Source organism: Streptomyces sp. NPDC091972, from assembly GCF_044756385.1.
Taxonomy (GTDB): domain Bacteria; phylum Actinomycetota; class Actinomycetes; order Streptomycetales; family Streptomycetaceae; genus Streptomyces.
The window spans coordinates 56,689-114,359 of the sequence record NZ_JBIVSV010000012.1 but is presented as its reverse complement, the minus strand read 5'-3'; the positions used below and the strand labels follow the sequence as shown (position 1 = coordinate 114,359).

The 57,671-nt window shown below is 71.1% G+C and carries 47 protein-coding genes (2 of these 47 only partly in view); 24 read left to right on the top strand and 23 right to left on the bottom strand.

Annotated elements, in window-relative coordinates; genetic code table 11:
- The 6 genes from ACIQJT_RS30905 to ACIQJT_RS30880 all read left to right on the top strand — a co-directional run.
- Window positions 1-712, top strand: the final stretch of a protein-coding gene (locus ACIQJT_RS30905; RefSeq protein WP_365456697.1) for an aconitate hydratase. It extends 2,081 nt beyond the left edge of the window; 712 of the gene's 2,793 nt are visible here — the last part of the coding sequence; its start codon lies beyond the left edge, outside the window; the stop codon is at window positions 710-712.
- Between the two features lie 136 nt (window positions 713-848).
- Entirely contained in the window at window positions 849-1,310 is a 462-nt protein-coding gene (locus ACIQJT_RS30900; RefSeq protein WP_402649047.1) for a hypothetical protein, read from the top strand.
- Window positions 1,307-2,812 carry a sensor histidine kinase gene (locus tag ACIQJT_RS30895; RefSeq protein WP_402649044.1) on the top strand — a complete coding sequence of 502 codons (1,506 nt, stop codon included), beginning with the start codon at window positions 1,307-1,309 and terminating at the stop codon, window positions 2,810-2,812. Before ACIQJT_RS30900 ends, ACIQJT_RS30895 begins: the two co-directional genes overlap by 4 nt.
- 334 nt (window positions 2,813-3,146) lie before the next feature.
- Entirely contained in the window at window positions 3,147-3,695 is a 549-nt protein-coding gene (locus ACIQJT_RS30890) for a DUF1062 domain-containing protein (protein ID WP_402649041.1), read from the top strand.
- Between the two features lie 324 nt (window positions 3,696-4,019).
- Window positions 4,020-5,084: a lytic polysaccharide monooxygenase gene (locus ACIQJT_RS30885; protein WP_402649038.1), complete on the top strand. Its 1,065-nt coding sequence runs from the start codon at window positions 4,020-4,022 to the stop codon at window positions 5,082-5,084.
- Between the two features lie 354 nt (window positions 5,085-5,438).
- Complete coding sequence (locus tag ACIQJT_RS30880) at window positions 5,439-8,711, top strand: GH92 family glycosyl hydrolase (protein ID WP_402649035.1); 3,273 nt, start codon at window positions 5,439-5,441, stop codon at window positions 8,709-8,711.
- Here ACIQJT_RS30880 and ACIQJT_RS30875 read toward each other — a convergent pair.
- The gene (locus ACIQJT_RS30875; protein WP_402649032.1) at window positions 8,692-9,696 is read right to left on the bottom strand and encodes an acetylxylan esterase; all 1,005 of its coding nucleotides are present in this window, start codon (window positions 9,694-9,696) and stop codon (window positions 8,692-8,694) included. The genes ACIQJT_RS30880 and ACIQJT_RS30875 overlap by 20 nt on opposite strands.
- A gap of 203 nt (window positions 9,697-9,899) precedes the next feature.
- Between ACIQJT_RS30875 and ACIQJT_RS30870 the strand changes: the two genes are divergently transcribed.
- The 4 genes from ACIQJT_RS30870 (at window position 9,900) to ACIQJT_RS30855 (ending at window position 14,296) form a co-directional block, all read left to right on the top strand.
- Window positions 9,900-10,880 carry an ABC transporter permease gene (locus tag ACIQJT_RS30870; protein WP_402649028.1) on the top strand — a complete coding sequence of 327 codons (981 nt, stop codon included), beginning with the start codon at window positions 9,900-9,902 and terminating at the stop codon, window positions 10,878-10,880.
- Entirely contained in the window at window positions 10,874-11,746 is an 873-nt protein-coding gene (locus tag ACIQJT_RS30865) for a carbohydrate ABC transporter permease (protein ID WP_402649025.1), read from the top strand. The genes ACIQJT_RS30870 and ACIQJT_RS30865 overlap by 7 nt, the downstream gene beginning before the upstream one ends.
- Before the next feature lie 37 nt (window positions 11,747-11,783).
- On the top strand, window positions 11,784-13,439 hold the full coding sequence (locus tag ACIQJT_RS30860) for an extracellular solute-binding protein (protein WP_402649022.1): 1,656 nt from the start codon (window positions 11,784-11,786) through the stop codon (window positions 13,437-13,439).
- A 230-nt stretch (window positions 13,440-13,669) separates the two neighbouring features.
- Window positions 13,670-14,296, top strand: coding sequence for a hypothetical protein (locus ACIQJT_RS30855; protein WP_402649296.1), 627 nt, complete (start codon window positions 13,670-13,672; stop codon window positions 14,294-14,296).
- A 214-nt stretch (window positions 14,297-14,510) separates the two neighbouring features.
- Here the strand turns inward: ACIQJT_RS30855 and ACIQJT_RS30850 are convergent, their stop codons facing one another.
- Together ACIQJT_RS30850 and ACIQJT_RS30845 are read right to left on the bottom strand one after the other, a co-directional pair.
- On the bottom strand, window positions 14,511-16,448 hold the full coding sequence (locus tag ACIQJT_RS30850; protein ID WP_402649019.1) for an alpha-glucuronidase: 1,938 nt from the start codon (window positions 16,446-16,448) through the stop codon (window positions 14,511-14,513).
- 20 nt (window positions 16,449-16,468) lie between these two features.
- The gene (locus ACIQJT_RS30845; protein ID WP_402649016.1) at window positions 16,469-20,266 is read right to left on the bottom strand and encodes a GH92 family glycosyl hydrolase; all 3,798 of its coding nucleotides are present in this window, start codon (window positions 20,264-20,266) and stop codon (window positions 16,469-16,471) included.
- A 358-nt stretch (window positions 20,267-20,624) separates the two neighbouring features.
- On the opposite strand from ACIQJT_RS30845, the gene ngcE reads away from it, so the two are divergent.
- The 9 genes from ngcE (at window position 20,625) to ACIQJT_RS30800 (ending at window position 32,708) form a co-directional block, all read left to right on the top strand.
- Window positions 20,625-22,070: an N-acetylglucosamine/diacetylchitobiose ABC transporter substrate-binding protein gene (gene ngcE, locus ACIQJT_RS30840; RefSeq protein ID WP_402649014.1), complete on the top strand. Its 1,446-nt coding sequence runs from the start codon at window positions 20,625-20,627 to the stop codon at window positions 22,068-22,070.
- Between the two features lie 67 nt (window positions 22,071-22,137).
- Window positions 22,138-23,073, top strand: coding sequence for a carbohydrate ABC transporter permease (locus ACIQJT_RS30835; protein ID WP_402649011.1), 936 nt, complete (start codon window positions 22,138-22,140; stop codon window positions 23,071-23,073).
- Window positions 23,074-23,090: 17 nt separating this feature from the next.
- Window positions 23,091-24,014 (top strand): carbohydrate ABC transporter permease, encoded by a 924-nt coding sequence (locus tag ACIQJT_RS30830; RefSeq protein ID WP_053848896.1) that lies wholly within the window; start codon window positions 23,091-23,093, stop codon window positions 24,012-24,014.
- Between the two features lie 183 nt (window positions 24,015-24,197).
- Window positions 24,198-25,397 carry an ROK family transcriptional regulator gene (locus ACIQJT_RS30825; RefSeq protein WP_053848895.1) on the top strand — a complete coding sequence of 400 codons (1,200 nt, stop codon included), beginning with the start codon at window positions 24,198-24,200 and terminating at the stop codon, window positions 25,395-25,397.
- A 133-nt stretch (window positions 25,398-25,530) separates the two neighbouring features.
- Complete coding sequence (locus ACIQJT_RS30820; protein ID WP_053848901.1) at window positions 25,531-26,622, top strand: sugar ABC transporter substrate-binding protein; 1,092 nt, start codon at window positions 25,531-25,533, stop codon at window positions 26,620-26,622.
- 292 nt (window positions 26,623-26,914) lie between these two features.
- Window positions 26,915-27,706, top strand: coding sequence for an ATP-binding cassette domain-containing protein (locus tag ACIQJT_RS30815; protein ID WP_365456740.1), 792 nt, complete (start codon window positions 26,915-26,917; stop codon window positions 27,704-27,706).
- Complete coding sequence (locus tag ACIQJT_RS30810) at window positions 27,703-29,025, top strand: ABC transporter permease subunit (protein WP_365456743.1); 1,323 nt, start codon at window positions 27,703-27,705, stop codon at window positions 29,023-29,025. Before ACIQJT_RS30815 ends, ACIQJT_RS30810 begins: the two co-directional genes overlap by 4 nt.
- A 135-nt stretch (window positions 29,026-29,160) precedes the next feature.
- Window positions 29,161-31,080 carry a 1-deoxy-D-xylulose-5-phosphate synthase gene (gene dxs, locus ACIQJT_RS30805; protein WP_365456746.1) on the top strand — a complete coding sequence of 640 codons (1,920 nt, stop codon included), beginning with the start codon at window positions 29,161-29,163 and terminating at the stop codon, window positions 31,078-31,080.
- 143 nt (window positions 31,081-31,223) lie between these two features.
- Window positions 31,224-32,708, top strand: a complete 1,485-nt coding sequence (locus ACIQJT_RS30800; protein ID WP_402649006.1) for an amino acid permease — start codon at window positions 31,224-31,226, stop codon at window positions 32,706-32,708.
- Window positions 32,709-32,856: 148 nt separating this feature from the next.
- Here the strand turns inward: ACIQJT_RS30800 and ACIQJT_RS30795 are convergent, their stop codons facing one another.
- Window positions 32,857-33,222 carry an NTP pyrophosphohydrolase gene (locus ACIQJT_RS30795; RefSeq protein ID WP_402649003.1) on the bottom strand — a complete coding sequence of 122 codons (366 nt, stop codon included), beginning with the start codon at window positions 33,220-33,222 and terminating at the stop codon, window positions 32,857-32,859.
- Between the two features lie 70 nt (window positions 33,223-33,292).
- Between ACIQJT_RS30795 and ACIQJT_RS30790 the strand changes: the two genes are divergently transcribed.
- Window positions 33,293-34,321 (top strand): hypothetical protein, encoded by a 1,029-nt coding sequence (locus ACIQJT_RS30790; RefSeq protein ID WP_402649000.1) that lies wholly within the window; start codon window positions 33,293-33,295, stop codon window positions 34,319-34,321.
- An 86-nt stretch (window positions 34,322-34,407) separates the two neighbouring features.
- On the opposite strand, the gene ACIQJT_RS30785 is transcribed toward ACIQJT_RS30790, so the two are convergent.
- From ACIQJT_RS30785 to ACIQJT_RS30765, 5 genes are all read right to left on the bottom strand, one after another.
- Complete coding sequence (locus ACIQJT_RS30785; protein ID WP_365456758.1) at window positions 34,408-36,534, bottom strand: 3-hydroxyacyl-CoA dehydrogenase NAD-binding domain-containing protein; 2,127 nt, start codon at window positions 36,532-36,534, stop codon at window positions 34,408-34,410.
- Window positions 36,531-37,757, bottom strand: coding sequence for an acetyl-CoA C-acyltransferase (locus ACIQJT_RS30780; RefSeq protein ID WP_365456761.1), 1,227 nt, complete (start codon window positions 37,755-37,757; stop codon window positions 36,531-36,533). Before ACIQJT_RS30780 ends, ACIQJT_RS30785 begins: the two co-directional genes overlap by 4 nt.
- 277 nt (window positions 37,758-38,034) lie before the next feature.
- Entirely contained in the window at window positions 38,035-39,315 is a 1,281-nt protein-coding gene (locus tag ACIQJT_RS30775) for an HRDC domain-containing protein (RefSeq protein ID WP_402648996.1), read from the bottom strand.
- 132 nt (window positions 39,316-39,447) lie between these two features.
- A complete protein-coding gene (locus ACIQJT_RS30770; protein ID WP_007385400.1) occupies window positions 39,448-40,110 on the bottom strand; it encodes a response regulator transcription factor in 663 nt (220 codons plus the stop codon).
- A gap of 231 nt (window positions 40,111-40,341) precedes the next feature.
- On the bottom strand, window positions 40,342-41,010 hold the full coding sequence (locus ACIQJT_RS30765; RefSeq protein ID WP_402648993.1) for a DUF3000 domain-containing protein: 669 nt from the start codon (window positions 41,008-41,010) through the stop codon (window positions 40,342-40,344).
- A 116-nt stretch (window positions 41,011-41,126) separates the two neighbouring features.
- Between ACIQJT_RS30765 and hemE the strand changes: the two genes are divergently transcribed.
- Window positions 41,127-42,182 (top strand): uroporphyrinogen decarboxylase, encoded by a 1,056-nt coding sequence (gene hemE / locus ACIQJT_RS30760; protein WP_365456770.1) that lies wholly within the window; start codon window positions 41,127-41,129, stop codon window positions 42,180-42,182.
- A 4-nt stretch (window positions 42,183-42,186) separates the two neighbouring features.
- On the opposite strand, the gene ACIQJT_RS30755 is transcribed toward hemE, so the two are convergent.
- Window positions 42,187-43,014 (bottom strand): rhomboid family intramembrane serine protease, encoded by an 828-nt coding sequence (locus ACIQJT_RS30755; RefSeq protein WP_402649295.1) that lies wholly within the window; start codon window positions 43,012-43,014, stop codon window positions 42,187-42,189.
- 135 nt (window positions 43,015-43,149) lie between these two features.
- Here ACIQJT_RS30755 and ACIQJT_RS30750 point away from each other — a divergent pair, with 135 nt between their 5' ends.
- Entirely contained in the window at window positions 43,150-43,476 is a 327-nt protein-coding gene (locus ACIQJT_RS30750; protein ID WP_365456776.1) for a hypothetical protein, read from the top strand.
- Window positions 43,477-43,479: 3 nt separating this feature from the next.
- Here ACIQJT_RS30750 and ACIQJT_RS30745 read toward each other — a convergent pair whose 3' ends face one another.
- Window positions 43,480-44,874: an FAD-dependent oxidoreductase gene (locus ACIQJT_RS30745; RefSeq protein ID WP_365456779.1), complete on the bottom strand. Its 1,395-nt coding sequence runs from the start codon at window positions 44,872-44,874 to the stop codon at window positions 43,480-43,482.
- 82 nt (window positions 44,875-44,956) lie between these two features.
- Window positions 44,957-45,994, bottom strand: a complete 1,038-nt coding sequence (locus ACIQJT_RS30740; RefSeq protein ID WP_402648988.1) for a DUF4349 domain-containing protein — start codon at window positions 45,992-45,994, stop codon at window positions 44,957-44,959.
- Between the two features lie 157 nt (window positions 45,995-46,151).
- Between ACIQJT_RS30740 and hemG the strand changes: the two genes are divergently transcribed.
- Entirely contained in the window at window positions 46,152-47,591 is a 1,440-nt protein-coding gene (gene hemG, locus ACIQJT_RS30735) for a protoporphyrinogen oxidase (RefSeq protein ID WP_402648985.1), read from the top strand.
- A gap of 5 nt (window positions 47,592-47,596) precedes the next feature.
- Entirely contained in the window at window positions 47,597-48,328 is a 732-nt protein-coding gene (hemQ, locus tag ACIQJT_RS30730; protein ID WP_053848905.1) for a hydrogen peroxide-dependent heme synthase, read from the top strand.
- Here the strand turns inward: hemQ and ACIQJT_RS30725 are convergent, their stop codons facing one another.
- The 11 genes from ACIQJT_RS30725 to ACIQJT_RS30675 form a co-directional block, all read right to left on the bottom strand.
- Window positions 48,329-49,939, bottom strand: a complete 1,611-nt coding sequence (locus ACIQJT_RS30725) for an alpha/beta hydrolase (protein WP_402648981.1) — start codon at window positions 49,937-49,939, stop codon at window positions 48,329-48,331.
- A gap of 262 nt (window positions 49,940-50,201) precedes the next feature.
- Window positions 50,202-51,044 carry a TIGR04222 domain-containing membrane protein gene (locus ACIQJT_RS30720; RefSeq protein ID WP_365456792.1) on the bottom strand — a complete coding sequence of 281 codons (843 nt, stop codon included), beginning with the start codon at window positions 51,042-51,044 and terminating at the stop codon, window positions 50,202-50,204.
- A gap of 100 nt (window positions 51,045-51,144) precedes the next feature.
- The gene (locus ACIQJT_RS30715) at window positions 51,145-51,933 is read right to left on the bottom strand and encodes a DUF4142 domain-containing protein (RefSeq protein ID WP_365456795.1); all 789 of its coding nucleotides are present in this window, start codon (window positions 51,931-51,933) and stop codon (window positions 51,145-51,147) included.
- Window positions 51,934-52,035: 102 nt separating this feature from the next.
- Window positions 52,036-53,340 carry a DUF692 domain-containing protein gene (locus tag ACIQJT_RS30710; protein ID WP_365456798.1) on the bottom strand — a complete coding sequence of 435 codons (1,305 nt, stop codon included), beginning with the start codon at window positions 53,338-53,340 and terminating at the stop codon, window positions 52,036-52,038.
- 258 nt (window positions 53,341-53,598) lie between these two features.
- Complete coding sequence (locus ACIQJT_RS30705; protein ID WP_365456801.1) at window positions 53,599-54,198, bottom strand: TIGR03086 family metal-binding protein; 600 nt, start codon at window positions 54,196-54,198, stop codon at window positions 53,599-53,601.
- Window positions 54,198-54,605, bottom strand: coding sequence for a hypothetical protein (locus ACIQJT_RS30700; RefSeq protein ID WP_402648976.1), 408 nt, complete (start codon window positions 54,603-54,605; stop codon window positions 54,198-54,200). Before ACIQJT_RS30700 ends, ACIQJT_RS30705 begins: the two co-directional genes overlap by 1 nt.
- An 84-nt stretch (window positions 54,606-54,689) precedes the next feature.
- Complete coding sequence (locus ACIQJT_RS30695) at window positions 54,690-55,292, bottom strand: TetR/AcrR family transcriptional regulator (RefSeq protein ID WP_402648973.1); 603 nt, start codon at window positions 55,290-55,292, stop codon at window positions 54,690-54,692.
- Entirely contained in the window at window positions 55,289-56,005 is a 717-nt protein-coding gene (locus ACIQJT_RS30690) for an aminoacyl-tRNA hydrolase (RefSeq protein WP_402648970.1), read from the bottom strand. The genes ACIQJT_RS30695 and ACIQJT_RS30690 overlap by 4 nt, the downstream gene beginning before the upstream one ends.
- A 16-nt stretch (window positions 56,006-56,021) precedes the next feature.
- Window positions 56,022-56,201 (bottom strand): hypothetical protein, encoded by a 180-nt coding sequence (locus ACIQJT_RS30685; RefSeq protein ID WP_365456813.1) that lies wholly within the window; start codon window positions 56,199-56,201, stop codon window positions 56,022-56,024.
- A gap of 9 nt (window positions 56,202-56,210) precedes the next feature.
- Window positions 56,211-57,032 (bottom strand): polysaccharide deacetylase family protein, encoded by an 822-nt coding sequence (locus tag ACIQJT_RS30680; RefSeq protein WP_402648968.1) that lies wholly within the window; start codon window positions 57,030-57,032, stop codon window positions 56,211-56,213.
- Window positions 57,033-57,093: 61 nt separating this feature from the next.
- Window positions 57,094-57,671: the final stretch of an FAD-dependent oxidoreductase gene (locus ACIQJT_RS30675; RefSeq protein WP_365456825.1), read on the bottom strand. It continues 940 nt past the right edge of the window; 578 of the gene's 1,518 nt are visible here — the last part of the coding sequence; its start codon lies off the right edge, out of view — the gene reads right to left on this strand; it ends in the stop codon at window positions 57,094-57,096.

The window sequence follows — 57,671 nt, the reverse complement described above, 5'->3', positions numbered from 1 at the left end:
CGACATCACCGGCGCCCGCGTGCTCGCCAAGCTCGGCGACTCGGTCACCACCGACCACATCTCGCCCGCCGGTGCCATCAAGGCCGACACCCCGGCCGGCAAGTACCTCACCGAGCACGGTGTGGAGCGTCGTGACTTCAACTCCTACGGCTCCCGCCGAGGCAACCACGAGGTCATGATCCGCGGCACGTTCGCCAACATCCGCCTGCGCAACCAGATCGCGCCGGGCACCGAGGGCGGCTACACCCGCGACTTCACCCAGGACGGCGGTCCGGTGTCGTTCATCTACGACGCCTCCCGCAACTACATCGAGCAGGGCATCCCGCTCGTCGTCCTCGCGGGCAAGGAGTACGGCTCCGGCTCGTCCCGCGACTGGGCCGCCAAGGGCACCGCGCTCCTCGGCGTCAAGGCCGTCATCGCCGAGTCGTACGAGCGCATCCACCGCTCGAACCTCATCGGCATGGGCGTCCTGCCGCTCCAGTTCCCCGAGGGCCAGTCCGCCGCGACGCTCGGCCTGACCGGCGAGGAGACCTTCTCCTTCACCGGTGTCGAGGAGCTCAACAACGGCACCACCCCGAGCACGGTCAAGGTCACCACCGACACCGGCGTCGAGTTCGACGCGGTCGTCCGCATCGACACCCCCGGTGAGGCCGACTACTACCGCAACGGCGGCATCATGCAGTACGTGCTGCGCAGCCTGATCCGCAAGTAAGCCCCTTCGGGCTCCTGAGGGCCGCACTCCCGGTGACGGGGGTGCGGCCCTCGGCCGTACCCCCGCCGTCGTCGGTCATCACCCACCCTCAGGCGGAACACAGGGTTCCCTCAGCGGACGGGGACACGATCGGTACATGACCGGCACATCCGGGTCCCGAACCGGCCACGTGGGCGGACCCATCCTCGACGACGAGCCCGCGCTCCACGACGTGCCGTCCGTCGCCGAGGCGGCCCGGCGCCCTTGCCCGGCGGACGATCCGCCCGGCACGCCGGACGGGCGCGGCGCCCTTCGTACGTCCCGCTGTCGAGCGCTCCACGCCGTCGTGCTCGACGGCATGCCGCCCGAGCCCGGCGGCCACCGGGTGCCGCGCCGGCCGCGCTTCGGGACCCCGGGGCTGCCCGTCCTCACCCTCGATGAGCTGGTGCCGCGAGTGTGCGGACCGCCGCGCCGGGCCGGGTCCGGGCGCGGCCGTACCGACGGTTCCGTGCGGGTGCTCTCCGACCTGCGCCGCAAGAACGACGGGGCAGGGACACCGGTGATCCACACCGTGCGCGCCCTCGGGCACGCCATCACGGCCACGGGGGAGGGGAGATGAGCCGGCGCCCAAGCGCGGGGATGCGTTCCCGGCCCCTTCGCACCCGCCTGCTCGTCCTCCTCATCGCCACGCTGGTCGTCGTCTGTGTCGCGATGGGCCTGCTCGCGACCCTCCTGCAACGCGCCTACCTGATGGGCGACTTGGACGACCGCGTCCGACACACCGCCGAACGGGTCCTGGACACGGCCTCGTTGCACCCTGGCCTCCAGGACGACCTGACCTTCCTGCGGGAGAGCGGACAACCCGCCGGAGTGCTCTCCGCCCGGCTCGGCGAGGACGGCGCCGTCGTCTCCGCGGCCGTCGTCGTCCAGGACGCCCCGACCCACGAGCTCAGCACCGGCCAGCGCACCGCCCTGGCCGGGATCGGCGCGGACGGCGCGATGCACACCCGGACCGTGCCCGGCCTCGGCGCCTACCGGGTCACCGTGCTCGTCGACGGCGGCGTCCGGGTGCTGGCCGGCCTCCCCCTGGACGACGTCCAGGACACGCTCAGCGGACTCGTCCTGATCGAGGCGGGTGTCGCCCTGGCCGGACTCGCCGTAGCGGGCTGGGTCTGCGCGGTGGTCGTACGACGGCAACTGGGCCCCCTTTCCCGAGTCGCCGCGACCGCCGCCGAGATCTCCCGCGCCCCGCTCGGACGCGGCGAGGTCACCGCTGGCACCCGGGGGCCCGGACGCGACACCGACCCCGGCAGCGAGGCCGGACAGGTCGGCGCCGCGCTCAACCACCTCCTCGACCACGTGGAGTCCTGTCGCGCCGAGCGACGGCGCGGCGAGGAACGCATGCGGCGCTTCCTGGCCGACGCCAGCCACGAACTGCGGACCCCGCTCGCCTCGATCGCCGGGTACGCCGAGCTGATGAACCGCGGCACCGACCGCGTCGAACCGGTGCTGGCCTGGCGCCGCGTCTCGGCGGAGTCGGCCCGGATGACGGGCCTGGTCGAGGACCTGCTCCTGCTCGCCCGGCTCGACGAGGGACGCGCCCTGCACCTCGCGGAGGTGGACCTCGCGGCCCTGGTCGCGGAGGCCGTGTGGGAGGCGCGGGTGGCGGGCGGCGGCCACGACTGGCAGCTCGAACTCGACCCGGACGCACCGGCGTCGGTGATCGGTGACCAGGCCCGGCTGCACCAGCTGGTGGCCAACCTCCTGTCCAACGCGAGGATGCACACGCCGGCCGGCACGAGGGTGACGGCATCGGTGGAGTCCGCGGACGGCCGCTGCGTGATCCGCGTCCGCGACAACGGCCCCGGGATCCCCCCGGCCCTCCTGCCCACGGTCTTCGAACCCTTCACCCGGGCGGACGCCTCCCGCTCCCGCGCCGACGCCGGCTCCGGCGGATCGGGCCTGGGGCTGGCCGTCGCGGCGGCGATCTCGGCGGCCCACGGAGGCCGTATCCAGCTGCACAGCGTCCCGGGCCGCACCGAGTTCACGATCGACCTCCCGGCGGCCCTGGAGACGGGGGTGGGGGAGAGGGCGGTCTCCGGGAACGGGGCACCGGTATGACTTCCGCGTACGGGGGCGGAGCCGGGCTCGCGCCGCCGACGTACGACAGCGGCGAGTGCGGGCCCACGGCCGGGAGCGGAGGCGCACGGCTGGAGGGACACAGGTCTAACGCCGGGAGTAACGCGGGTGGAGCGCCTCCGCCGGCCCCCGCCGCCGAAATCCAGTGGATCAGCGCAATAGCCCCCCATTACGGTGCTGCCGAACCCAGTCCCCGAGGCAAGGACGTGCCGTTGTACACCGTGTGAGACCCCCCGAGTGCTGATCGGTCGCGCGTCGCACCTGTGCGCCGCGCTGCTTTCCGCTGCGGTCTTCTCACTGAAACCGGTGTACTTCTGTGCTCACCAACTGGGTGGTCGCGCCCACCTGCCTTCCGCTCGTCCGCCGCCGTTGCCACACATGCGCGTCGGAACGCTTCCGGCCCGACGGCAAGTTCCGTGTCAACGCGCACCACAAGCTCCTCGACGCCTGGCTCCTCGTCCTCTGCACCGCCTGCGGACAGACGGCGAAGCTGACGGTCCTCGAACGGACGCACGTGCGTGACGTACGACCCGAACTGCTGGACCGGCTGCACGCCAACGACCCCGCCCTCGCTGCCGAGTTGCTCCAGGACCCGGCAGTGCGGCGCCGCAACCGCACAGCCCTCGACTGGGACGGCGCCTGGCGTCTCGACACCGGCGGATGGGACCATCTGGACCGTGAGGTCATCGACGTCGCGGTTCGCTTCGCGGCACGCATCCCAGTCCGTCCGGCACGGCTCATCGCCGAAGGCTTCGCCCTATCCCGGGCCGAGGTCGAAAGACTCATCGCGGAGGGCCAACTGGTCTCGGCGGTCCGGCTGAACTCCCGACTCTCCGACACCTTCACGTTCACACTCAAGCGCTGAAGCAGGAACGGCACTTGGGGCCTGCGAGGCGGGGCTCCAAGTGCCGGGCACCCCCGGGAGGCCCCGGCTGACCCTGCACGCCCCCCAGCTGACCCCGCACCCCCGCCAGACCCCGCGCCCCTACCGCCCACCCCCACCCCCTATCCCCCACCCCCAATCCCTCGCCCCCTGTTTACACGCACCCCACTTCGCGCTACCTTCCGCAACACGTGGGGTGGGAGCGCTCCCATACGGACGGACCGGAACCCGCCCGTGTGCCGCCCCCATCCCACGGCAACCACACACCCCGCACGGCCCGTACCTCAAGGAACGGACTGGACTGTCATGATCCTGACAAGATTGTCGAGGGTGACCCGTCCCAGAGCCCTCTTCCTGGTCCTCGTCTCCCTCCTGGCCACCGTCCCCGCCCTCAGCCTGGTCCTCACGGCCGGAGTCACGGCCGAGGCCCACGGCACCCCGATGAAGCCCGCCAGCCGCACCTTCCTGTGCTGGCAGGACGCCCTGACCGACACCGGCGAGATCAAGCCGGTCAACCCGGCCTGCAAGAACGCGCAGGCGGTCAGCGGCACCACCCCGTTCTACAACTGGTTCTCCGTGCTCCGCTCGGACGGCGCCGGCCGCACCCGGGGCTTCGTGCCGGACGGCCAGCTCTGCAGTGGCGGCAACACCAACTTCACCGGCTTCGACGCCCCCCGCGACGACTGGCCGCTCACCCACCTCACCGCGGGCAAGACGGTCGACTTCTCCTACAACGCCTGGGCCGCGCACCCGGGTTGGTTCCACGTCTACGTCACCAAGGACGGCTTCGACCCGAAGAAGACCCTCACCTGGGACGACATCGAGGCCCAGCCCTTCCTCAGCGTCGACCACCCGCCGCTGAACGGCAGCCCCGGCACCGTCGAGGCCAACTACTCCTGGACCGGGCAGCTCCCGGCGGCCAAGTCCGGCCGCCACATCATCTACATGGTCTGGCAGCGCTCGGACAGCGCGGAGACCTTCTACTCCTGCTCCGACGTCGTCTTCGACGGCGGCAACGGCGAGGTCACCGGCATCCACGAACCGGGCAACCCCACCGAACCCGTGCCGGGCACCTGCACCGCCACCCGCAAGACCACGGGCACATGGAGCGGCGGCTACCAGGCCGAGGTGACCGTCACCAACTCCGGCGACGTCCCGATGCTGGGCTGGATGGTCGACTGGACCCTCCCGGCCGGCCAGAAGGTCGAAAGCCTCTGGAACGGCAACGCCACCTACGCCGGCCAGAACGTGATGGTCCACAACGCCAACTGGAACGGCTCACTGAGTCCGGGGCGGAGCGCGACGTTCGGATACGTCGTCACCGGCTCCGGAGCTGACACGGCCACGACTCTTCCCTGCCGCGTCGGCTGAGTGGCCGTCAGATCACGCTCGGACCTTCCGCTCAGGGCGGACCCGGTGGGGCTGTGCGCCACCGGGTCCGCGAGCCGTGTCGGCGCAGGGGGGTGGTGACCGACGCGGATGGTGCATGGCTTGTGACGACGCGACGCGCGACAACGTTGTCTACGTGGTCTGTACATGACTCTACCGTGCCAACGGACAACGATGTCAATTAGGTTGGGGAAATGGCTGGACCGCCCGGGCGACGGCCGCGCGCGCCCCGACAGCCGTACGCACCCTTCCGTGATACGCGTGGCGCACGTTACTGTCCCTGCGGCTTGTGCGACCTGTGGTGCGCGACCCGTCCGAAGGAGGAGGGGCCGCGTCATGCGTTTCCGTCCTGTGTCCCTGCTGCTGGCGGCCGTTCTCGCGGCCACCGGCGCCACTCCCGCCCTCGCGGCACCCGCCGCTTCGCCACCCGGTCTCGTCGACGACCCGACCGCCTACGTGAACCCGCTCATCGGCACGGAGAACGGCGGCAACGTCTTCCCCGGCGCCGTCACCCCGTTCGGCATGTTCTCCTTCAGCCCTGAGAACACCCGGGGCGACGCCACCCGCACCGCCGCCCCCGGCGGTTACCTGTACGGCGCGACTCGCGTCCGCGGCTTCAGCCTCACCCACATGTCCGGCACGGGCTGCGCGGGCGGCAGCGGCGACATCCCGCTCTTCCCGTTCGCGGGCGAGGTGACCTCGTCCCCGGCGAGCGACACCAAGGACGCCGTGTACGCGTCCGACTTCAACCACGCCGACGAGACCGCGGAACCCGGCCACTACAAGGTGGGTCTGGCCTCCGGCGTCACCGCCGACCTCGCCGCCACCGCCCGCACCGGCTCGGCCCGCTTCACCTACCCGGCCGACAAGCCCGCCTCGCTGCTGTTCCGCACCGCCAACTCCGAGGTGGGGTCGGAGGATTCGACGGTGGAGATCGACCCGGCGACCCGGACGGTCTCCGGCTCGGTCACCTCCGGCAACTTCTGCGGCTACCTCGACCCGGAAGGCCAACGCGCCTACTACACCCTGCACTTCACGGCCCACTTCGACCGCCCCTTCGCGGCCACCGGCACCTGGCAGGACGACAGGCTCACCCCCGGGTCCGTCAAGGCCTCCGGCGGCACGGGCGGGTTCTCCCAGGGCGGTCGGCCCGTCGCCGGCAAGGGGGCGGGCGGATACGTCCAGTTCGCGCCCGGCACCGAGCAGGTCGGCGTCCGCATCGGCATCTCGTACGTCAGCCGGGCGGGGGCCGAGGCCAACCTCGCCGCGGAGAACCCGCGCGGGCGCTCCTTCGACGCGGTGCGCGACGCGGCCCGCCGCGCCTGGCGTGAGCGGCTGCGGGCGATCCGCGTAGGCGGCGGCACCGAGGACGAGCGCACCACCTTCTACACCGCGCTCTACCACGCCCTCCTCCACCCCAACGTCATCAACGACGCCGACGGCCGGTACCGGGGCAGCGACGACAAGGTGCACACCGTCGCCCGCGGCCACCGGGCCCAGTACGGCACCTTCTCCGGCTGGGACGTCTACCGCGGCCAGGTGCAGCTGCTGACCCTGCTCGACGCGCGCACCGGCTCCGACGTGGCGCAGTCCCTGTACGAACTGGCCCGCCAGAACGGCGGCGTCTGGGACCGCTGGCTGCACGGCGCGAGCGGCACCCACGTCATGAACGGCGATCCCTCACCCATCGCGCTGGCCGGCATCCGCGCCTTCGGCGGCACCGGGTTCGACCTGCGCGGCGCCCTGGACTCCCTCGTACGGGCGGCCACGGTCCCCACCGAGCAGGACCTGTCGTCGGCCGGGAAGCCGGTGCTGTCCGTCGGCCAGCGTCCCTCCCTCGACAAGTACCTGAGGCTGCACTACATGCCGTCCGTCTCCAACGCCTGGGGCGGCGCCGCCGAGACCCTGGAGATGTCCGGCGCCGACTTCGCTCTCTCCCAACTGGCCCGCGCGGCAGGGGAGAAGGACACCGCGGCGGCCTTCACCAAGAGATCCCAGTGGTGGCAGAACAACTTCAACATCGCCGCGGACCCGGGCGGCGGGTACATCGCCAACCGCAAGGCGGACGGCAGTTGGGTCACCGGCTTCACCCCGGGCACCGGGAACGGCTTCGTCGAGGGCACCGCGGCCCAGTACACCTGGATGGTCCAGCACGACCCGGCGGGTCTGTTCGCCGCGATGGGCGGCCGAGCCAAGGCCCTCGACCGCCTCGACGCCTTCTTCCACGACGGCAAGGGCGACTGGGCGTTCACCGGCAACGGCGGCGAGAAGTCCGAGCTGGACAACGAGCCGTCCATCAACGTCCCCTACCTGTACGCCTACGCGGGCGCCCCGTACAAGACGCAGGAGACCGTCCGGGCCGCCATGCGGCAGCTCTGGTCGACCCGGCCGGGCGGCATCCCCGGCAACGACGATCTCGGCGCGATGTCCGCCTGGTACGTCTTCTCCGCACTCGGCATGCACCCGCAGGTGCCGTCGCGGTCCGAACTCGTCCTGGCCTCGCCGCTGTTCCCGCGTATCGAGATCGACCGGCCCACCGGCAACGACATCTCCGTCCGTGCGGAGGGAGCGGCCGCCGACGCCCCGTACGTCCACTCCCTGAGGGTGAACGGCCGCAGCAGTCAGGCGCCCTGGCTGCCCGCGTCCTTCGTGCGCGACGGCGGCCGGCTCGACTACACCCTCTCCACCGAGCCCGCCCCGGCCTGGGGAGCGGACGCGGCGCCGCCTTCCTTCCGCGAGGGCGAGCAGCCGTACCAGATCGGCGTCGGCCCGACCACGGCGAAGCTCGCCCCGGGCGGCAGCACCAAGGTCGGGGTCCGGGCGCTGTCCCTGAGCGGCGACGGCAAGGGCCCCGAGGTCCGCTTCCGCGTCGAGACCCCGGAAGGCGTCACCGCGAGCCCCGCCGAGGGCACCGTGGCCGACGGCTCGCAGGAGATCACCCTGAGCACCACCGAGGGCACCGCGCCGGGGTACTACGACGTCACGGTCGCCGTCACCTCGGAGGACACCGCGTACCAGCAGCCGGTGTCCCTCACGGTGGCCGCGCCCGGCACCCTGCTCGCCGCGTACGACAACACCGGGATCTCGGACGACTCCGGCGACCACGACGAGGCCGACTACGACGGCGGCGGCTGGAGTTACTCCCGCCAGGCGCTGGAGGCGGCCGGCCTCACCGCGGGCAGGCAGGGCACGGTGGGCGGCCTGGCCTTCACCTGGCCGGACGCGCCGAACGGCCGCCCCGACAACGCCACGGCATCCGGGCAGACACTCCAACTGGACGCGCCGGTCGGCAGGTTGTCCTTCATCGGCAGCGCGGTCAACGGCAACCAGCAGGGCCAGGCCGACGTCACCTACACCGACGGCAGCACCGGCACGGTCGAACTCGCCTTCACGGACTGGACCGTCGGCGGAGGCGGCGGCACCGTCCAGTACGGCAACGAGGTCGTCGCCCGCGCCGCCTACCGCAACGTGGCGGGCGCGGACCGGGACCCGGTGGCCACGTACGTCTTCGCCACGAAGCCCTTCACGGCACCGGAGGGCAAGAGGATCGCGAGCGTGACGCTGCCGCGGAACACGGACCTGCACGTGTTCACCCTGGCCGGCGACTGATCGGCAGGACTCCGGCCAGCCAGTCGAGTTGGCGGCGCACGTGCACCGCGTCGCCGCCCTCGTGGCCGTTGTAGGGGTAGGCGTGGATCTCCTTGCGGGGGTCCACGCCGGTCAGCTCGCCGTAGCGGTTGAAGGCCGCGTACGCCCCGCTCGGCGGGCACACCGTGTCGCGCAGCCCCGTCCCGAAGTGGGCCGGGGCGGCAGCGCGCCGCGCGAAGGAGACGCCCTCCATGTACGAGAGCGTGCGGTACGCGGCCTCCTCCGCGCCCCGGTGCACGGCGAGGTACGCGCCGATCTCGCCGTACGGACTCGCGTCGGTCAGCTCCAGGGCGCGCCGGATCCCGCACAGGAAGGGAGCGGTGACCAGGACCGCCGCCAGGTCCGGCACCAGTCCCGCGACCGCCAGCGCCAGCCCGCCGCCCTGGCTGTTGCCGACGGCCACGACGCGTTCCCCGTCCACGTCCGGCAGGGCCCGCACCGCCGCGACGGCACGCACCGCGTCCGTGATCAGCCGCCGGTAGTGGTAGGCACGCGGATCGAGCAGCCCCCGTACGGCGGGACCCGGGCCGCCCGGCGCCGAGGCGTGCGGGTCGGGGGTCGCGCCGCCGTTGCCGTACTGGTCGCCCTGGCCGCGGTTGTCCATCAGCAGGTGCGCGTATCCCGCGTTCACCCAGGTCAGACGCTCGTGGGGGAGGCCGCGTCCACGGCCGTAGCCGGCGTACTCGACGACCGCGGGCAGCGGCTCGGGCACCCCGGCGGGCCTGCTGTACCAGGCGCGCACCGGATCGCCGCCAAACCCCCGGAAGGTGATGTCCCAGGTCCGGGTCAGCCGCAGGCCGTTCTCCGCGGGGCGCACCGACACCAACACCTCCGTCCGCGCGGCCTCCTTCAGGGTGTCACGCCAGAACTCGTCGAAATCCGGGGGTTCCTGGACATCGGGACGGTAGTGCTCCAGCTCCGCGGCGGGCAGATCGAACGCAGGCACAGGACACCTCGCATGAGTCGGTCCAAGTAGTGAAACTTGCGGAGGACGCTGGGTTTTGGCCTCCCTGTCCTACCCCACTCCTGTCCCGCCCATCTCCCGCACGCCCCATTGACAGCGCTTTCTCCCGCCCTCTAAGTTGCCGCGAAGTTACCGGTAAGAGCTCGAAAGTTTCGGTTCCATATCTCCGTCTGAGAGGACCGAGCATGAGCACATCCGTCAAGTCGGCCTCTCCACCGTCCAGCGTCGACGACCGGCCCGCGGCCCCCGCCCGTCCCACCCCGCGCCCCGGATGGCGCCGGGCCCTGCGCCGTGACTGGCAGCTCTACTCGCTGGCCGTCCTGCCGCTGCTGTTCTTCCTGGTCTTCCGCTATCTGCCGATGATCGGCAACGTGATCGCCTTCCGGCGCTTCGAGCCCGGCGGCTCGATGTTCGGCGAGGACTGGGTGGGCCTGCGCTATGTGCGCATGTTCCTCAGCGACCCGACCTTCTGGCAGGTCTTCCGCAACACCCTGTGGCTCGGCGGGCTCACCCTCGTGTTCTGCTTCCCCGTCCCGATCGTGCTCGCCCTGCTGCTCAACGAGGTGCGCAGGCGCTCCCTGAAGCGGTTCGTGCAGTCGGTGTCGTACCTCCCGCACTTCCTGTCGATCGTGATCGTGGCGGGCCTCACGATGCAGATGCTCGCCACCGACGGGCCGGTCAACCACGCCCTCGGCTGGCTCGGCCACGACGAGATCCGCTTCATCCAGGAACCCGGCTGGTTCCGCACGATCTACGTCGGCTCGGAGATCTGGCAGACCGCCGGCTGGGGCACGATCCTCTACCTCGCCGCGCTCACCACCATCGACGAGGACCTGTACGAGGCCGCCCGCATCGACGGCGCCAACCGCTGGAAACAGATCTGGCACGTCACCCTGCCCGGCATCCGCCCCACCATGATCACGCTGCTGATCCTGAACGTCGGTACGTTCATGGCGGTCGGCTTCGAGAAGGTCCTGCTGCTGTACAACCCGCTGACCTACCCGACCGCCGACGTGATCTCGACCTACGTCTACCGGGCGGGCGTGGAGTCCAACAGCTTCAGCTACGCGGCCGCCATCGGGCTGTTCGAGGCGATCATCGGCCTGGTCCTGATCACGTCCGCCAACACGCTCTCGCGCCGCACGGTGGGGACCAGCCTGTGGTGAGGCCGAGCCGCTCCCACCGGGTCTTCCAGGGCGTCAACGGGGTGGTCCTCTCCCTCGTCGTGATCGTGACCCTGTACCCCTTCGTCAACATCGTCGCGCGGTCCTTCAGCGGGGAACGGCAGATCCGGGCCGGTGAAGTGACCCTGTGGCCCAAGGGGTTCAACCTCACCACGTACCGGATCGTCCTCCAGGACTCGATGTTCTGGCGCAACTACGGCAACACCGTGTTCTACACGCTCGTCTCCACCGCCGTGGCCATGGTCCTGACGACCTGTTACGCCTATGTCCTGTCGAAGAAGCACCTCAGGGGGCGCGGGGTGCTCGTCGGCATCGCCGTGTTCACGATGTTCTTCACCGGCGGGCTGATCCCCCACTACATCCTGGTCACCGAGCTCGGACTGAAGAACAGCGTCTGGGCCATCGCGCTGCCGAACGCGATCAGTGTCTTCAACCTGCTGGTGATGAAGGCGTTCTTCGAGAGCCTGCCCACCGAGCTGGAGGAGGCCGCGCAGATCGACGGCCTGAGCACCTACGGCACCCTCTTCCGGGTCGTGCTGCCGCTGTCCAAGGCGGTCGTGGCGACCATGGTGCTCTTCTACACGGTGTCCTTCTGGAACTCCTGGTTCAGCGCGTTCCTCTACATGGACCAGTCCGACCTGATGCCGGTCACCGTCTATCTGCGCAACCTCATCGCCGGTGCCACCGGCGGCGGCAACGCGGGCGCCGGCACTGCGGAGCTCAGCCAGGTCGGGGCGAGCATCCAGGCGGTCACGATCGTGCTCACCGCGCTGCCGATCATCTGCGTGTACCCGTTCGTCCAGCGCTACTTCGTCTCGGGCGTGATGCTCGGCGCGGTCAAGGGCTGACAGCCCGTCACATCCCCAACGGAACAAAGGAGTATCCGTGGAGAACACCGGTTCGCTGTCACGGCGTCAGATCCTCGCCGCCGCCGGGTTCATCGGACTCGCCGGCCTCACCGGCTGCGGCAGCGGTGACGACGGAGGCGACTCCAAGGACCTCTCCAAGAAGCAGAACGGCGCGATGAAGGAGTACCGGGCGGGTCAGCGGTTCAAGGCGTCCAAGGCGCTGTCCTTCTCCCTGCTGCACAACGACAACCCGGTCTATCCCCTCAAGAAGGACTGGCTGTTCTGGAAGGAGGTCACCCGACGCACCGGGGTCACCGTCAAGCCCCTCGACGTCCCGCTCGCCGACTACGAGAAGAAGCGCAGCGTCCTCATCGGCGCGGGCGACGCCCCCTTCATCATCCCCAAGACGTACCACCCCTCCGAGGTCGCGTTCGTCTCGTCCGGCGCGATCCTCCCCGTCAGCGACTACGTGGACCTGATGCCCAACTTCCGGGACAAGGTGAGGAAATGGCACCTGGAGCCCGAACTGGACTCCATCCGCCAGTCCGACGGCAAGTACTACCTGCTGCCCGGCCTGCACGAGAAGCCCAGGTCGGGCTACTCGCTGTCGCTCCGCACGGACATCCTCGACAAGCACGGACTGTCCCTGCCCACGACATGGGACGAGGTGTACGACGTCCTCAGGGCGCTCAAGTCCGAGTACCCCGACAAGTACCCCTGGAGCGACCGCTGGAGCACCAACACCCCGTTCCCGTGCGGCGCGTTGTTCAACTACCTGGGCCAGGCGTACGGCGTCAAGGCGGGATGGAACTACGACAACCTCACCTTCGACACCAAGGCGCAGAAGTTCGTCTTCACCGCGACCCAGGACGCCTACCGGCAGATGATCGAGTACCTGAGGAAGATCGTCGCCGAGAAGCTCCTCGACCCCGAGAGCTTCACCCAGCAGGACGACCAGGCCGTGCAGAAGCTGCTGGCCGAGAAGTCGTACGTGATCAGCGCCAATCCGCAGGAGCTGGTGCAGAACTACCGCTACAACCTGAGCAAGCAGGTCAAGGGCGCGACCATCGAGATGGTCCCGGTCCCGCTCGGCCCGGCCGGCCCGATCCTGCTGAGCGGCATCCGGCTGGAGAACGGCCTCATGATCTCCAGCAAAGCCCTCAAGAGCGCCGACTTCGTCGCGATGATGCAGTTCGTGGACTGGCTCTGGTACTCCGACGAGGGACAGAGGTTCTGCAAGTGGGGCGTCGAGGGCGTCACGTACACCGAGTCCGGCGGCAGGTACACGCTGAAGCCCGGGATCTCGCTGATGGGCTCCGACCCGGACGCCCCGAAGGATCTCCAGAAGGACTACGGCTTCTTCAACGGCGTGTTCACCTACGGCGGCAGCTGGGAGCTGGTGTCCTCCAACTTCAGCCCGGACGAGAAGAAGTTCCAGGACGTCATGTCCCAGCGCAGGGAACTCCCCGTCGACCCGGCCCACCCGCTCCAGTCCTTCGAGCAGGAGCAGGCGACCCTGTGGGACACCCCGCTCAAGGACCACGCCATCCAGAACACCCTCCAGTTCGTGCTCGGCAAGCGCCCGATGTCCGAATGGGACGCGTTCGTCGCCGAGTCGAAGGCGAAGAACATGCAGCAACTCGTCGACCTGCACAACAAGGCGTACGAGCGGTTCAAGAAGGAGAACGGGTGATCCCCCGCGTCCCCGCCGAACTCCCGGGCCGCCTCTCCGACACCTGGCGCCACTGCGCCGGCACCGGCACCGGCAGGACCGAACTCGCCCCGCGCCGCGTGAGCCGGGTGCGGGCCACGGCCGGCCGCACCGCAGCACACGGCCCGCCGACGGGAGGGCGGCACCAGGAGCGCCACCCACCCCACACCCCGCCCTCCTTCGGCACCGGTTCGCTCTCCCGGGCGGCGGCCCTGATCCACACCCTCGTCACCGTCGAGGGCCTGTTCCTGGTCGCCGCCTCCCCGGGACTCGCGGGCCTGCTCCTGCTGGGCCCCGCCCCCGCCAACCTCCCGCTCGCCGCCGTGTGCCTGCTGCCCCTCGGCCCGGCCACGGCCGCCGCCCTGTACGCCCTCCACCACCGCGACCGCGACCTCGCCGACCTCCACCCCGCCCGCTCCTACTGGCGCGGCTGGCGGCTCAACGCCGTCCCCGCTCTGAAGCTGTGGACACCCCTGCTGGCCTGGCTCACGGTCATCGCCTTCTCCCTCACCCACTTCGCCGCCACCGGCCTGCCCGCCTGGTGGGCCGTGCTGCTCGCGGCCGTCGGCGTCGGCTCCCTCCTGTGGGGCGCGCACGCGCTCGTCCTGACCGCCTTGTTCGTGTTCCGGGCGAGGGACACCGCGCGCCTCGCCGGCTACTTCCTGTTCCGGCACCGCCGCGCCGGCCTCGGCGCCGCCTCGCTGCTCGTCCTGACGGCCGCCGGGACCGCCGCGCTGACCGAGGCCCTGCCGGCCCTGCTGGCCGCCCCGATGCTGCTGTCCCTGCTGCACAGCAGCCGCCCCGTGATCGCCGAGACCGAGGAGGACTTCACCGCTTGACCCGTCGAGCTCCGGGATTCCTTACGGCGGCGACCACGACCCCGAGCAGTGGCCGCGGGAGGTCCGGGACGCCGCCTGTTCTTCCTCCTCAACCACGCTGACACGGCCGCGGAGTCGAGGGCGCACGCCACCGTCACCCACCTGCTCACCGGCAGACGGACAGCGGCCGGCGCCCCCTCGCCCTCGACCCGGGAGCCCTGGCGGTCCTCCGGCTTCAGTGGATCGTGCGCCCCCGTTCGTCCGGCACGCCCGACTTCCGGAAGAAGTAGCTGTTCACCTGGTCACGCCACTCGCGGGCACTGCGGAGCTGCTCCTCGAACCGCTCCGTCACCCGCGCGTGGCGCTCCGGGTCCACGAGACCCGCCAGCGAGGCCCACACCTCCCGGGCCGCCTCCACCTCCGCCACACCCTCGAAATGGGTGTCGTAGATGTGCTGGATCACCGTCTTCCCGCTGTGCAGCACATGGTCGTACGACACGTGGTGGAAGAACAGCAGCAGCTCGTCCGGGCAGCTCTCCACCGACTCGTACAGCTCGGCCCAGGGCTTGGCGTACTGCCCCGCGTACCCGGTCCCGCCCGCCACGCTCCGGTCGACACCGACGCCGTCACGGTCGGCGAAGTGGTACGTGCCCCAGGGGCTGTACTCGTAGCCGTCGACGCTCGGCCCGTAGTGGTGCCCCGGCTGGACCATGAACCCGACGCCCAGCGGAGCGGTGTACTTCTCGTACGTCCGCCAGGACTCGCCCAGGATCGCGCGCAGACCCGCGGTGAGCCGGGGCTCGCCGCCGAAGGCGAGCCCGATCCACTCGTCGAGGACCCGGCCCGGATCGGCGTCCGGCTCCCAGGCCAGCCGCCCGAACGTGTACAGGTTCGCCTGGGCCAGCGGATGACCGGTCCAGAAGGGGTCGTCCCCGACGTTGGACACGGCGACGAGCCCGCCGCGCACCAGCTCGCCGACCGTGGACCCGCCGTCGATCCGGAAGCGCAGCACCTCGCTCCACATGGGCCCCAGCCAGCACACGTGCCGCTGCTGACCGGTGTACTCCTGCGTCACCTGGAACTCCACGGCCAGGCGTGTGCCGGGCATCGCCCCGATCAGCGGGGAGACCGGCTCCCGCACCTGGAAGTCCATCGGCCCGTGCTTGACCTGGAGGACGGCGTTGTCCGCGAACTCCCCGTCCAGCGGCACGAAATGGTCGTAGGCGGCCCGCGCCCGGTCGGTCGAGCGGTCCCGCCAGTCCTGGCGGTGGTCGTAGACGAACGCCCGCCAGTGGACCGTACCGCCGTACGGCTCCAGGGCGGCGGCCAGCATGCCGGCCCCGTCGGCGTGGCTGCGCCGGTACGCGAACGGGCCCGGCTGCCCCTCGGAGTCCGCCTTGACCACGAACCCGCCGAAGTCGGGGATCGCCGCGTACACCCGGGCGGTCGCCTCCGCCCACCACGCCCGCACCGACGCGTCCAGCGGATCGGCCGTGGACAGCCCGCCCAGCACCATCGGCGCGGCGAAGGTCACCGACAGATGGACGCGGATCCCGTACGGCCGCAACGCCCCCGCGAGGTCGGCCACTTCACCGATCCGGTCGGTCAGCAGGCGCGCCTCGGCCGCGTGCACGTTGACGTTGTTGACGGCCACGGCGTTGATCCCGCAGGCGGCGAGCAGCCTGGCGTACGCCCGCACCCGCTCCAGGTCCCCGCGCGCCCTCCCGTCCGCCCAGAACAGCGATCCGCCGGCGTACCCGCGCTCCACCTGGCCCATCACCGGGTGCACGGCCACGTTGTCCCAGTGGTCGAGCATGCGCAGGGCCGACCGGGGCCGATGGACGACAGGGCGGGCCTCGCCGTGGAACGCCGCCTCCCCGAGCCGTACGACGTGGAAGAAGCCGTACAGCAGCCCGCGCGCGCCGGACGCCGTGACGGTCGTACAGCCGTCACGGCGTCCGCAGGTGAACCCCTCGCCGTCGTCGTCCCCGGACAGCTCCAGGACGAGATCGGGGTCCTCGCGCACGACCGCGCCCCCGAACCGCCCGCAGGCCGCGGCCACCTCACCGCGGACCGTGTCCACCAGGGGACCCGAGCCGCGGATCAGGGTCCGCCGGGTGCCGATCGGCCGGAACGCCCACTCCGGCAGCCAGGCCGGATCGACACCCTGCATGGGACCCCCAACACGGCTGCTCAGGCGAGCAGTTCGACTTCGGCGACCACCGCCTCACCGTCGAGCACGAGACGGTACTTCCCGTACGTACCCGCGGACCTCACGGAGAACGCCCGGGTCTGCCGGTCCCACGCGAAGGTCTCCCCGGACCGCCGGTCCAGGGTCTTCCACGTGGTCCCGTCGTCCGACCCCTGGAGCGTCCAGCCGGTCGGCGCCTTCGTACGGTCCGACGACGAGGTCAGCGTGTACTGGACCCCCTTGACCTCGCCGGACACCGGAAGGTCCACCGAGGTCACGGCCGCGTCCGTGGCCGACGTGTCGTCGAACAGCGGCCCGTCACCGGAGAGCACGTCCGCGCGCGGCGTCGGCACCTCGTCGTCCTGGGTGATCGACACCGGGGCCGCGTTCTTCCCCGTGCCCCACTTGGACGGCCGGGGGCCCATGTCGAAGTCGAGGACCGCGCCCTTGGCCAGGACCGAATGGGGGAGCGAAGTCGACCTCCAGGGCTTGCCGTTGACCCTCAGGCCTTGCACGTACACGTTCCGCGCACTGTTCTCCGGCGCCCTGACCACCAGGTCCCGGCCGTTCTCCAGATGGACCGTGGCCTTGGTGAACAGCGGGGAGCCGACGGCGTATTCGCCGCTGCCCATCACCAGCGGGTAGAAGCCCAGTGCCGAGAACAGGTACCAGGCCGACTGCTCGCCGTTGTCCTCGTCCCCGTGGTAGCCCTGTCCGATCTCGCTGCCGACGTACAGCCGCGACAGCACCTCACGGACGTTCTTCTGCGTCTTCCACGGCTGGCCGGCCGCGTCGTACATGTAGTTGACGTGGTGGGCGACCTGGTTGGAGTGGCCGTACATGCCCATCCGGACGTCCCGCGCCTCGGTCATCTCGTGGATGACCCCGCCGTAGGAGCCGACGAACTCCGGCGAGGCCGTCTCCGGCGTCGCGAAGTACTCGTCCAGCTTCTCGGCGAGGCCGGAGCGGCCGCCGTACAGGTTGGCGAGGCCCCGGCTGTCCTGCGGGGCGGTGAAGGCGTACCCCCAGCCGTTGGTCTCGGTGTAGTCGTAGCCCCACACACGCGGGTCGTACTTCGAGGACTCGACGCGCCACTCACCCGTCTTGTCCCGGCCCTGGAAGAAACCGGCCTTGGCGTCGAAGAGGTTCACGTAGTCCCGGGCCCGGTTGAGGAAGTACTCCGACTCCTCCTTGTAGCGCTTCTCACCGGTCTTCGCGTAGAGCGCCCGGCCCATCCGCGCGATGCCGTAGTCGTTGAGGTAACCCTCCAGCGCCCAGGACAGGCCCTCGTGGGTGTCGGTGCTGGTGTAGCCGAGGAAGGGCGAGGTCTCCATGCCCTTGCGTCCCACACCGGAGGACGGGGGCGCGACCGTGGCGTTCTTCAGGGCCGCGTCGTACGCCGACTTCGCGTCGAAGTCGACGCCCTTGACGTACGCGTCCGCGAAGGCCACGTCCGAGGAGGTGCCGGTCATCAGGTCCGCGTAGCCCGGCGAGGACCAGCGCGAGGTCCAGCCGCCGTCCTTGTACTGCTGGACGAAACCGTCGACCATCTCGCCCGCCTGAGACGGCGTCAGCAGCGAGTACGCCGGCCACGTGGTCCGATAGGTGTCCCAGAAGCCGTTGTTGACGTACACCTTGCCGTCCACGATCTTCGCCCCGGTGTGCGTCGGGGTGTCGGGGGACGGCATCGGGGAGAACGGCGAGGCGTACTGGTACTTCGAACCCACCTTCTCGAAGCCGGAGTTGGGGTACAGGTACAGCCGGTACAGGCTGGAGTACAGCGTGGTGAGCTGGTCCTGCGTGGCGCCCTCCACCTCGACCTTGCCGAGGATCCGGTCCCACTGCCCCCGGGCCAGGTCCCGGACCCTCTCGAAGGACGTGCCCTCCGGGATCTCCTGGCGCAGGTTGTCCTTGGCCTGGTCGAGGCTGATCAGCGAGGTCGCGAGCCGCAGCGTGACGGTCCGGTCGGCGCCGGCGTCGAAGCGCAGGTATCCCTTGACCCCGCTCGACGATCCGTCCGTCACCGGCTTGTCGAAGACGCCGTAGACGAAGAGCCGGGTGGCCCCGGTCGACAGCCCGGACTTCACGTCCGAGTACCCGGTGATCACCCCCGCGTCCTTGTCGAGCGAGAGGCCCGCCTGGTCCGTGACGTTGTCGAACAGGACGCTCGCGTCGTCGCCGGGGAAGCTGAAGCGCAGGGCCGCCGCGTGGTCGGTCGGCGCCATCTCCGCCTTCAGCCCGTTCTCGAACCGCACCCCGTAGTAGTACGGCCGCGCGGTCTCGTTCTCGTGCCGGAACGCCAGCTCGCGTGCCTCCCGGCCGGTGTCCGGGGTGCCGGCGGCGGCCGACGGCATCACCTGGAAGGTCTGCCGGTCGCCCATCCACGGGCTCGGCTCGTGGCTCGCGCTGAACGCCTGGATCGTCGGCAGGTTGTCGTCGTTGTTCGCACGTGCGTAGTCGTACAGCCAGCTCAGCGAGGACGCGTTGGTCACCGGCGTCCAGAAGTTGAAGCCGTGCGGCACGGCCGTCGCCGGGAAGTTGTTGCCGCGCGAGAAACCGCCGCTGGAGTTGGTGCCCCGGGTGGTCAGTGCGTAGTCGGACAGGTGCGCCCTGGGCTTCTCGGGCGCGGCCCGCTCCAGCGTGATGTCGTCCAGCCAGCCCCGGAACTTCGCGGGCCCGCTCGGGGAGTCGTAGGCGACGAGGATCCGGTCGACGGTCTTCCCCGCCGCGACCGATCCGATCCGCGCGACCACGTTGTTCCACTGGTTGACGTAGAGCGTCTTCGAGGCGCCCTGCCCGCGCGGCGAGAGCGTGAATCCGTGCTGGTCACGCGCCCCGAGGTCGCTCAGGAAGGTGCCGTCGGTGAAGGCGAGGTCCACCGACACGTTGGTCGAGTCGTAGTCCCGGTCGCCGTCCACCATCGACGGGTAGATCCGGTACGACAGCCGGGTCAGCCGGTCGACCCGCACGTTCACGTCGAAGATCTTGTTGTACGAGTACGCCCGCCCCTCGGCCGTGTGCCGTCCGGCGTAACGCAGGGACTTCTTTCCGGTGAATCCCGCGGCCGCCTTGGCGGTGGGCGATCCGGTCGGGCTGCGGTCGACGAGGGACAGCATGTCCGGGGGCACCGGCCCCTCGTTCTCGCCCGTGGAGAGCTGGAGGTCGGCGAGCTGGAGGATCCCGGAGGCGCCGTTGTTCTTCGTGATCTCCAGCCGGAAGTGCCGGTACTCGGCGACGGCGTCCGCCGGGATGTCGTACGGCTTCGTCTGGAACCGCTCGGCGAAGGTCTCGCCCGTCCGGGTGTCGAGGGTCTTCCAGTCCTTGCCGTCGGTGGAGCCCTTGAGCGTCCAGTCCCTCGGGTCGCGCTCGGCGAAGTCGTTGGCCGAGGTGAGCGCGTAGGTGACCGCCTTCACCGGCTTGTCCAGGTCGAACTCCGCCCAGCCGGTGGACGCGAAGGCCAGCCACTTGGTGCCCGGCTCGCTGTCGGCGAGGTTCTCCTTCACCTCGCCCCCGGAGGCGTTCTCGGCGCTCGCCCGGATGTCGGTGACCCGGTCGGTGACATTGCCCGGGATACCGGTGCGGTAACCGCCGTCGACGCCGGAGGCCCTGCCGCCGTCGACCGTGCTGAGCCAGTCGGGCGCCGGCTCTCCCGCCTCGAAGGAGGAGGCGAACCCCTCGTCGGCGGGGGCGGGAGCCTCGGGCAGGGCGACCGCCGCGCCCTGCGAGCCCACCGTCACGCAAAAGGCGGCCGTGATCACGACCGCCGTACTCCGTCTGAGCCGAGTTCTGTACCGATCCATCGGCGAGTACCCTCCCTGCACAAGGACGGACAACGTTGTCACACAATCCGTGCAAGGATCAGTAGGGGCCCAAGTGGACAGTGATGTCAAGGGCGTTGGGTGCGGCATTCGGGGCCTATGTCGCGGATTTTTCCGGCAAGCTTCGCACAGGGCGCTCATATTTCCGCGAGGTCTCAACTAGAGAACACCCAAGACCAACATTGCATTCGATCTTGCTCACTCGGCCGGAAGTGGACTATACCTGTCGGCGATTCACCCCACTTGCACGTACCTCCTGCACGAACCTGCTTGACCTGACCGCGGTGCCGGGGAGGATCCGGTTCACCGCCTGAGTCCTGGAGAAGGCGAGGACTTGAGCATGGGATCCACTTCCGCAGAAAGCCACGGTGACGCGGGTGTCGGCCGCCGCGATCTGATCAAGCGGTCCGCCGCACTCGGACTGGCCGCCGTTCCCGCGACCGGTTTCCTGTCCGCCTGCGCGAGCGGCGGCGGCGACGATTCGAGTGACGACAGCACCAAGGGCACCACCTCGAAGGACAACCCCTTCGGCGCGGCGAAGGGCAGCAAGCTCGACGTCGTGATCTTCAAGGGCGGCTACGGCGACGACTACGCCAAGGCGTGGGAGGCCGATTTCCAGAAGAAGCTCGGGATCACCTCCACCCACACCGGCACCCAGGAGATCACCGGAAAGCTCCAGCCGCGCTTCAACGCCGGCAACCCGCCGGACATCGTCGACGACTCCGGCGCCCAGCAGATCAAGGTCGACGTCCTCTACAAGAACGGGCAGCTGCTCGACCTCGCCGAGGTCCTGGACGCACCCGCCATCGACGACCCGAGCAAGAAGGTCCGCGACCTGATCATCCCGGGGACCCTCGACGCGGGCCTCCAGGGCGGCAAGGTCGTCGCCCTCAACTACATCTACACCGTCTGGGGCCTGTGGTACTCCGGCAAGCTCTTCAAGGAGAAGGGCTGGGAGGAGCCCAAGACCTGGGACGACTTCCTCGCGGTGTGCCAGGACGCCAAGAAGCAGGGCATCGGCGGCCTCGCCCACCAGGGCAAGTACCCGTACTACATCAACGTCGCCATCATGGACCTGATCGCCAAGAAGGGCGGTCTGGACGCCATGAAGGCGATCGACAACCTCGACCCGAAGGCCTTCGTGGGCTCGGACGCGGCCCAGGCCGGCGTCGAGGCGATCTACGAGGTGGTGGAGAAGGGCCTGTTGATGCCGGGCACCAACGGCCTCACCCACACCGAGTCGCAGACCCGCTGGAACCAGTACAAGGCCGCCTTCATCACCTGCGGTTCCTGGCTGGAGAACGAGCAGCTCAAGCAGACGCCCGCGGACTTCGACATGAAGTTCATGCCGATGCCCCTGCTGCCCGACAGCGCGCTGCCCTTCGAGGCGATCCGGGCCGGTTCCGGCGAGCCCTTCATCATCCCGGCGAAGGCCAAGAACCTGCCGGGCGCCAAGGAGTTCATGCGCCGCATGCTCTCCAAGGAGTGGTCGACGCTCTTCGCCAAGGAGGCCAACTCCCTCACCATCCTCAAGGACGGCGTGGACCCGAGCGTGAAGCTGCGCCCCGGCACCCAGTCCACCGTCGAGGCGTCCAAGGCGGCCGGTGACGACACCTTCCGATACCTGTACACCGAGTGGTACAGCGAGATGGGAGCGGCGATCGAGGCCGCGTCCAACGAGCTGATGGCCAAGCGCATCCAGCCGAAGGAGTGGCTGAAGCGGGCCCAGGCCGCGGTCGACAAGCAGGCCAAGGACCCGGCCTCCAAGAAGAACCACCGGGACTGACCGCAACGCCGTTTCCCGGGCCGGAGCACTCCGGCCCGGGAAGGGACACCAGGGGCAGGAATCGCCAATGCGCAAAGGGCAGTACAGGTTCGTCGGGGGATTTCTCTTCGCTCCCGTGGCGCTCTACCTGATCTTCGTGATCTGGCCCTACATCCAGACGATCGGCTATTCGCTGACCGACTGGAAGGGGCAGTCGCAGACGTTCAAGTTCATCGGCCTGGACAACTACAAGGCGCTGTTCCAGGACGACGTCTTCATGCAGGCCATCTGGCACAACATCCTGTTCCTGATCTTCATCCCGGTGATCACCATTCTGCTCGCCCTGTTCTTCGCGTTCATGCTGAACGCGGGCGGGCGCAGCAAGGCCGGCGGGGTGCGGGGAGTCGCCGGATCGCAGATCTACAAAGTCGTCTACTTCTTTCCGCAGGTGCTGTCGCTGGCGATCGTCGCCGTGCTGTTCAACGCGGTGTACCGCAGTGACGGCGGCGGTCTCCTCAACGGATTCCTGATCAAACTCGGCCTGGTCGACGCCGAGAATCCGATGGAATGGCTCAACGAGCCGAATCTGGTGCTGTGGATGCTGGTCATCGCCGTGGTCTGGCACGGCGTCGGCTTCTACCTGGTGCTGTTCTCGGCCGCCATGCAGTCCATCCCGAAGGACATCTACGAGGCCGCGCTGATCGACGGCGCGGGCCGCAACCAGTCCTTCTTCCGCATCACCCTGCCCCTGCTGTGGGACACCGTGCAGACCGCCTGGGTCTATCTGGGCATCGTCGCGATGGACATGTTCGTACTGGTGTCGTCGATGACCCAGAACATGGGCGCCTACGGCGGCGGCCCCGACCATCACAGCGACGTGATGTCGACGGTGATGATGCGCAACTTCCAGTACTTCGGCAAGAGCGGATACGCCTGTGCGATGGGCGTCGTCATGCTGCTGCTCACCCTGGTCCTGTCCGTGGTCATGCTGCGTGCCACCCGCCGCGACCGCGTCGAGTTCTGAGCGGGAGAGATACGACGATGAGCGCACCCATCAAGGAGACCGCCGCCGTCCCGGCCCAGCGGACCCCGGGCACCGCCCCGGTCCGCCCCGGCAGCGAACGCAGCGAGGGCGTCGTCCTGAACGCCTTCTCGCACGGCTTCCTCGCGCTGTGGGCCCTGCTGATCGTGCTGCCACTGCTGTGGCTGGTGCTCAGCTCCTTCAAGACCGACGCCCAGATCGGCGGCTCGGCCTTCGGCTGGCCGCAGAACTGGTCCCTGGACGTCTTCGGGCGGGCCTGGGACAAGGGCATCGGCGACTACTTCCTGAACACCGTCATCGTGCTGGTCTTCTCGGTACCGCTGACGATGCTGCTGGGCTCCATGGCCGCCTACGTCCTGGCGCGCTACGAGTTCTGGGGCAACAGGTTCCTGTACTTCTTCTTCGTCGCCGGCGCGATGTTCCCGGTGTTCCTGGCCCTGGTCCCGCTGTTCTTCATGGTGAAGCGGCTGGACATGCTGAACACCTACCAGGGGCTGATCCTGGTGTACGTCGCCTACTCGATGCCGTTCACGGTGTTCTTCATGCACGCGTTCTTCCGGACGCTGCCCACGGCCGTGTTCGAGGCCGCGGTCCTCGACGGCGCCTCGCACACCCGCACCTTCTTCCAGGTGATGCTGCCGATGGCGAAGCCGGGGCTGATCAGCGTCGGCATCTTCAACACCCTCGGCCAGTGGAACCAGTTCATCCTGCCCACGGTGCTGATGCAGCCGCAGAGCGGCGACGATCCGGAGCGCTATGTGCTCACCCAGGGACTGATCCAGCTCCAGCAGCAGATGGGGTACGCCTCGGACCTTCCGGTGCTCTTCGCGGGGGTGACCATCGCCATGATCCCCATGCTGGTGGTGTACCTGTCCTTCCAGCGCCAGGTGCAGGCGGGCCTGACTTCGGCGACCCTGAAGTAGCGCTCCGCGAGCGCACGGCGGCGCACCGTTCCCGGCTTCGGTGACGGTGCGCTCACGTGTGCCCTACGCCCCGGATACTGTTCAACCTCTTGACGGGAGGCGACCCGAACGGCTCAGCTTAGAGTTCACTAGTTGGACATAGACGGGGCCTCATTGGTGCGGTCCCGCGCGCAGGAGGTCGTCGTGGAGACTCCGGGGTCGCAGTCGTCACTGCATCGGGCCAACCTGGAACGGGTCGTCCGAGCCGTCCGGCTGGCCGGGTCGCTCACGCAGGCGGAGATCGCACGGACCACGGGACTGTCCGCCGCGACCGTCTCCAACATCGTCCGCGAGCTCAAGGACGGCGGAACCGTCGAGGTCACGCCCACGTCGGCGGGTGGCCGGCGGGCCCGTGCGGTCTCCCTGAGCGGAGACGCGGGCATCGTCATAGGAGTGGACTTCGGGCACACCCATTTGCGCGTCGCGGTCGGGAACCTCGCCCATCAGGTGCTCGCCGAGGAGTCCGAGCCGCTGGACGTGGACGCCTCCTCCAGTCAGGGCTTCGACCGGGCGGAGCAGCTCGTCACCCGGCTGATCGAGGCGACCGGCGTGGACCGCTCGAAGATCGCCGGGGTGGGCCTCGGCGTGCCCGGGCCGATCGACGTGGAGTCGGGCTCCCTGGGCTCCTCCGCCATCCTGCCGGGCTGGATCGGCACCAAGCCCGCCGAGGAGCTCCAGGAACGGCTCGGCGTGCCCGTCCACGTGGACAACGACGCCAATCTCGGCGCCCTCGGCGAGCTGGTCTGGGGCAGCGGCCGGGGGGTGCGCGACCTGGCGTACATCAAGGTCGCGAGCGGTGTCGGGGCGGGCCTGGTGATCAGCGGCAAGATCTACCGGGGCCCGGGTGGCACAGCGGGAGAAATCGGGCATATTACTCTTGATGAGTCCGGCCCCGTCTGCCGTTGCGGCAACCGTGGCTGCCTGGAGACGTTTGCGGCCGCGCGCTATGTGCTGCCGCTGCTCCAGTCCAGCCACGGCACCGATCTCACCATGGAAGGCGTTGTTCGACTCGCGCGGGACGGAGACCCTGGCTGCCGTCGGGTGATCGCCGACGTCGGCCGACACATCGGCAGTGGAGTCGCCAATCTCTGCAATTTGCTGAACCCGAGCCGAGTCGTCCTGGGCGGTGATCTCGCCGAGGCCGGTGAGCTGGTGCTCGGACCGATCCGGGAGTCCGTCGGCCGCTACGCGATCCCCAGTGCGGCACGTCAACTGTCCGTGCTTCCAGGGGCACTTGGAGGTCGTGCGGAGGTGCTCGGAGCACTCGCCCTCGCCCTCAGCGAGATGGGTGATTCGACCCTTTTGGACAGCACGCTGCACGCTGCGGCGCCTGCGTTCACTTAGAGAACGCACGACGTCGTTGCCATCTCGTTAAGTATTTACTTCTTGACGTCGCACGTGTGGCCGAGTTGACTTCCAGCCACCTCGGCCGCAACGACGCGGCCTCGTCAGGGAGGTTTCTCAAGTGAACACGCTCATGCGTCGTGCCGCCGTGTCCGTAGCGATCTCGGCCCTCGCCGTCTCGGTCGCCGCCTGTGGCAAGGCCGGCGACGACGACAACGGCAGTGACAGCAGCAGCTCCGGTGCCGGCGGCAAGTCCATCGGTCTGCTCCTGCCCGACAACGTCACCGCGCGGTACGAGAAGTTCGACAAGCCGTACTTCGAGGCGAAGGTCAAGGAGCTGTGCAGCGACTGCACCGTCTCCTACGCCAACGCCGCGGCCGACCCGGCCAAGCAGGCCCAGCAGATGAGCAGCATGGTGACCAAGGGCGTCAAGGTCATCGTCGTCTCCGCCCAGGACTCCGCCGCCATCAAGTCCTCCATCGCCTCCGCGGTGAGCAAGGGCGTCAAGGTCGTCGCGTACGACCGTCTGGCCCAGGGCCCGGTCTCCGCGTACGTCTCCTTCGACAACGTCAAGGTCGGCGAGCTCCAGGGCCAGGCCCTGCTCGACGCCCTCGGCTCCAAGGCGACCCCCAAGGCCAACGTCGTCATGATCAACGGTGACGAGGCCGACCCGAACGCCGCGCAGTTCAAGGAAGGCGCGCACAAGGTCCTCGACGGCAAGGTCAAGATCGCCTACGAGCAGTCCGGCCTGTGGAAGGACACCGTCGCCGCGCAGAAGATGTCCGCGGCCATCACGCAGCTCGGTGCCAAGAACATCGCGGGCGTCTACGCCGCCAACGACGGCATGGCCGGTGGTATCGCCAACACCCTCAAGGGCGCCGGCATCAGCAACATCCCGCTGACCGGTCAGGACGCCGAGCTCGCCGCCATCCAGCGGATCGTCGCCGGCACCCAGTCGGCCACCATCTACAAGCCCTACAAGGGCGAGGCCGACAACGCCGCCGAGCTCGCGGTCAACCTGCTCCAGGGCAAGGACATCAAGTCCCTCGCCGACACCGAGGTCACCAGCGGCTCCGGCGACAAGGTCCAGGCGAAGCTCCTGACCCCGGTCTCGGTCACCGTGAAGAACATCAAGGACACGGTCGTCAAGGACGGTCTGTACACCGTCGCCGACATCTGCACCGCGGACTACGCCGCCGCGTGCAAGAAGGCCGGCCTTCAGTAGGTCCCGCTGAGCCACCGGGGCGAGTCCTTCGACGGACCTGCCCCGGCAGGCAGGCACAGAGCCTGTCCGGCGCCCGCACCGCCTTCATACCCCGCTGCGGGGCGGGCGCCGGACGGAAGCACGACGGACGCAGCCGTTGCCAAGAGGCACCGGCCGCGCGCATGTTCGACTAGTAAATCCGTGCTCACGACACAACTCGTCAGTCGAGTGCTACGAGCCTGAGTGTCCCGAGCACAACCCCTCCGCGCCTTACCCCAAGCGCGGCATCCCCGCCGGTCAGGCGGCGAAGGAGATGGTTCACGTGTCCGCTACGCCCGTGCTGGCGTTGCGCGGAGTCTCCAAGCGATTCGGTGCGGTGCAGGCCCTCACCGATGTCGAACTGGAGGTCCACGCCGGAGAAGTGGTCGCCCTGGTCGGCGACAACGGCGCCGGAAAGTCCACGCTGGTCAAGACGATCGCCGGTGTCCACCCCATCGATGAGGGTGTCATCGAGTGGGACGGCAACCCGGTCAGCATCAACAAGCCGCACGACGCCCAGGGACTCGGCGTCGCGACGGTCTACCAGGACCTCGCCCTGTGCGACAACCTCGACGTGGTCGGCAACCTCTACCTCGGACGCGAGCTGCTGCACCGCGGCATCATCGACGAGGTCACGATGGAGAAGAAGGCCCGCGAGCTGCTGAGCACGCTCTCCATCCGCATCCCGAGCGTGCGCATCCCGATCGCGAGTCTGTCCGGCGGTCAGCGCCAGGTCGTCGCCATCGCGCGCGCCCTGATCGGCGACCCCAAGGTCGTCATCCTGGACGAGCCCACCGCCGCCCTCGGTGTCGAGCAGACCGCACAGGTCCTCGACCTCGTCGAGCGGCTGCGCGAGCGCAACCTCGGCGTCATCCTCATCAGCCACAACATGGCCGACGTGAAGGCTGTCGCCGACACGGTCGCCGTGCTGCGTCTGGGCAGGAACAACGGCTCCTTCCCGGTGAAGGACACCAGTCAGGAAGAGATCATCTCCGCCATCACCGGTGCCACGGACAACGCCGTGACCCGTCGTGCGGGGCGTCGCAGCACGGAGGCCGCGAAGTGAGCGACACATCCAAGGTTTCCAAGGCGGACGCGGCGGAGGGGCAGCAGTCCACCGTCGCCCCGGCCGACGACCCCACCGCCGCGTCGATCGCCGTCGTCGATCCCCGGCTGCTGGTCCGTGAAGAAGGCTTCAAGGGCTACTGGACCGAGTTCACGCGCAAGGTCAAGGGCGGTGAGCTGGGCTCCCTGCCGGTGGTGATCGGTCTGATCATCATCTGGACGATCTTCCAGCTCCAGAACGACCGCTTCCTGAGCGCCGACAACCTCTCCAACATCAGCTACTACCTGTCGGCCACCGGCATGCTCGCCATCGGCCTGGTGTTCGTCCTGCTGCTCGGCGAGATCGACCTGTCGGTCGGCTCGGTCAGCGGTCTGGCGTCCACCCTGTTCGCGGTGTTCGTCGTCGAACACGGCATGAACCCCTGGCTGTCGCTGGTCCTGGCGGTCATCACCGGTATCGTCGTCGGCGCCCTGCACGGCTGGTTCTTCGCGAAGATCGGTGTGCCGGCGTTCGTCGTCACCCTGGCCGGCTTCCTCGGCTGGAACGGTCTGATGCTGTGGCTGCTGGGCTCCAGCGGCACCATCAACATCCCGTCCGACTCGGGCCCGGTCCACCTGCTGGGCCAGAACTCGTTCTTCATGGACCAGGCCATCATCGGCGCGTACCTGCTGGCCGGTCTCGGTGTCGTCCTGACCCTCGTCGGGAACTTCGGCGAGCAGCGCCGCCGCAAGGCCGCGGGCGTGCCCTTCCGGCCGACCAGCGAGATCCTGGTGCGCGTCGGCGCGCTCGCGGTGGCGTCCTTCGTCACGGCGGCGGTGCTGAACGACTCCTCCGGTGTCACCAACGCCCTGGTGATCTTCCTGGCCGCCCTGGTGATCGTGGACTTCGTGCTGCGCCGCACCACGTACGGCCGCAAGGTCTTCGCGGTCGGCGGCGGCATCGAGGCGGCCCGCCGTGCCGGTATCAACGTGCCGATGATCCGGATCACCGTGTTCGCCATCTCCGGCGGCTTCGCGGCGATCGGCGGCATGTTCTTCGCCGGTCAGACCGCCAGCGCCACGCTGAGCGCCGGTGGCGGCAACACCCTGATGCTCGCCATCGCGGCGGCCGTCATCGGTGGTACCTCGCTGTTCGGCGGCCGCGGCTCCGTGTGGTCCGCGCTGCTGGGCATGCTGGTCATCCAGTCGATCCAGACGGGTCTGGACCTGCTGAACATGAACCAGTCCATCCAGTACATGATCACCGGTGGTGTTCTGCTGGGCGCGGTCGTCATCGACTCGGTGTCCCGAAGGTCCCAGAAGGCCGCCGGTCGCGGATAACACCGCAGGGCAGCGCCCTTCCGGCTCGATCGTCTTGCCCGGCACCCGCGAGGTGCCGGGCAAGACTGTTGTCGTAGGACATTAGACTCGACACGCCCGGCAAAGCTCGATCAGCTCTAATGCAAGGAGGCACGGGTGCCGCTGCTGACCCGTATCAGGGGACCGCGCGATCTGGACCGGCTCAGCCTTGAGGAGCTGGACCAGCTGGCGGAGGAGATCAGGAGCTTCCTCGTCGGCGCCGTCTCCAAGACCGGCGGCCACCTCGGCCCCAACCTCGGTGTGGTCGAGCTGACCATCGCGCTGCACCGGGTCTTCGACTCGCCCAAGGACCGGGTGCTCTTCGACACAGGGCACCAGGCGTACGTGCACAAGCTGCTCACCGGACGCCACGACTTCTCGAAGCTGCGCTCCAAGGGCGGCCTGTCCGGCTACCCCTCGCGCGCCGAGTCCGAGCACGACGTCATCGAGAACAGCCACGCCTCCACGGTCCTCGGCTGGGCCGACGGGCTCGCCAAGGCCAACCAGGTGCTCAAACGGGACGACCACGTCGTCGCCGTCATCGGTGACGGCGCCCTGACCGGCGGAATGGCCTGGGAGGCGCTGAACAACATCGCCGACGCCAAGGACCGCCCGCTCGTCATCGTCGTCAACGACAACGAGCGCTCCTACGCGCCGACCATCGGCGGCCTCGCGAACCACCTGGCGACCCTGCGCACCACCGACGGCTACGAGCGCTTCCTGGCCCGCGGCAAGGACCTCCTGGAGCGCACCCCGGTCGTCGGCCGCCCGCTCTACGAGACCCTGCACGGCGCCAAGAAGGGCCTCAAGGACTTCATCGCGCCCCAGGGCATGTTCGAGGACCTCGGCCTGAAGTACGTCGGCCCCATCGACGGCCACGACATCGAGGCGCTGGAGTCGGCGCTGGCCCGCGCCAAGCGGTTCAACGGCCCGGTGATCGTGCACTGCCTCACCGAGAAGGGCCGCGGCTACGAGCCCGCCGAGCAGGACGAGGCCGACCGCTTCCACGGCATCGGCCCCATCCACCCCGACACCGGCCTGCCCATCAAGGCCGCCGCCGCGAGCTGGACCTCCGTCTTCGGCGACGAGATGGTCAAGCTGGGCCAGGAGCGCGAGGACATCGTCGCCATCACCGCGGCCATGCTCCAGCCGGTCGGCCTGAAGAAGTTCGCGGACACCTTCCCGGACCGCATCTACGACGTCGGCATCGCCGAACAGCACGCCGCCGTGTCCGCGGCGGGCCTGGCCACCGGTGGGCTGCACCCCGTCTTCGCCGTCTACGCCACCTTCCTCAACCGCGCCTTCGACCAGGTCCTCATGGACGTCGCCCTGCACAAGTGCGGGGTGACCTTCGTCCTCGACCGGGCCGGCGTCACCGGCGACGACGGCGCCTCGCACAACGGCATGTGGGACATGTCGATGCTCCAGGTCGTGCCCACGCTCCGGCTCGCCGCCCCGCGCGACGCCGAGCAGCTGCGCGCCCAGCTGCGCGAGGCCGTCCAGGTCGACGACGCGCCGACCGTGCTGCGCTACTCCAAGGGCGTCGTGGGCCCCGCCGTACCCGCGGTGGGCACCGTCGGCTCCATGGACGTGCTGCGCGAGCCGGGGACGGACAGGCCCGACGTGCTCCTCGTCTCCGTCGGCGCCCTCGCCCCGATGTGCCTGGAGATCGCCGCCCTCCTCGACAAGCAGGGCATCTCCACCACCGTCGTCGACCCGCGCTGGGTCAAGCCCGTCGACGAGGCCATGGCCCCGCTCGCGGAGCGGCACCGCGTGGTCGTCACCGTCGAGGACAACAGCCGCGTCGGCGGAGTCGGCTCGGCGATCGCACAGGCCCTGCGCGACGCGGGCGTCGACGTCCCGCTGCGCGACTTCGGCATCCCGCCGCGCTTCCTCGACCACGCCTCCCGCGCCGAGATCATGGCGGAGATCGGGCTCACCGCCCCCGACATCGCCCGCCAGGTCACCGGCCTGGTCTCGAAGCTGGACGGCCGGTACGACAGCGCCCCGGCCGAGGCGCAGCCCGCCCGCGACTGACGCCCCGGTACGCCCGAACGGGCCGGTCACGCCACTCTTGACAGTGGCGTGACCGGCCCGTTCGCGTGAATCCCGCCGTGCCGGGGCATACGACCTACGCCCCCTCTCGATCATGTCGAGGACGACACAGCGTGGGAGGTCCCGTGAGCAGCACCCTCTTCCGGACGAAGAAGGTCGAGCAGTCCATCCTCGATACCGAGGAGCCAGAGCACGCGCTCAAGAAGTCCTTGTCCGCGCTGGATCTGACCGTCTTCGGCGTCGGTGTGATCATCGGCACCGGCATCTTCGTCCTGACCGGCACCGTCGCCAAGAACAACGCCGGCCCGGCGGTCGCCCTGGCCTTCGTCGTGGCCGGCGTCGTCTGCGCGCTCGCCGCGCTCTGCTACGCCGAGTTCGCCTCCACCGTCCCGGTGGCCGGCTCGGCGTACACCTTCAGTTACGCCTCCCTCGGCGAACTGCCCGCCTGGATCATCGGCTGGGACCTGGTCCTGGAGTTCGCGCTGGGCACGGCGGTGGTGTCCGTCGGCTGGTCCGGCTACATCGCCTCGCTGCTGGACAACGCGGGCTGGCACCTGCCGGCGGCGCTCGGCAGCAGGGACGGGGCCGACGGCTTCGGCTTCGACATCCTGGCCGCCGCGCTCGTCCTGGTGCTCACCGGCATCCTCGTGCTCGGCACCAAGCTCTCCGCGCGGGTGACCTCGCTGGTCGTGGCCGTCAAGGTGACGGTCGTGCTGACCGTGATCATCGCCGGTGCCTTCTTCGTCAAGGGCGACAACTACCACCCGTTCGTCCCGAAGGCGCAGGACGTGCCGGCCGGCGACAGTCTCCAGTCGCCGCTGATCCAGCTCATGTTCGGCTGGGCGCCCTCCAACTTCGGCGTGATGGGCATCTTCACCGCCGCCTCCGTCGTCTTCTTCGCCTTCATCGGCTTCGACGTCGTCGCCACGGCCGCCGAGGAGACCAGGAACCCGCAGCGCGACATGCCCCGCGGCATCCTCGGCTCCCTCCTCATCTGCACCACCCTCTACGTGGCGGTGTCGATCGTCGTGACCGGCATGCAGAAGTACACGGACCTGTCGATCACGGCCCCGCTCGCGGACGCCTTCAAGGCCACCGGCCACCCCTGGTTCGCGGGCTTCATCAGCTTCGGCGCGGCGGTCGGCCTCACGACGGTGTGCATGATCCTGCTGCTGGGCCAGACCCGGGTCTTCTTCGCGATGAGCCGGGACGGACTGCTGCCCACGTTCTTCTCCCACGTCCACCCGAAGTTCCGCACCCCGCACCGCCCGACCATCCTGCTCGGCGTGATCATCGCGATCGTCGCCGGCTTCACGCCCCTGAGCGAGCTCGCCGAACTGGTCAACATCGGCACCCTGTTCGCGTTCGTGGTCGTCGCCATCGGCGTGATCATCCTCCGCAAGTCCCGCCCCGACCTGCCCCGGGCCTTCCGCACCCCGTGGGTGCCGGTCATCCCGATCCTGTCGGTGGCCGCCTCCCTCTGGCTGATGCTCAACCTGCCGGCGGAGACGTGGCTGCGGTTCGCCGTCTGGATGGTGCTCGGGTTCGCCGTGTACTTCCTGTACGGCCGGACGCACAGCCGCCTCAACCAGCGGGCCGAGACGGAGTAGCTCCAGGGAACAGAGGGCGGCTGCGGGTCGCCAGGGGTTGGTCCCAGCAGACGTCGCCTGCACCCACCCAGGGGCGCGGGGAACTGCGCGACCAGCCACAACGCACCCGCGGCCGCCCCACGACAGGGCGCGGCACACCCACAGGCGCTCAGGGACGAACCGTCCGCGGGCCCGCCACCTCCGCCCCCAACTCCCCGACCCTGCGCCGCAGTTCACGGTCCGCGGTGACCACCAGCACCGGCCGTCCGCCCGCCCGCGCGACCAGCTCCACCATGTGGTCGTCGCCGCTCCCCGGGGCCGACTCCACCCGCACCCCCGGCACGGAGGCCACTCCCCGGGCCGCCCCCTCCACCACCAGCACGATCTCCAGCGGTCCGTCCCGCCCCGGCATCCCGTCCACCGCCAGCCGGTCCCGCAGCCGCTCCGCCGCCCCCCGCCGGTCCCGCCACCACCCGTCCGGCACCGACCCGACGACGTTCGCGGCATCCACGACGACCAGCAGCACGTCACTCATGCCCCCAGCGTCCCACGCCCGGCCCGCCCGAGGACGGCGCCGGCCGCCGGATTAGAGTGGAGCCGTGTCAATGGTCCGTACAGTGAACGGCGACTGGCTCATCCGCGCCCGCGACGGCCGACTCGGCGTCTACGCCACCCGTGACGACGCGGTGTGGTGCAGGGCGGAACGCCGCCCGGGCGGCGACACCTGGCTGCCCTGGCGCAAGGTCGGCGGCGACCAGCGCCTGCACCCCGGACTCGCCGTGGGACACGGCTCCGACGGCTACGCGCACCTCGTGTCCTGGCGGCCCACCAAGGCCCAGGAAGCGGGCCTCGTCCACTCCACGCACTTCCGCGTCCACCTCGCCGCCCTCGACTGGAACCCGGTCGGCCACCCCGACAGAGCCGGCGCGCGCACCGGCATGCCCGCCGTGGCCGTCGACGCGGAGGGCCGCGCCCACGTCTTCGTCCGCGACCGCGGCCACGGCGTACGCGCCCTCATCCAGAAGGAGCGCGGCGGCTGGAACGCCTGGGCCGACCTCGGCGGGACCGACGTGCACGAGCAACTCACCGCCGTGACGGGGGAGTCGGGCCGCGTCGAGCTGTACGGCACCAGTCCGGCGGGCATCCTGCGCTGGCTCCCGGGGGAGGCGGGGGCGCCCCCCGTCCCGGCCGACCCGCTGCCGGTGCGCGTGGAGCCGGGCACGCTCAGCGCGCTGCCCACCTCCAAGGAGCACACCACGCTGTTCTTCGCGGACCCCGAGGGCATGCTCCACGCCTGGCGTCCGGACACGGAACCCGTTCCGCTGCTCGCGGCGGCCGGGCCCGGCCCCGCGGCGCTGCTGCGCTGCACCCTGGAGGGCCACGACTGCACCCTGCTCGCCCAGCGTTCGGCTTCCGGCCGGGTCGCCTTCGCCGCGTGTCCGACGGAGCAGGAGTCGGCGGGCCTGTGGTGGACGGAGTCCGGTCCGCAGGTTCCGGCGGGCACGGCCGTGGCCCTCGCCGAGGACGCGGACGGCCGTGTCACCGCCGCCACGGTGACCCCTGACGGGGACCTGCGGATCGCCCGGCAGAAGGACGAGCCGGGACTGGCCCTCGCGGCCTGGCAGGAGGTCTGAGCCCCTGCCGGCCCCGTCCGGTGCACGGTGTACGACAAGGGCCCCCGCCGCGGCGGGGGCCCTCTTCAGGGTCGTACGCGGAACGCTTACGCCGGAACCGACGCCACGCCCGGAGCCAGGAACTTCTTGCCGTTCACGCGCTCGGAGACGCCCTCGCGGTCCAGGTACGGCGTGATGCCGCCCAGGTGGAAGGGCCAGCCGGCGCCCGTGATCAGGCAGAGGTCGATGTCCTGGGCCTCGGCGACGACACCCTCGTCGAGCATGAGCCCGATCTCCTGGGCGACGGCGTCCAGGACGCGCTCGCGGACCTGCTCCTCGGACAGGACGACATCGCCCTGCTTGAGGAGCGCGGCGACCTCCGGGTCGAGCTCCGGCTTGCCGGAGTCGTAGACGTAGAAGCCGCGCTTGCCGGCCTTGACGACCGCCGCGAGGTTCGGGGAGACCGTGAAGCGGTCCGGGAAGGCCCGGTTAAGGGTCTCCGAGACGTGCAGACCGATCGCGGGACCGACCAGCTCCAGGAGGACGAGCGGGGACATCGGCAGGCCGAGCGGCTCCACCGCCTTCTCCGCCACGGCCACCGGGGTGCCCTCGTCGATGACGTTCTGGATCTCGCCCATGAAGCGGGTGAGGATGCGGTTCACGACGAACGCCGGGGCGTCCTTGACCAGCACCGCGGTCTTCTTCAGCTTCTTGGCGACGGCGAACGCCGTGGCCAGCGAGGCGTCGTCGGTCTGCTCACCGCGGACGATCTCCAGCAGCGGGAGGATCGCGACCGGGTTGAAGAAGTGGAAGCCCACGACCCGCTCGGGGTTCTTCAGCTTCGACGCCATCTCCGTGACGGAGAGGGAGGAGGTGTTGGTGGCGAGGATCGCGTGCGCCGGGGCGACCGCCTCGACCTCCGCGAACACCTGCTGCTTGACGCCGATCTCCTCGAACACGGCCTCGATGATGAAGTCCGCGTCGGAGAAGCCCTCCGCCTTGTCCAGCACACCGGTGACCAGGGCCTTGAGACGGTTGGCCTTGTCCTGGTTGATACGGCCCTTGCCGAGCAGCTTCTCGATCTCGGCGTGGACGTAGCCCACACCCTTGTCGACGCGCTCCTGGTCGATGTCGGTCAGGACGACCGGCACCTCCAGGCGGCGCAGGAAGAGCAGCGCGAGCTGGGAGGCCATCAGACCGGCGCCGACGACACCGACCTTGGTGACCGGGCGGGCCAGGTTCTTGTCCGGGGCACCCGCGGGACGCTTGCCGCGCTTCTGCACCAGGTTGAACGCGTAGATGCCGGAGCGCAGTTCGCCACCCATGATCAGGTCGGCGAGGGCCTGGTCCTCGGCGTCGAAGCCCTGCTGGAGGTCGCCGTTCTTGGCGGCCTCGATGATGTCCAGGGCGCGGTAGGCGGCCGGAGCGGCCCCGTGCACCTTGGAGTCCGCGATGAAACGGCCCTTGGCGACGGCCTGGTCCCAGGCCTCGCCGCGGTCGATCGCCGGGCGCTCGATGGCGATCTCGCCCTTGAGGACGGACGCCGTCCACAGCAGGGACTGCTCCAGGAAGTCCGCGCCCTCGAACAGCGCGTCGGCGATGCCCAGTTCGTAGACCTGAGCGCCCTTGAGCTGCTTGTTCTGGTTGAGGGAGTTCTCGATGATGACCGAGACGGCCTTCTCGGCGCCGATCAGGTTCGGCAGCAGGGTGCAGCCGCCCCAGCCGGGGACCAGTCCGAGGAAGACCTCGGGGAGCGAGAAGGCGGGCAGGGCCGCGGAGACCGTGCGGTAGGTGCAGTGCAGACCGACCTCGACGCCACCGCCCATCGCCGCGCCGTTGTAGTACGCGAAGGTCGGCACCGCGATGCCCGCGAGGCGCTTGAAGACCTCGTGGCCGCCCTTGCCGATGGCCAGCGCGTCCTTGTGCTCCTTGAGGAGCTCGACGCCCTTGAGGTCGGCGCCGACGGCGAAGATGAACGGCTTGCCGGTGATGCCGACACCGACGATCTCGCCGGCCGACGCCTCCTTCTCGACCTGGTCGATGGCGGTGTTCAGGTTCGCCAGCGACGCCGGGCCGAAGGTGGTCGGCTTGGTGTGGTCGAAGCCGTTGTCCAGCGTGATGAGCGCGAAGCGCCCCGCGTTGAACGGCAGGTCCAGGTGGCGTACGTGCGCCTGGGTGACGACCTCGTCCGGGAACAGCTCGGCCGCACCCTTCAAGAGCTCAGTGGTGCTCACTTGCTGCCTCCGGCGTCCTTGTGGTTCGGGTTCTCCCAGATGACCGTCGCGCCCATGCCGAAGCCGACGCACATGGTGGTCAGGCCGTAGCGGACCTCGGGCTGCTCCTCGAACTGGCGGGCCAGCTGCGTCATCAGACGCACACCCGAGGAGGCCAGCGGGTGACCGAAGGCGATGGCGCCGCCGTACTGGTTGACGCGCTCGTCGTCGTCCGCGATGCCGTAGTGCTCCAGGAAAGCCAGGACCTGGACCGCGAAGGCCTCGTTGATCTCGAAGAGACCGATGTCGGAGATGGACAGACCCGCCTGGGCGAGCGCCTTCTCGGTGGCCGGGATCGGGCCGTAGCCCATGACCTCCGGCTCGACACCCGCGAAGGAGTAGGAGACCAGGCGCATCTTGACCGGGAGGTCGTTCTCCCGGGCGAAGTCCTCGGAGGCGATCAGGGAGGCGGTGGCACCGTCGTTCAGACCGGCCGCGTTGCCGGCGGTGACCCGGCCGTGGACGCGGAACGGGGTCTTCAGACCGGCGAGGTTCTCCAGCGTGGTCCCCGGGCGCATCGGCTCGTCGGCGGTGACCAGGCCCCAGCCCGTCTCACCGGCCTCCGGGTTGGTGCGGCGCACCGAGATCGGCACCAGGTCGGCCTGGATCTTGCCGTTGGCGTAGGCCTTGGCGGCCTTCTCCTGGGAGCGCACGGCGTACTCGTCGGCGCGCTGCTTGGTGATCGTCGGGTAGCGGTCGTGCAGGTTCTCGGCGGTCATGCCCATGAACAGGGCGGACTCGTCGACGAGCTTCTCGCTCACGAACCGCGGGTTCGGGTCCACGCCCTCGCCCATGGGGTGACGGCCCATGTGCTCGACACCACCGGCGATGGCGATGTCGTAGGCACCGAAGGCGACCGAACCGGCGACCGTGGTGACGGCGGTCAGCGCGCCGGCGCACATGCGGTCGATGGAGTAACCGGGCACCGACTGCGGCAGACCGGCGAGGATGCCCGCCGTGCGGCCGATGGTCAGGCCCTGGTCGCCGATCTGCGTGGTCGCGGCGATGGCGACCTCGTCGATCTTCTTGGGGTCGAGACCGGGGTTGCGGCGCAGCAGCTCCCGGATCGCCTTCACGACGAGGTCGTCGGCGCGGGTCTCGTGGTAGATGCCCTTCGGGCCCGCCTTGCCGAACGGGGTGCGGACGCCGTCGACGAAGACGACGTCCCTGACGGTACGAGGCACGATGGCTCTCCTCCAGATGCGGGATCTGCACTGCTGCGATGCGCTGAGCGCGCGCTCAGGACCCATGCTACTTATGAGTAACGTGACTGCCCACCCCTGGAGGCGGGAGCGGCGAAGGTCACACCGCGCAAGGCGCCGTGGAGCCCCGCGGTGTCGGCACCGGAGCGGGCACCGGGTGATCCTGCCCTCGGAAGATCTTGGCGCGATCTCGACGTCGCTGTTCCGCTTCAAGGGCCCCGGCCCGCAGCCGCCACGCCCCGGCAACCGTCCCCGGCGGCTAGGCGGACAGCGCGGCCACCAGCACAGGAGTCACCTGCTCGACCTGCCAGGCCCGAGCACCCAATGCCGCCAGCGCCGCCCCGACGGACTCCGCACTGACCACGGCGGGCGGCTCCCAGCACACCCTGCGCACGGTGTCCGGGGTGATCAGGTTCTCCTGGGGCATGTTCAGCGTCTCGGCCAGCGCGGACACAGCGGCCCGCGCAGCGGACAACCTCGCGGCCGCCGCGGGGTCCTTGTCGGCCCACGCCCGCGGCGGCGGGGGCCCCGTCACCGGCTGCCCGGGCTGCGGCAACTGCGTCTCGGGGAGGGCCCTGGCCCGGTCGACGGCGGCCTGCCACTGCTCCAGCTGCCGTCGGCCCATCCGGTGCCCGAAGCCGTTCAGCGCGGCCAGCGCGTGCACGTTGGCCGGCAGGGCGAGCGCCGCCTCGACGATCGCCGCGTCGGACAGCACCTTGCCGGGCGACACGTCCCGCCGCTGGGCGATCCGGTCCCGTGCCTCCCACAGCTCCCGCACGACGGCCAACTGCCGACGCCGCCGTACCTTGTGCATCCCGGAGGTCCGGCGCCAGGGGTCCTTGCGCGGCTCGGCCGGCGGGGCCGACGCGATCGCGTCGAACTCCTCGAGCGCCCACTCCAGCTTCCCCTGCCGGTCGAGCTCCTTCTCCAGCGCGTCCCGCAGGTCGACGAGGAGCTCCACGTCGAGGGCGGCGTAGCGCAGCCAGGGCTCGGGCAGCGGGCGGGTCGACCAGTCGACGGCCGAGTGCCCCTTCTCCAGCGTGAAGCCCAGCACTCCCTCGACCATCGCGCCGAGCCCGACCCGGGGGAACCCGGCGATCCGTCCGGCCAGCTCGGTGTCGAAGAGGCGCGAGGGGACCATGCCTATCTCGCGCAGGCACGGCAGGTCCTGGGTGGCGGCGTGCAGCACCCACTCCACACCGGAGAGCGCCTCGCCCAGGCCCGAGAGGTCGGGACAGGCCACGGGGTCGATCAGCGCGGTCCCCGCTCCCGCGCGGCGGAGCTGCACGAGATAGGCGCGCTGTCCGTAGCGGTAGCCGGACGCCCGCTCGGCGTCGACGGCGACAGGGCCGGATCCGGCGGCGAACGCGGCGATCACCTCGGCGAGCGAGTCCTCGTCGGCGATGACGGGCGGAATGCCCTCACGCGGCTCCAGCAGAGGGATCGGAGCCTCCGCGACAGAAGATCCGCCATCGTCCGGAGGGCCGCCTCCGGTGGTTCGCAGTGGAACGTCTGCTGCGGTCTCTTGGGCGTCGGTCACCTGTCAAGGGTATCTGTGTATGGACAGCGCCTGCCGACGGAACGTTCCGTCGGCAGGCGCCTGGGGGTCGTAAACCAGTCAGCCCGGTGAAAGGCCTGGTTCACGTCCGTGAACAGTGAGGCGTGCAGAGCCTCAGTGGATGATTCCGGTGCGGAGAGCCACCGCCACCATGCCGGCACGGTCTCCCGTGCCGAGCTTGCGGGCGATCCGGGCGAGGTGGCTCTTGACGGTCAGTGCGGACAGGCCCATCGAGACGCCGATCGCCTTGTTCGACTGGCCTTCGGCGACCAGTCGCAGCACCTCGACCTCGCGGCCGGAGAGCTCGCGGTAGCCGCCCGGGTGGCTCGGGGCACCCGGGGGGCGGCGGTGCATACGGGCGGCGGCGGCGCCGATGGGAGCGGCTCCCGGTCGGGTGGGGAGCCCGAGGTTGGTCCGGGTGCCGGTGACGACGTAGCCCTTGACGCCGCCCGCGAGGGCGTTGCGCACGGCGCCGATGTCGTCGGCCGCGGAGAGGGCGAGCCCGTTGGGCCAGCCCGCGGCGCGGGTCTCCGACAGCAGCGTCAGGCCGGAGCCGTCGGGGAGATGGACGTCGGCGACGCAGATGTCTCTGGGACTGCCGATACGGGGACGGGCCTCCGCCACGGACGAGGCCTCGATGACATCGCGTACACCGAGCGCCCACAGGTGACGGGTGACGGTGGAACGGACGCGCGGGTCGGCCACGACCACCATGGCGGTGGGCTTGTTGGGGCGGTAGGCGACCAGGCTTGCGGGCTGCTCGAGGAGAACGGACACCGGGCCTCCTGGGGTGGGGACGGCTGGAAGGTCACAGACGTCTTCGGCACCGAACCCGGCGTCCTTTAGGGAATGATCACGATCTAGTGAGTAACAATTAGTGCAATTCGGACGTACGGTCGATCGTTCGGTGAACATATCGGTTCGTTCGAGGGGCCACTCCTGACTGAAAGTGGCCGTATCGACAAATTGATGCTCCATGTGGGTGGCCGCCGCCCCGAACGCGGACGGTCAGCGTGCCTGGGGGTCCCGCCGCTGGGGGAGCGTGACCACGGAGGCGTCGCCCGGCCCGGCCGGCGGCAGGCCCGCGACCTGGGCCAGCAGATCGCACCAGGAGGCCAGGTGGCCCGCCGTGTCCGGCACCCCGCCCAGGCCCTCGCGGGGCGTCCAGGAGGCGCGGATCTCGATCTGCGAGGCCGCCGGGCGCTCGGACAGACCTCCGAAGTAGTGCGAGCTCGCGCGCGTGACGGTGCCGCTCGGCTCGCCGTACGACAGCCCGCGCGCCGCCAGCGCGCCGGTCAGCCAGGACCAGCACACCTCGGGCAGCAGCGGGTCGGCGGCCATCTCGGGCTCCAGCTCCGCGCGCACCAGCGTCACCAGCCGGAAGGTGCCCCGCCAGGCGTCGTGGCCGTCGGGGTCGTGCAGCAGCACGAGGCGCCCGTCGGCGAGGTCCTGGTCGCCGTCGACGACCGTCGCCTCCAGCGCGTACGCGTGCGGCGCGAGCCGCTGGGGCGCCCGTGTCGGCTCGATCTCGATCTGCGGCCGCAGCCGACTGCCGCGCAGGGCCTGCACCGCCGCCTGGAAGGCCGGCGGAGCCGCACCGCTCCCATCCCGGTCACTCCCCTTCGCGTCGTCCATTCCGCCCGTGTCGTCCGACAGTCGTCCCTGTGCCGCAGCCATGCGGGAAGGTTAAGGGGAAGGGGGGCGTGGTGCGGGCCTAGACACCCTGACTCCGCCCCATGCCCACACGGACACCGCGCACTCGGCACTCGTCGCACCGTGCGAGACTTTCCGACGTGAGTGCACTCGAGACGCCGCCGTCAGCCACGTACGAATCCGCCTTCCTCAAGGCATGCCGGCGCGAACCCGTGCCGCACACCCCCGTCTGGTTCATGCGCCAGGCCGGGCGCTCACTGCCGGAGTACCGCAAGGTCCGCGAGGGCATCCCGATGCTCGAGTCGTGCACACGGCCCGAGCTGGTCGCCGAGATCACCCTCCAGCCGGTGCGCCGCCACAACGTGGACGCGGCGATCTACTACAGCGACATCGTCGTCCCGCTCAAGGCCATCGGCATCGACCTCGACATCAAGCCCGGTGTCGGCCCGGTCGTCGAGCGCCCGATCCGCACCCGCGCCGACCTGGCCCAGCTGCGCGACCTCACCCCCGAGGACGTCTCCTACGTCACCGAGGCCATCGGCCTGCTGACCCGCGAGCTCGGCCCGACCCCCCTCATCGGTTTCGCGGGCGCGCCTTTCACCCTCGCGAGTTACCTCGTCGAGGGCGGCCCGTCCCGCACGTACGAGAACGCCAAGTCGATGATGTACGGCGACCCCGAGCTGTGGGCCGACCTCCTCGACCGTCTCGCCGGGATCACCGCCGCCTTCCTGAAGGTCCAGATCGAGGCCGGCGCCTCCGCCGTGCAGCTCTTCGACTCGTGGGCGGGCGCCCTCGCCCCCGCCGACTACCGCCGCTCGGTGCTGCCGGCCTCCGCGAAGGTCTTCGAGGCGGTCGCGGGGTACGGCGTCCCCCGCATCCACTTCGGCGTCGGCACCGGTGAGCTGCTGAAGCTCATGGGTGAGGCCGGCGCGGACGTCGTCGGCGTCGACTGGCGGGTCCCGCTCGACGAGGCCGCCCGCCGTGTCGGCCCCGGCAAGGCGCTCCAGGGCAACCTCGACCCGACGGTCCTGTTCTCCTCCACGGAGGCCGTCGAGGCCAAGACACGCGAGGTCCTGGAGTCGGCCGCGGACCTGGAGGGCCACGTCTTCAACCTCGGCCACGGCGTCATGCCGACCACCGACCCGGACGCCCTGACCCGCCTCGTGGAGTACGTCCACACGCGGACGGCCCGCTGAGCCCTCACCACGTGTGCCGGGGCCGCGCCTTCCTGCCGAACAGCAGGCCGCGCGGTTCCGGCGGCGGGGGAGTGCCCGGCTTCAGCGGCCAGGCGAGCAGCATGCCGGCGAGGAAACCGACGACGTGCGCGGCGTACGCCACCGTGCCCGCCGCGGAGACGCCCTCGCCGGAGGAGTAGAACGCCTGGAGCACGAACCAGAAGCCCAGCACCAGCCAGGCCGGCAGTCTCAGCGGCAGGAACACCAGGAACGGCACCAGGACCCACACCCTGGCCTTCGGGTACAGCACCAGATAGGCGCCCAGGACGCCGGCGATGGCCCCCGAGGCGCCGATCAGCGGGTCTCCCGAGTCGGCGTTGAGGAGGGCGAAGCCGTACGACGCCGCGTAGCCGCAGACGACGTAGAACAGCGCGAAGCGCACATGGCCCATGCGGTCCTCGACGTTGTTGCCGAAGATCAGCAGGAACAGCATGTTGCCCAGCAGGTGCAGCCAGCCGCCGTGCAGGAACATCGCCGTCAGGACCGACAGCGCGGGGGACTTGTCGTAGTCCGGCGGGGCCACCACGCAGCCCGCCGCGCCCTGGGCGCTCGTGCCGACGTCGCCCGTGGGGACGAGCCGCGGCATCTGATGGTGGATCAACTCCTGGGGGACGGCCGCCCAGTGGTCCAGGAACGCCTGGAGGTGGCAGAGCTGGGACAGGCTGCTGTCGCCCGCCACCGAGCCGGCCAGGCCGGGCGCGAACAGGAACACGAGGACGTTCGCGGCGATGAGCGCGTACGTCACCACGGGGGTGCGGCGCACGGGGTTCACGTCATGGACGGGGATGACCACAAGGAAGTACTGCCCGCGATGGGCCGGGCGAATCGGTGGCGCTCCGGTGAACACCCGCACGCGCGCGTGCGTATGTCTCCTCAACCGCCCGCGGCACGGGGAAGGCGGGCCGCGGGGACTACGTGAGGAACAGCGATGAACGACCGTACGACGCCTGCGATGCACGCTCTTCCCGACGGTGAGGCCGAGCTGTCCCTGGTGGTGCGACTGCCGTGGGAGGACGTGGCCAGGCTCGGTCAGGAGGCCGGGCGGCTGGCGGCCCAGATGCAGCGGCCGGTGACGCTCGACGAGGCGGTGAGCAACCGGCTCAGGTCCGCACGGTCCGCGGCGCACGCCAAGCCGGCGGGCGAGCAGCCGTCGGCGATGCCTCCCAGCAGCAGCGCCTCCGTCTCGGCGCTGCCGCCCCGCCCGCCCGCCGACCAGGCCCGTCAGGCCATCGAGCGGATCAACGGAACGGCGTAGCCCTCAGGAGCCCCGCACCTTCGCCACGGCCTTCCTGGCCGCCACCAGCACCGGGTCCCACACCGGGCTGAACGGCGGCGCGTACCCCAGGTCCAGGGCCGTCATCCGCTCCACCGTCATCCCCGCCGTCAGCGCCACCGCGGCGATGTCGACCCGCTTGCCCGCCCCCTCTCTGCCGACGATCTGCACGCCGAGCAGCCGCCCCGTGCGGCGCTCGGCGAGCATCTTCACCGTCATGGGAGAGGCACCCGGGTAGTAGCCGGCCCGGCTGGTGGACTCGATCGTGACCGACACGAACTGGAGGCCCACCCGGCGGGCGTCCTTCTCGCGCAGCCCGGTGCGGGCGATCTCCAGGTCGCAGACCTTGCTGACGGCCGTGCCGACGACCCCCGGGAAGGTGGCGTAGCCTCCGCCGACGCCCGTGCCGATGACCTGGCCGTGCTTGTTGGCGTGGGTGCCGAGCGCGATGTGGCGTTCCTGTCCCGACACCAGGTCGAGGACCTCCACGCAGTCACCGCCGGCCCAGATGTTCTCGTGGCCGCGCACCCGCATCGCGAGGTCGGTCAGCAGACCGCCGTGGCTGCCCAGCGGCAGACCGGCCGCCTTCGCGAGCGTCGTCTCCGGGCGGACGCCGATGCCGAGCACCACCACGTCCGCCGGGTACTCCGCGTCCTCCGTGGCCACCGCGCGCACCCGGCCGTCCTCGTCCGTGAGCACCTTGGTCACGGCGGCGTCGTTGACCATGGTGATGCCCAGGCCCTCCATGGCCTCGTGCACCAGGCGTCCCATGTCCGGGTCCAGCGTGGCCATGGGCTCGCTGCCCCGGTTGACGACCGTCACCTCGTAGTCGCGGTTGATCAGGGCCTCGGCCATCTCCACGCCGATGTACCCGGCGCCCACCACCACCGCCCTGCGGCCACGCGTGTGTGCCAGCGTGTCGATGAGCGCCTGGCCGTCGTCGAGCGTCTGCACCCCGTGCACCCCGAGCGCGTCCGCCCCCGGCATGTCCGGGCGGATCGGGCGGGCCCCGGTCGCGATCACGAGCTTGTCGTACGACGTCCAGTACGCGGCCCCCGAATCGAGGTCACGCGCGCGTACCCGCTGCCCGTCGACGTCGATCTCCGTGACCTCGGTGCGCATGCGCAGGTCGATGCCCCGGTCCCGGTGCTCCTCGGGGGTACGGGCGATCAACCCGTCCGGCCCGTCGACGTCCCCGCCCACCCAGTACGGGATGCCGCACGCCGAGTACGAGGTGAAGTGACCCCGCTCGAACGCCACGATCTCCAGCTCGTCGGGGCCCTTCATACGCCGTGCCTGCGACGCCGCGGACATCCCCGCGGCGTCGCCGCCGATCACGACCAGACGTTCCCTCGTACCCTGCGTACGGCTCATGTTCATGCGAACACGCTACGAGGGCAGGGCATTTCGGTCCCGCGCGCCCCGCCTCCCCGCGCCGCCTCCGCACGTCACCCCGCGCGTGTCACTCCCGCTCGCCCGGCTCCTGCGGGCGCCCCGGCTCCCGAGCGGCCCCGGGTTCCTGCGGTCGCCCCGGGTCGGGCACCGGGCGGGCCATCGGCAGCGGGCCCAGGGCGGTGGAGACGCCCGCGGGAGCCGGCCGGCGCGGCAGCCGGGGCCGGATGAGCCGCAGCCACACCAGCACGAGCAGCGCGATCCCCACCAGGAACGGCAGCACGGCGGCCAGTGCCACCACGATCCAGCGCAGCACGGTCACGAACGCGTCCCAGCCGCCCGCCAGCGCGTCCACGACCCCGGGATCGTCGTCCTCCTCGGCCTTGACGACCGGCGACTCGGACAGGGACAGCGTGACGGTGGCCAGGCTCGTGCGGTCCTTCAGGGACGCCTGGCGGGCGAGCAGCGACTCCAGGTCGGCCTGACGACTGCTCAGCTCGCCCTCCAGGGTCACCACGTCGCTCAGCCTGGTCGCCTTGTCCATCAGGTCCCGGATCCGCGCCACACTCGCGCGCTGGGTCGCGATCCGGCTCTCCACGTCGACGACCTGGTCGGTGACGTCCTGCGCGTTCGCGGTGCGTTCCAGGAGCTTGCCCGCGCCCTCCAGGCCGGCGAGGACCTCGTCGTACTTCTCGACCGGCACCCGCAGCACCACCTCCGTCTGCTCGCGCCCCTCCTCGTCCCGGGAGGTGGTCTCCTTGCCGACGAACCCGCCCGCGTTCTCGGTGCTGGTACGGGCCGCGGCGAGCGCCTTGGGCACGCTCTCGACCTGCACGGTCAGGGTGGCGGTGCGGATGATGTGGCTCGCGGGCACCTGGGGCGCGGCGGTGGCCCGCCCGCCGCCCGCGCTGTCCTCGGCGCCGGCCGCGCCCTTCCCGTCGGCCTGCGAGGCGGCCCGGTCCTCCTTGGCGAGGCTGCCGCTGTCGCTGTCACCGCCCCCGGCTCCGCTGCACCCGGTCAGGGCGAGGGCCCCGGCCAGCAGGAGCCCCGACAGGACCTGGACGGGCCGTACGGAGCTGCGTGAACGGCGTGAACGTGGTGCGCGCATGGGCGTCCCCCCGAGGGTCGTGAACAACTGACGCTCCTTCGACGCCGGAGGGGGCGCGAACGTTGGACGCGGGCGGTCCCGATGCGGTCACGGTCAGGACTCGTCCAGGACACCGGGCCGCCGGTGGACTGTCGGCGGGGTCTGAGAGGCTGGGGCCATGAGCGGATCACAGGTCGTCGTCATCGGAGCCGGCATCGCGGGACTGGCCGCGGCCCACCGGCTGGCGCAGCGCGGCGCGCGCGTCACCGTGCTGGAGGCGTCGGACCGGGTCGGCGGCAAGCTGCTGCCCGGCGGGATCGCGGGCGCGCGCGTCGACCTCGGCGCCGAGTCGATGCTGGCCCGCAGGCCCGAGGCGGTGGCCCTGGCGCGTGAGGTGGGCCTCGGCGAGCGCCTCCAGCCGCCCGCCACCGCGACCGCCTCGATCTGGACCCGCGGCGCCCTGCGCCCCATGCCCAAGGGCCACGTCATGGGCGTCCCCGGCAGCGCCGAGACCCTCGCCGGGGTGCTGTCCGACGAGGGTCTCGCCCGCATCGCGCGGGACGCCGACCTGCCCCGCACGGAGGTCGGCGACGACGTGGCGGTCGGTGCGTACGTGGCGGCGCGCCTGGGCCGCGAGGTCGTCGACCGCCTCGTGGAACCCCTCCTCGGCGGGGTGTACGCGGGCGACGCCTACCGCATCTCGATGCGCTCGGCGGTCCCGCAGCTCTTCCAGGCCGCGAAGACCCACACCTCGCTGACGGAGGGCGTCCGCGAGATCCAGGCGAGGGCGGCCGCGAACCAGCAGACCGGGCCGGTGTTCATGGGCATCGAGGGCGGGGTGGGCACCCTTCCGCTCGCCGTCGCCGACGCGGTCCGCGCGCACGGAGGCGAGATCGTCACCGGCGCACCCGTGAGCGAGCTGCGCCGTGCGGCGGCAGGGGGCTGGAGGGTCGTCACCGGGGACCGCGTCCGGCACGCCGACGCCGTGATCGTCGCCGTCCCCGCCCCGGCCGCGGCGCGGCTGCTGCGCGCCGAGGCCCCCGAGGCCGCCGACGAGCTCGACACCGTCGAGTACGCCTCCATGGCCCTGGTCACGCTGGCCTACCGGCGTTCCGAGGCGGCCCTGCCCGAGGGCAGCGGCTTCCTCGTCCCGCCGGTCGACGGCCGCACCATCAAGGCGTCCACCTTCGCCTCCCGGAAGTGGGGCTGGATCGCCGAGGAGAACCCGGACGTCGTGGTCCTGCGCACCTCCGTCGGCCGCTACGGCGAGACGGAGATCCTGGAGCGCGACGACGCCGACCTGGTGGACGTCTCCCGCCACGACCTGCGAGCGGCCACCGGTCTGGACGCCACCCCCCTCGAAACCCGCGTCACCCGCTGGACCGACGGTCTGCCGCAGTACCCCGTCGGCCACCACGCGCGCGTGGCCCGCATCCGCGAGCACGTCGCCAAGCTGCCCGGCCTCGCGGTATGCGGCGCGCAGTACGACGGCGTCGGTATCCCGGCCTGCATCGCGAGCGCCCACGCGGCCGCGGACCAGCTCCAGGGCGACCTCACCGCCGTGCGGGAGCTCACGGCCAACCCGGTGCAGAGTCTGCACGGCGGAGCGGGAGAATAGGGGCCATGAGCAACGACGCCCCCACCCCCGAGTCCGGCAGGGTCCCGAACAAGGGCAAGCTGGCCAAGGACCTCAACGAGGTCATCCGTTACACGCTCTGGTCCGTCTTCAAGCTGAAGGACGTGCTGCCCGAGGACCGCACCGGCTACGCCGACGAGGTCCAGGAGCTGTTCGACCAGCTCGCCGCCAAGGACGTCACGATCCGCGGCACCTACGACGTGTCCGGGCTGCGCGCCGACGCCGACGTCATGATCTGGTGGCACGCGGAGACCAGCGACCAGCTGCAGGAGGCGTACAACCTCTTCCGCCGCACGAGGCTGGGCCGCGCCCTGGAGCCGGTCTGGTCGAACATGGCGCTGCACCGCCCCGCCGAGTTCAACCGCTCGCACATCCCGGCCTTCCTGGCGGACGAGACCCCGCGGGACTACGTCAGCGTGTACCCGTTCGTGCGGTCCTACGACTGGTACCTCCTGCCCGACGAGGACCGCCGCCGCATGCTCGCCGACCACGGCAAGATGGCCCGCGGCTACCCGGACGTCCGCGCCAACACCGTCGCCTCCTTCTCGCTGGGCGACTACGAGTGGATCCTGGCGTTCGAGGCCGACGAGCTGTACCGCATCGTCGACCTCATGCGCCACCTGCGGGCGTCGGAGGCCCGGATGCACGTCCGCGAGGAGGTCCCGTTCTACACGGGCCGCCGCAAGGACATCGGCGACCTCGTGGCGGGTCTCGCCTGATCAGCGGGCGGGTGTGACGGGCGCCTTCCGGGAGTCGGCCTTCGGCGTCGGCTCGGGGTGCGGGGCGCAGGCGGCGCGCCGCACCGGGAGGCGGCCCTCCAGCAGGTAGGCGTCCAAATACCCGTTGACGCAGGCGTTGGGGCCGCCCGCGATGCCGTGCGTGCCCGCGTCCCGCTCGGTCACCAGCACCGAGCCGGACAGCCGCCGGTGCATCTCCAGGGCGCCGTCGTACGGAGTGGCCGCGTCCCGCTCGGCGGCCAGGATCAGCGTCGGGGGCAGCTCACCGGGCCCGGTCCGCACGTCCAGCGGCTCCTGCCGGGTCGCGGGCCAGTACGCGCACGGCAGGTTCAGCCACACGTTGTCCCACGTCTCGAACGGCGCCACCCTCGCCAGCCGGGTGTTGTCCCGGTCCCACACCTTCCAGTCCGTCGGCCAGGACGCGTCGTTGCACTCGACGGCCGTGTAGACCGCGTTGGAGTTCTCCGCCTCCTTCGCCGCCTCCTGGTGCGGCCCCGCCTGCTGGATCAGCGGCTTCGGATCGCCCTTGAGGTACGCCGACAGGGCCCGCGCCCGGTGCGGCCAGAGGTCGTCGTAGTAGCCGGCGGACAGGAACGCCCCCTGGAGCTGCCCCGGCCCGACCTTGCCGCCGGCCGGTTCGGCGGCCAGCCGCGCGGCCGCCTTCTCGTAGCTGTGCAGCACCTCCTGGGCCGTGGCCCCGAGCCCGTACACGTCGTCGTGCCGGGCGACCCACTCCCGGAAGTCCGCCCACCGCCCCTCGAAGGCGGCCGACTGGTCCAGGTTGTTGCGGTACCAGACCTGCTCCGGGGCCGGGTTCACGGCCGCGTCGAACACCATCCGCCGCACGTGGGAGGGGAAGAGCGCCGCGTACAGCGCGCCGAAGTACGTCCCGTACGACGCCCCCATGAACGTCAGCCTCTGCTCGCCCAGCGCGGCCCGCAGGACGTCCAGGTCCCGGGCGTTGTTCAGGGAGGTGTAGTACGGCAGGGCCGCGCCCGCCCGCCGCGCGCACCCGCGCGCGTACGCCTTCGCCTGCGCGATGCGTTCCTTCTTGTACGACTCCGAGGGGTGCGTCGGCGCCTGCGTGGGTGCCTTGAAGAACTGCTCCGGGTCCGTGCAGGACAGCGGCGCCGAACGGCCCACCCCGCGCGGGGCGTAACCGACCAGGTCGTAGGCCGCGGCGAGCCCCTTCCACTCGGGCAGCGCGCCGACCAGCGGGAAGTACATGCCGGAGCCGCCGGGACCGCCCGGGTTGTAGACCAGGGCGCCCTGCCGGGGCACCCGGCGCTTGCTGTTGCGCGGGTCCTTCTGGGTGGCCCGCACCCGGCTGACGGTCAGTCTGATCTGCCGGCCGTCGGGACGCGCGTAGTCGAGCGGGACGGAGACCGTGCCGCACTGGACGCCGTCGGGCAGGTCCTCCACCGCGGGACAGGTCCCGAAGCGGACGCCGGCCGCCCCGGCGCGCGCCGCGGCGACGGCGGTGCCGTGGAGTTCGGCCGCGCCCGGGGCGGCCGGAGCGCCCCCGGCCGGTGCGGCGGCGAGCGCGGTCAGGAGCAAGGACCCGGCGGCCGTGTAGAGGGCGGGAGTTCTCATCGGTGTCCCTTCGGTGCGCGGCAGCGACAAAAGGGATGTTTCGTTCGGCTGCGGGGGAAGGCAAGCACCGCCCCGCCGATGTCGGCCCCAATGCCTCCGTGCGCCCCCGGGGGAGCTCGGTCGCGCCGGTGCGGACGCCGGTGTTCCGTGGTGGAGGCGGTGGTGCGCGCGCCGCGGCCGGAGAGCAGCCTCGTGGTACACGCGGTCCGCCCGGCCGGCGGGTTCTCGTCCTCCTGCGCCCGGCACCGGCCGGGGGGCGGGCTCAGTCGCGCCGGTGCGGGCGCCGGTGTTCCGCGCCGTCTTCGCCGGGCCGCGCTCCCCGCCGGTCCTCGCGGTGCGGGCCGTGGTGCTGCTCGCGGTGGGCGAACGCGGCGCGCAGGTCGGGTTCGCCGACCGCGCTGATGCCGCGTACGGCGACCGAGGTGAGGTACGTCCGCTCGTCCGTGCCGCCGGGGCGCCGGGTCAGGGCGCCGAGCAGCCGCTGTCCCGCCGGGGACGCCCAGCGCGAGTACGGATGGACCTCCATCCGTGCGATGGCCAGGCAGCTCACGGTCAGGGCGAGCGGCAGCGCGAACCAGAGCGCGACCAGGTGCCGCGGCATCTCCGACGGGTCGGGCACCAGCAGGGCGAGCGCGCCCAGCGCGACGACGGCCAGGGCGGCCAGCCGCACCTGACGGACGGCCGCCGCGATGCCGGAGCGGGCGCCGTCGGGCACGGCGAGGCCGGCGTCGACGAGCCGGTCGGCGAGGCGGCGCACCGCGGCGGCCGCGGCCGCGTCCGCCCGCACCGGAGCGATCCGGGACTGCCCCTCCGGCCCGATGGCCCCGATGACGGAGCGCTCCATCTCGTCCCGGCCGCGCGGGTCGACGACGGTCGCCCAGCCGGTGTGGGCCAGCAGCAGGCGTCGCTGCCGGGCCATGGAGACGAGCGTCAGATCGGCGACCCGCCGCGGTCCGCCGGACAGGAACGCGGCCTCGTACAGCGTCAGAGCGTGTTCCCGGCCGTCCGTGTCCGCGGCCGCCGCGCGCACGGCGGCCAGGCACAACCGCGTGCAGGAGGTGCCGGCGGCGGCCCAGGCCGGCAGCAGAAGCAGAACCCAGAACATGCCGCGTTTCTATGCCAAAGGCTCCTGGCGGCGCCATGGGCTGTTCACGATCCGGACGGAGTGTTGTCGGTGTGTGACGTTCCGTTTGTCCGGAACCGGCCTACGACGGCTCCGGATCCGGGGGCGGACTCGTGGCGGCCGGTGGGAGGGTGAAGGTGGGGGCGTACGGCGAAGGGGTGACCGGTACGACCCGGCCCGGATCGGCCGTCGGGCCGGGCGGGGCGGGGAAGTCGGTGGCGGGCGGGGTGCTGCCCGCGGCCATGTCCTGGGCCAGGGCGCCGAAGTCGACGTACCCCGTGGCCTCCAGGATTTTGATGTGGTCCAGCACGGTGCTGTTGGCGTCGTCGGCCAGGGCCCGGACCAGGGAGTTCTGGGTGCTCGCGCGGACCTCGGCGACGACGGAGAACACCCTGCCGTGCGCGAGGCGCAGGATGTTGGCGAACTGCCGGTCGTAGTCGACGCCCTGGGCCTGGTCGAGGGTGGCGAGCCACTGCTTCTGCTGGTCGTTGGGCTCGTTGGGCAGAGCGAGCCCGAGCTTCGACGCCACGTCACGCACGCGTGCGTCGAGGAACGTGTGCCCCTGCACGAGGTGCTGCCCCGCCGTCCGCACGGCCTGCGTCGTCCCCTTGAGCTGGGCCTGCTGGCCCGCGGGCAGCTCCCACAGTCCCGCCAGCCGCACCTTCGTGACGAAGTCCCGGTCCAGTGCGGACAGCGGCCCGTACGGCGTCGTCACGGTCCCGGCCCTGAGAACGCTCAGTCCGGTGCCGGAGCGGTCGGCGTACGACCAGAGCGGGACGAGGAGGGCCACGAGGGTCGCCGTCAGCCCGGCGATGATGACCCCGGTGCCGGTGAATACTCCTCGCCCTTGGAGGGGCGGTCGCGGTCGCATGGTGCCTCCAGTCACGGCACCGCACGCTTGTGGGTTCGAGGTGCGGGATGGACATATTACTGCCGGGTTCGTGCCGACCTCCCGTCCCGGACCCCCGGTCCCTCACCGCCGCAGCAGCACCTTCCGCGTGGCCCGGGCCAACCGGATGCCCGGCCTCCGGGACCGCGGTGCCGGGCCGGACCGCTCCAGCCACCACTCCCGCAGCTCGCGCCGCGCCCTGACGTCCCGCAACTCCCCGCCCAGCAGGAGGTGTTCGGCGAAGTCCAGGGCGTCGCGCCGGTATCCGTCGGTCATCGGGGCCCCCTGCGCGTACGCCAGGAACGCCGGCCGGTACCCCGCCCCCAGGATCACCGGCAGTTCGGGCGCCACCTTCGCCACCACGTCCGCCCGCTTGCCGGCGAGCGCCCGCGCCTGCACCCCCAGCCGCACCCGGTCGAACCCCTCCGGCACCGGCGTCCCGGCCACGAGCGCGGACAGCAGCGCGGTCTGGGCGAGCGCGAGCCGCTGCCGGGCGGGCTCGGTCGGGACACCCGACGGCTCCCCGGTCCCGGCGGCACGCCACACCCCGCCGGCCCGGGCACCACCCCCCTTCTCCACCGCCTCCCGGACGGCCGCCAACTCCCTCTCCAGCTCGGCCGGCTCGGGGAAGTTCTCGTCCCGCTCCAGCAGCACCCCCGGCGGCGAGACCCGGGACGCGAGGTCGGTGAGGATGTCGAGGACCGGGCGCGGCACCGGGTGGGCGTGGCTGTCGTGCCACACCCCGTCCCGCTCGAACCCGCCCGCGACATGGACGTACGCGATGGCCTCCAGCGGGAGTTCGGCGAGTGCCTCGGCCGGGTCCTCGCCGCGGTTGACGTGGTTGGTGTGCAGGTTGGCCACGTCGATCAGCAGCCGTACCCCGGTCCGGTCGGCGAGGTCGTACAGGAACTGTCCCTCGGTCATCTCCTCGCCCGGCCACGCGACCAGCGCGGCGATGTTCTCCACGGCGAGCGGCACCGGCAGCGCGTCCTGCGCGATGCGGATGTTCTCGCAGAGGACGTCGAGGGCGTCCCGGGTGCGCGGGACGGGCAGCAGGTGCCCGGCCTCCAGGCGCGGCGAGGCGGTCAGCGGGCCGCCCGCCCGGACGAACGCGATGTGCTCGGTGACCAGCGGTGAGCCCAGTGCCTCGGCCCGCTCGGCGAGCGCCAGGAGCCGCCCGGCGTCGGGCCGGTCGGCGCCGCCCAGGCCCAGCGAGACGCCGTGCGGCACCACGGTCACCCCGCGCTCGCGCAGCCGCAGCAGCGACTCGGGCAGGTGCCCGGGGCAGACGTTCTCGGCCACGGCCTCGACCCAGTCGATGCCGGGCATGCCCTCCACGGCGTCCGCGATCTCCGGCCGCCACCCGATCCCTGTGCCCAGTCGCTCCATGGTCCGTCCCCTCCTCGGCCGCTCCCGCACCCGCTCCGGTCGTCGCCCGCCCGGTGTGACGGAGGTATGGCCCCGGGCGCCGGGCGCGAACCGTGCCAGGAGGACGTTCAGAGCAACATTTGAGGTTCGGGCCGGCGCGGTCACCCGCCCGTACCGGGCCATTACCGCCGCCGCGCCGAGCGCCTCGCCGGCCGGGCGCAACGGCCGTGTCCCCTGCGTACACGAGGTGAAAAGCCGATCGCGGCACGGCCGACGGCGTCAGACGCCCGTGCCGGGCCACGCCTGCGGCTCCCGGCCCAGCAGCCGCAGTGTCTCCTCCAGCGGCCCGGCCCGCTCCGGAACCTTCAGCGCGGGCGCGAACGCGAACCCCGGCCCGCGGCCGGCCGGGTCGGTCGGAACGCGCCGGGCCACGACCGCCGCCGCGCCGAGCACCTCGCCGGCCAGACGCGGCCGCACACCGAGCGCGGCCGCCACGTCCCACGCGTGCACGACGTGATCGACGAAGTGAAAGGCGATCGCGGTACGGCCGGCGAACGCGCCGCCCAGCTCCGGCAGCATGAACTCCCGTCCGGCAGCGCCCGGTTCGGCGAACGCCGCGAGCACCGCCGTCGCGGCCGCGCGGTGCGCCCGGGCGGGCTCGCGCAGGTCCCCCGGCTCCCGCCAGTGCGCCGCAGCGCCGCCCTCGCCCCGCGCGGCGGCCGCGAACCCGTGGTGCTGCGCGGTCATGTGCGCCACCAGCCGCCGCAGGTCCCACCCCGCGCAGGGGGTCTCCCGCGCCCAGTCCCCGTCGTCCCCGGCCAGCTCCACCAGCCGCGTGGCCTCCTGTACGGCGATCCGGTCCAGTGCGACGACATCCATCAGCGCTCCTCGGCGATCACGTCCAGGGCGTACGCCCACACGGCATCCGGATCGAACTCCTCGAACTCCCGCCGCGCCGACCGCAGTTCACCGCGTCCACGATGTGCGCGGACGACCCGCGCGTGGTCCGGCCGGCCGGTGAACTCCTTCAGCCCCCGCTCGTCGGCCCATACGGACACGGACCCGGAGCGCCGGCGGAGCGGGTCCGCCCACAGCCACATCCCGACCGCGCCGGGAGTCGACGGCCAGGTGCGCCGCAGCCGCATCCCGGCCAGCGCGACGGCGAGGGACCGCCCACGGCCGTCGGCGGTGAAGTCGGTGACGGCGACGAGCACACGGTCGTCGAGCGGGATGGCGGGACCGGACTTCCAGCGGGAGCGAAGGACGCGTGGTCGAGGAGTGCCCATGCCCCGACCATAAAACTAAACGAACGATCGTGCTACTAGTTTTCCCGCCTCGGCCGGGGGCCGGTCCGAGAGGTGCCTCAGGCCTCAGGCCCGCAACCGGGAGGCGATGCCCCGCCGGGCCCTGTCGTAGGGCGCGGCCTCACCGTGCAGCAACGACATCGCGTTCGCCGTCTCCATCAAGGCGACGATCTCGAAAGCGAGTTGCGCCGGATCGGTGTCCGCCGCCAGCTCACCGGCGGCCCTCGCCCGCTCGGCGCACCGCTCCAGCTCCGCGAGCCAGGCGCGCTGCGCCTCGACCAGGGCGTCGCGGACCGCGCCCTCGCGGGCGTCGAACTCGGCCATGACCCCGTAGAAGAAGCAGCCCCCGGGGAAGACCCGCTGCTCGGAGTACCGCAGCCAGCCCTCGCACAGGCCCCGCAGCCGGGCCAGTCCGTCGGCCGCCTCGGCGACCGGCTCCAGCACCTCGGCGACGAAGATCCGCGAAGCCTCCCGCACGGTCGCGAGCTGCAACTCCTGCTTGGAGCCGAACAGGGCGAAGACCCCGCTCTTGCTCAGCTCCAGCTCGCCGGCCAGCCGCCCCACCGACAGCGCCTCAAGGCCCTCGACCGAGGCGATGTCGACGGCCCGGCGCAGCACGGTCCGCCGGGTGCGGTTGCCCCGCTCGATGCGTCCGTCGACCCTGGTCATCGCAGGGCCGGATGGTCCGCGACGACCGTGCACGAGCCGGGCGCGATCTCGGTGAAGCCGGCGTCACGCACCAACGGCAGGCCACTGGCGGTGAGTTCGGCCCAGCGCCCGGGCGGCGCGGTCCGTACGGCGAGCGGGAACCCGGCGTCCCGCCAGGCGGCCCGCTCCTCGTCCGACAGTTCCCACCAGGCCAGTTGGGCGCCGTGACCGACCTGGGCCATCGCCTTGCCGGCCGACATGTCGAGGTCCGGGCTGAGCCACAGCACGGGGGCGGCCGGGTCCGCCTCGACGGGCGGCTCGGGGTCGTCGAGATCCGTGCCGGAGACCTGGAGCCTGGCCAGCTCCTTGGGCCACCCGTCGAGCGGCACCGGCGGGAACACCCGCACCTGGGCCGCCTTCCCCGCCACGGTGATCCCGGGCAACGCCTCGGCCCGCCGCCACTCCGCCCCCCGGGCCCGCCGTACGACCTTCCGGATCCGGGCGTCCTGCCAGTCCCGCACGGCCTCGGCCCACTCCCCGTCGCCCGCCGAACGCTCGTCGGCGAGCAGGACGAGGACGGCGCGGGCGGCCGTCTCCAGTGCGTCGGTGCGAGCGGGCGGGGCGGCCTTCTCGATGCGGACGACCAGGGGCAGCACGAACTGGGGTGCCAGGTCGCGTGCGGTCGGCTCGGAACGAAAGGGGCTGTCGGTCGGGGGCGTCACGTCGTGGCTCACCCGGACAACCTTAAAGTCACCCGGAACAGGCCGTCCGCTGAGCCTCCTGCCACTCGCACACCGGGCACAGCGTGATGCCCTTGTACGACTCCGGATACTCGGTCGCCTCCCGGCACACTACGCATTCCGCGTACGGCGGCCCGTCGGCGACCGGCGGCTTCGGCACATCGCCGATCGTGCAGTAGTCCTCACTCATGCCTCCAGCCTAGGACCCGATCAGCTCGGACACCCGTACGAACCGGAACCCCCGCGCCCGCAGCTCCGGCACCACCGTGCGCACCACCCGCTCCGTCGTCGGCGCCGCACTGCGCGTGCAGTGCAGCACCACGACCGACCCCGGCCGCACGCCCTCCAGCACCTGCCGGGACACGGCCCGGGCGTCCGTGGCGAACGCGTCCCCGCTCACCACGTCCCACTGCACGGCGGTCACCCCGGCCGGGGTCAGCGCCTTCAGCGCCCGCCGGTCGTAGCACCCGCCGGGAAAGCGGAAGTACGGCTTCGCGTCCGGCACCCCCGCTCTCCGGAACGCCGCGTACGCCCGCTCCACGTCCGCCCGCATCCGGTCGGCGGGGACCGTCGGCAGCCCGTAGCAGTCGGCGGTGAAGGCGTAGTGGCTGTAGGAGTGGTTGGCGATCTCGAAGAGCGGGTCGCGCCCGAGGGAACGGGCCTGGTCCGGGTACTCCTCGGCCCATCGCCCGGTCATGAAGACGGTGGCCGGCACCCTCAGTTCCCGCAGGGCGGCGATCAGCCCGGGGTTGTCGAAGTGCTCGCCGGCGGCCGCCCGGGCCCCCTGGCCGGCGGTCATGTCGGCGTCGAAGGTGAGCGCGACGGTCCTGCCGCGGCCCCGGGAGCCGTTCTTGAAGACGGGGGTCAGGCCCCCGGGGCCGGGGGCGAGCGTGGGGGGCGCGGAGCTCGCGGCGGGGGCCGGCCGGGCCACCCGGGGGGCCGGGTGGGGAGCGGCGGCGCAGGCCGAGAGGGCGGCGCCGAGGACGCAGGCAGCGGTGACGCGCCGTACAAGGGTGATCACCGTATGAAAATAGGGTGAAACGCCCTATGTGCTGCTCATCCCCGCCGGTGACGTCACCCGCTCAGATGTCCCGCTGCTCCAGCGGCTTGGTCGCCGGGCCCTGGATCACCTTGCCGTCCGTGGCGAAACGGGAGCCGTGGCACGGGCACTCCCAGGCGTCCTCGGCCCCGTTGAAGGAGACCAGACAGCCCAGGTGGGTGCAGCGGGGCGAGACGGCGTGGAGGTTGCCCTCGTCGTCGCGGTAGACCGCGAGCCGGTCGCCGTCGACCCGGACCACGGCGCCCTCACCCGGCGGCAGCGACTCCAGCGGGGGAGCGGGGCGCAGCCGGTCGCCGACGAAGTGACGGGCCACCTGGGCCTGCGTCTTCAGGAAGGTCGGGGCCTCGCGGACCGTCGAACGCAGCCGGCGCGGGTCGTACAGCTCGCTCCACGCGCACTGCTCACCGGTGATCTGGGCCGCGAGCAGACGGCCCGCCATGATGCCGCCGCTCATGCCCCAGCCGCCGAAGCCGGTGGCGACATAGGTGTGCCGGGCACCCGGGTGCAGCGGGCCGACCATCGGCACGGTGTCGGTGGGGTCGTTGTCCTGGGTGGCCCAGGAGTGGGTGAGCTCGACGCCCGGGTAGTGCCGGGCGGCCC

Coding starts and splice junctions, on each gene's coding strand:
- ACIQJT_RS30900 (WP_402649047.1), top strand. CDS start 849: ATGACCGGCACATCCGGGTCCCGAACCGGCCACGTGGGCGGACCCATC.
- ACIQJT_RS30895 (WP_402649044.1), top strand. CDS start 1,307: ATGAGCCGGCGCCCAAGCGCGGGGATGCGTTCCCGGCCCCTTCGCACC.
- ACIQJT_RS30885 (WP_402649038.1), top strand. CDS start 4,020: ATGATCCTGACAAGATTGTCGAGGGTGACCCGTCCCAGAGCCCTCTTC.
- ACIQJT_RS30880 (WP_402649035.1), top strand. CDS start 5,439: ATGCGTTTCCGTCCTGTGTCCCTGCTGCTGGCGGCCGTTCTCGCGGCC.
- ACIQJT_RS30870 (WP_402649028.1), top strand. CDS start 9,900: ATGAGCACATCCGTCAAGTCGGCCTCTCCACCGTCCAGCGTCGACGAC.
- ACIQJT_RS30850 (WP_402649019.1), bottom strand. CDS start 16,448: ATGCAGGGTGTCGATCCGGCCTGGCTGCCGGAGTGGGCGTTCCGGCCG.
- ACIQJT_RS30845 (WP_402649016.1), bottom strand. CDS start 20,266: ATGGATCGGTACAGAACTCGGCTCAGACGGAGTACGGCGGTCGTGATC.
- ngcE (WP_402649014.1), top strand. CDS start 20,625: ATGGGATCCACTTCCGCAGAAAGCCACGGTGACGCGGGTGTCGGCCGC.
- ACIQJT_RS30835 (WP_402649011.1), top strand. CDS start 22,138: ATGCGCAAAGGGCAGTACAGGTTCGTCGGGGGATTTCTCTTCGCTCCC.
- ACIQJT_RS30830 (WP_053848896.1), top strand. CDS start 23,091: ATGAGCGCACCCATCAAGGAGACCGCCGCCGTCCCGGCCCAGCGGACC.
- ACIQJT_RS30820 (WP_053848901.1), top strand. CDS start 25,531: ATGCGTCGTGCCGCCGTGTCCGTAGCGATCTCGGCCCTCGCCGTCTCG.
- ACIQJT_RS30815 (WP_365456740.1), top strand. CDS start 26,915: ATGGTTCACGTGTCCGCTACGCCCGTGCTGGCGTTGCGCGGAGTCTCC.
- ACIQJT_RS30795 (WP_402649003.1), bottom strand. CDS start 33,222: ATGAGTGACGTGCTGCTGGTCGTCGTGGATGCCGCGAACGTCGTCGGG.
- ACIQJT_RS30790 (WP_402649000.1), top strand. CDS start 33,293: ATGGTCCGTACAGTGAACGGCGACTGGCTCATCCGCGCCCGCGACGGC.
- ACIQJT_RS30765 (WP_402648993.1), bottom strand. CDS start 41,010: ATGGCTGCGGCACAGGGACGACTGTCGGACGACACGGGCGGAATGGAC.
- ACIQJT_RS30750 (WP_365456776.1), top strand. CDS start 43,150: ATGAACGACCGTACGACGCCTGCGATGCACGCTCTTCCCGACGGTGAG.
- ACIQJT_RS30745 (WP_365456779.1), bottom strand. CDS start 44,874: ATGAACATGAGCCGTACGCAGGGTACGAGGGAACGTCTGGTCGTGATC.
- ACIQJT_RS30740 (WP_402648988.1), bottom strand. CDS start 45,994: ATGCGCGCACCACGTTCACGCCGTTCACGCAGCTCCGTACGGCCCGTC.
- hemG (WP_402648985.1), top strand. CDS start 46,152: ATGAGCGGATCACAGGTCGTCGTCATCGGAGCCGGCATCGCGGGACTG.
- hemQ (WP_053848905.1), top strand. CDS start 47,597: ATGAGCAACGACGCCCCCACCCCCGAGTCCGGCAGGGTCCCGAACAAG.
- ACIQJT_RS30725 (WP_402648981.1), bottom strand. CDS start 49,939: ATGAGAACTCCCGCCCTCTACACGGCCGCCGGGTCCTTGCTCCTGACC.
- ACIQJT_RS30720 (WP_365456792.1), bottom strand. CDS start 51,044: ATGTTCTGGGTTCTGCTTCTGCTGCCGGCCTGGGCCGCCGCCGGCACC.
- ACIQJT_RS30715 (WP_365456795.1), bottom strand. CDS start 51,933: ATGCGACCGCGACCGCCCCTCCAAGGGCGAGGAGTATTCACCGGCACC.
- ACIQJT_RS30710 (WP_365456798.1), bottom strand. CDS start 53,340: ATGGAGCGACTGGGCACAGGGATCGGGTGGCGGCCGGAGATCGCGGAC.
- ACIQJT_RS30705 (WP_365456801.1), bottom strand. CDS start 54,198: ATGGATGTCGTCGCACTGGACCGGATCGCCGTACAGGAGGCCACGCGG.
- ACIQJT_RS30700 (WP_402648976.1), bottom strand. CDS start 54,605: ATGGGCACTCCTCGACCACGCGTCCTTCGCTCCCGCTGGAAGTCCGGT.
- ACIQJT_RS30695 (WP_402648973.1), bottom strand. CDS start 55,292: ATGACCAGGGTCGACGGACGCATCGAGCGGGGCAACCGCACCCGGCGG.
- ACIQJT_RS30685 (WP_365456813.1), bottom strand. CDS start 56,201: ATGAGTGAGGACTACTGCACGATCGGCGATGTGCCGAAGCCGCCGGTC.